Annotated in this window: 59 protein-coding genes (1 of these 59 running past the window's edge); 29 read left to right on the forward strand and 30 right to left on the reverse strand. The window is 38.3% G+C overall.

Annotation, left to right across the window (positions count from 1 at the left end; translation table 11 throughout):
• Nucleotides 1-123: 123 nt before the first annotated feature.
• Nucleotides 124-1479, reverse strand: coding sequence for an energy transducer TonB (locus tag SanaruYs_RS13195; protein WP_127123053.1), 1356 nt, complete (start codon nt 1477-1479; stop codon nt 124-126).
• Nucleotides 1472-2035 (reverse strand): RNA polymerase sigma factor, encoded by a 564-nt coding sequence (locus tag SanaruYs_RS13200; RefSeq protein WP_127123054.1) that lies wholly within the window; start codon nt 2033-2035, stop codon nt 1472-1474. Before SanaruYs_RS13200 ends, SanaruYs_RS13195 begins: the two co-directional genes overlap by 8 nt.
• Nucleotides 2036-2117: 82 nt before the next feature.
• Here SanaruYs_RS13200 and SanaruYs_RS13205 point away from each other — a divergent pair, with 82 nt between their 5' ends.
• Nucleotides 2118-3968 (forward strand): vWA domain-containing protein, encoded by a 1851-nt coding sequence (locus SanaruYs_RS13205; RefSeq protein WP_127123055.1) that lies wholly within the window; start codon nt 2118-2120, stop codon nt 3966-3968.
• A 53-nt stretch (nt 3969-4021) separates the two neighbouring features.
• On the opposite strand, the gene SanaruYs_RS13210 is transcribed toward SanaruYs_RS13205, so the two are convergent.
• Nucleotides 4022-5902 (reverse strand): glycosyltransferase, encoded by a 1881-nt coding sequence (locus tag SanaruYs_RS13210; protein WP_127123056.1) that lies wholly within the window; start codon nt 5900-5902, stop codon nt 4022-4024.
• 113 nt (nt 5903-6015) lie between these two features.
• Between SanaruYs_RS13210 and SanaruYs_RS13215 the strand changes: the two genes are divergently transcribed.
• Entirely contained in the window at nt 6016-6741 is a 726-nt protein-coding gene (locus SanaruYs_RS13215) for a class I SAM-dependent methyltransferase (RefSeq protein WP_127123057.1), read from the forward strand.
• A 94-nt stretch (nt 6742-6835) separates the two neighbouring features.
• On the opposite strand, the gene SanaruYs_RS13220 is transcribed toward SanaruYs_RS13215, so the two are convergent.
• Together SanaruYs_RS13220 and SanaruYs_RS13225 are read right to left on the reverse strand one after the other, a co-directional pair.
• Entirely contained in the window at nt 6836-7663 is an 828-nt protein-coding gene (locus SanaruYs_RS13220) for a glycosyltransferase (protein ID WP_127123058.1), read from the reverse strand.
• 18 nt (nt 7664-7681) lie between these two features.
• Nucleotides 7682-8479, reverse strand: coding sequence for an FkbM family methyltransferase (locus tag SanaruYs_RS13225; RefSeq protein WP_127123059.1), 798 nt, complete (start codon nt 8477-8479; stop codon nt 7682-7684).
• A 59-nt stretch (nt 8480-8538) separates the two neighbouring features.
• On the opposite strand from SanaruYs_RS13225, the gene SanaruYs_RS13230 reads away from it, so the two are divergent.
• The 6 genes from SanaruYs_RS13230 (at nt 8539) to SanaruYs_RS13255 (ending at nt 14445) form a co-directional block, all read left to right on the forward strand.
• Nucleotides 8539-9639, forward strand: coding sequence for a glycosyltransferase (locus tag SanaruYs_RS13230; RefSeq protein WP_127123060.1), 1101 nt, complete (start codon nt 8539-8541; stop codon nt 9637-9639).
• Between the two features lie 111 nt (nt 9640-9750).
• Nucleotides 9751-10338, forward strand: a complete 588-nt coding sequence (locus tag SanaruYs_RS13235; protein ID WP_127123061.1) for a sigma-70 family RNA polymerase sigma factor — start codon at nt 9751-9753, stop codon at nt 10336-10338.
• A 12-nt stretch (nt 10339-10350) separates the two neighbouring features.
• Nucleotides 10351-10623 carry an anti-sigma factor gene (locus SanaruYs_RS13240; RefSeq protein ID WP_127123062.1) on the forward strand — a complete coding sequence of 91 codons (273 nt, stop codon included), beginning with the start codon at nt 10351-10353 and terminating at the stop codon, nt 10621-10623.
• The gene (gene gmk / locus SanaruYs_RS13245; RefSeq protein ID WP_127123063.1) at nt 10620-11195 is read left to right on the forward strand and encodes a guanylate kinase; all 576 of its coding nucleotides are present in this window, start codon (nt 10620-10622) and stop codon (nt 11193-11195) included. Before SanaruYs_RS13240 ends, gmk begins: the two co-directional genes overlap by 4 nt.
• 12 nt (nt 11196-11207) lie before the next feature.
• Nucleotides 11208-11780: a nicotinate (nicotinamide) nucleotide adenylyltransferase gene (gene nadD / locus SanaruYs_RS13250; protein ID WP_127123064.1), complete on the forward strand. Its 573-nt coding sequence runs from the start codon at nt 11208-11210 to the stop codon at nt 11778-11780.
• Nucleotides 11781-11835: 55 nt separating this feature from the next.
• A complete protein-coding gene (locus tag SanaruYs_RS13255; RefSeq protein ID WP_127123065.1) occupies nt 11836-14445 on the forward strand; it encodes a DUF5686 and carboxypeptidase regulatory-like domain-containing protein in 2610 nt (869 codons plus the stop codon).
• An 85-nt stretch (nt 14446-14530) separates the two neighbouring features.
• On the opposite strand, the gene SanaruYs_RS13260 is transcribed toward SanaruYs_RS13255, so the two are convergent.
• Genes SanaruYs_RS13260 through mnmH form a run of 4 tightly spaced genes read right to left on the reverse strand, consistent with a single transcriptional unit; the run spans nt 14531 to nt 18258 of the window.
• Entirely contained in the window at nt 14531-15826 is a 1296-nt protein-coding gene (locus SanaruYs_RS13260) for a Na+/H+ antiporter NhaC family protein (RefSeq protein ID WP_127123066.1), read from the reverse strand.
• Between the two features lie 39 nt (nt 15827-15865).
• Nucleotides 15866-16201 (reverse strand): VanZ family protein, encoded by a 336-nt coding sequence (locus SanaruYs_RS13265; RefSeq protein WP_127123067.1) that lies wholly within the window; start codon nt 16199-16201, stop codon nt 15866-15868.
• A complete protein-coding gene (gene selD, locus SanaruYs_RS13270; RefSeq protein WP_127123068.1) occupies nt 16198-17238 on the reverse strand; it encodes a selenide, water dikinase SelD in 1041 nt (346 codons plus the stop codon). Before selD ends, SanaruYs_RS13265 begins: the two co-directional genes overlap by 4 nt.
• A 9-nt stretch (nt 17239-17247) precedes the next feature.
• Nucleotides 17248-18258 (reverse strand): tRNA 2-selenouridine(34) synthase MnmH, encoded by a 1011-nt coding sequence (gene mnmH, locus SanaruYs_RS13275; RefSeq protein WP_160118662.1) that lies wholly within the window; start codon nt 18256-18258, stop codon nt 17248-17250.
• Between the two features lie 84 nt (nt 18259-18342).
• Here mnmH and SanaruYs_RS13280 point away from each other — a divergent pair, with 84 nt between their 5' ends.
• From SanaruYs_RS13280 to SanaruYs_RS13320, 9 genes are all read left to right on the forward strand, one after another.
• Entirely contained in the window at nt 18343-18777 is a 435-nt protein-coding gene (locus tag SanaruYs_RS13280; protein ID WP_127123070.1) for a MarR family winged helix-turn-helix transcriptional regulator, read from the forward strand.
• An 8-nt stretch (nt 18778-18785) separates the two neighbouring features.
• Nucleotides 18786-19319 (forward strand): DOMON domain-containing protein, encoded by a 534-nt coding sequence (locus SanaruYs_RS13285; protein WP_127123071.1) that lies wholly within the window; start codon nt 18786-18788, stop codon nt 19317-19319.
• Between the two features lie 6 nt (nt 19320-19325).
• Nucleotides 19326-19748: a nuclear transport factor 2 family protein gene (locus SanaruYs_RS13290; protein WP_127123072.1), complete on the forward strand. Its 423-nt coding sequence runs from the start codon at nt 19326-19328 to the stop codon at nt 19746-19748.
• 269 nt (nt 19749-20017) lie between these two features.
• Nucleotides 20018-22459: a TonB-dependent receptor gene (locus SanaruYs_RS13295; protein WP_127123525.1), complete on the forward strand. Its 2442-nt coding sequence runs from the start codon at nt 20018-20020 to the stop codon at nt 22457-22459.
• Between the two features lie 86 nt (nt 22460-22545).
• Nucleotides 22546-23382: a geranylgeranylglycerol-phosphate geranylgeranyltransferase gene (locus SanaruYs_RS13300; RefSeq protein ID WP_127123073.1), complete on the forward strand. Its 837-nt coding sequence runs from the start codon at nt 22546-22548 to the stop codon at nt 23380-23382.
• Nucleotides 23383-23392: 10 nt separating this feature from the next.
• The gene (purN, locus tag SanaruYs_RS13305) at nt 23393-23968 is read left to right on the forward strand and encodes a phosphoribosylglycinamide formyltransferase (RefSeq protein ID WP_127123074.1); all 576 of its coding nucleotides are present in this window, start codon (nt 23393-23395) and stop codon (nt 23966-23968) included.
• Nucleotides 23969-24032: 64 nt separating this feature from the next.
• On the forward strand, nt 24033-24380 hold the full coding sequence (locus SanaruYs_RS13310; protein WP_127123075.1) for a phage holin family protein: 348 nt from the start codon (nt 24033-24035) through the stop codon (nt 24378-24380).
• Between the two features lies 1 nt (nt 24381).
• Nucleotides 24382-24804 (forward strand): hypothetical protein, encoded by a 423-nt coding sequence (locus SanaruYs_RS13315; RefSeq protein ID WP_127123076.1) that lies wholly within the window; start codon nt 24382-24384, stop codon nt 24802-24804.
• On the forward strand, nt 24788-25552 hold the full coding sequence (locus SanaruYs_RS13320) for a phosphoglycerol geranylgeranyltransferase (RefSeq protein WP_127123077.1): 765 nt from the start codon (nt 24788-24790) through the stop codon (nt 25550-25552). The genes SanaruYs_RS13315 and SanaruYs_RS13320 overlap by 17 nt, the downstream gene beginning before the upstream one ends.
• A 145-nt stretch (nt 25553-25697) precedes the next feature.
• Here SanaruYs_RS13320 and SanaruYs_RS13325 read toward each other — a convergent pair whose 3' ends face one another.
• Nucleotides 25698-27485: an ABC transporter ATP-binding protein gene (locus SanaruYs_RS13325; protein ID WP_127123078.1), complete on the reverse strand. Its 1788-nt coding sequence runs from the start codon at nt 27483-27485 to the stop codon at nt 25698-25700.
• Between the two features lie 238 nt (nt 27486-27723).
• Here SanaruYs_RS13325 and SanaruYs_RS13330 point away from each other — a divergent pair, with 238 nt between their 5' ends.
• The 3 genes from SanaruYs_RS13330 to SanaruYs_RS13340 all read left to right on the forward strand — a co-directional run bounded on the left by SanaruYs_RS13330 (nt 27724) and on the right by SanaruYs_RS13340 (nt 32080).
• A complete protein-coding gene (locus SanaruYs_RS13330) occupies nt 27724-28824 on the forward strand; it encodes a Glu/Leu/Phe/Val family dehydrogenase (protein ID WP_127123079.1) in 1101 nt (366 codons plus the stop codon).
• 167 nt (nt 28825-28991) lie between these two features.
• Nucleotides 28992-30098 carry a transcription antitermination factor NusB gene (nusB, locus tag SanaruYs_RS13335; protein ID WP_160118663.1) on the forward strand — a complete coding sequence of 369 codons (1107 nt, stop codon included), beginning with the start codon at nt 28992-28994 and terminating at the stop codon, nt 30096-30098.
• Between the two features lie 89 nt (nt 30099-30187).
• Nucleotides 30188-32080 carry a tetratricopeptide repeat protein gene (locus SanaruYs_RS13340; RefSeq protein WP_127123081.1) on the forward strand — a complete coding sequence of 631 codons (1893 nt, stop codon included), beginning with the start codon at nt 30188-30190 and terminating at the stop codon, nt 32078-32080.
• Nucleotides 32081-32295: 215 nt separating this feature from the next.
• Here SanaruYs_RS13340 and SanaruYs_RS13345 read toward each other — a convergent pair whose 3' ends face one another.
• Nucleotides 32296-32775 (reverse strand): GNAT family N-acetyltransferase, encoded by a 480-nt coding sequence (locus SanaruYs_RS13345; protein ID WP_127123082.1) that lies wholly within the window; start codon nt 32773-32775, stop codon nt 32296-32298.
• A gap of 291 nt (nt 32776-33066) precedes the next feature.
• On the opposite strand from SanaruYs_RS13345, the gene SanaruYs_RS13350 reads away from it, so the two are divergent.
• The 4 genes from SanaruYs_RS13350 to SanaruYs_RS13365 all read left to right on the forward strand — a co-directional run bounded on the left by SanaruYs_RS13350 (nt 33067) and on the right by SanaruYs_RS13365 (nt 37490).
• Nucleotides 33067-34488 carry a hypothetical protein gene (locus SanaruYs_RS13350; RefSeq protein ID WP_127123083.1) on the forward strand — a complete coding sequence of 474 codons (1422 nt, stop codon included), beginning with the start codon at nt 33067-33069 and terminating at the stop codon, nt 34486-34488.
• A 96-nt stretch (nt 34489-34584) separates the two neighbouring features.
• Nucleotides 34585-35640, forward strand: a complete 1056-nt coding sequence (locus SanaruYs_RS13355) for a sensor histidine kinase (RefSeq protein WP_127123084.1) — start codon at nt 34585-34587, stop codon at nt 35638-35640.
• A 3-nt stretch (nt 35641-35643) separates the two neighbouring features.
• Nucleotides 35644-36705: a histidine kinase gene (locus tag SanaruYs_RS13360; protein ID WP_127123085.1), complete on the forward strand. Its 1062-nt coding sequence runs from the start codon at nt 35644-35646 to the stop codon at nt 36703-36705.
• Nucleotides 36702-37490 carry a LytR/AlgR family response regulator transcription factor gene (locus SanaruYs_RS13365; protein WP_127123086.1) on the forward strand — a complete coding sequence of 263 codons (789 nt, stop codon included), beginning with the start codon at nt 36702-36704 and terminating at the stop codon, nt 37488-37490. The genes SanaruYs_RS13360 and SanaruYs_RS13365 overlap by 4 nt, the downstream gene beginning before the upstream one ends.
• Before the next feature lie 73 nt (nt 37491-37563).
• Here the strand turns inward: SanaruYs_RS13365 and SanaruYs_RS13370 are convergent, their stop codons facing one another.
• The 3 genes from SanaruYs_RS13370 to SanaruYs_RS13380 form a co-directional block, all read right to left on the reverse strand.
• On the reverse strand, nt 37564-40188 hold the full coding sequence (locus SanaruYs_RS13370; protein WP_127123087.1) for a DUF5916 domain-containing protein: 2625 nt from the start codon (nt 40186-40188) through the stop codon (nt 37564-37566).
• 239 nt (nt 40189-40427) lie between these two features.
• The gene (locus SanaruYs_RS13375; protein ID WP_127123088.1) at nt 40428-41123 is read right to left on the reverse strand and encodes a hypothetical protein; all 696 of its coding nucleotides are present in this window, start codon (nt 41121-41123) and stop codon (nt 40428-40430) included.
• A 292-nt stretch (nt 41124-41415) separates the two neighbouring features.
• Complete coding sequence (locus SanaruYs_RS13380; protein ID WP_127123089.1) at nt 41416-41724, reverse strand: hypothetical protein; 309 nt, start codon at nt 41722-41724, stop codon at nt 41416-41418.
• 159 nt (nt 41725-41883) lie between these two features.
• On the opposite strand from SanaruYs_RS13380, the gene SanaruYs_RS13385 reads away from it, so the two are divergent.
• Nucleotides 41884-42090: a helix-turn-helix transcriptional regulator gene (locus tag SanaruYs_RS13385; RefSeq protein ID WP_127123090.1), complete on the forward strand. Its 207-nt coding sequence runs from the start codon at nt 41884-41886 to the stop codon at nt 42088-42090.
• A 64-nt stretch (nt 42091-42154) separates the two neighbouring features.
• Here SanaruYs_RS13385 and SanaruYs_RS13390 read toward each other — a convergent pair whose 3' ends face one another.
• The 4 genes from SanaruYs_RS13390 to SanaruYs_RS13405 form a co-directional block, all read right to left on the reverse strand.
• Nucleotides 42155-42505 (reverse strand): hypothetical protein, encoded by a 351-nt coding sequence (locus tag SanaruYs_RS13390; protein WP_127123091.1) that lies wholly within the window; start codon nt 42503-42505, stop codon nt 42155-42157.
• Complete coding sequence (locus SanaruYs_RS13395; RefSeq protein WP_127123092.1) at nt 42495-42872, reverse strand: hypothetical protein; 378 nt, start codon at nt 42870-42872, stop codon at nt 42495-42497. The genes SanaruYs_RS13390 and SanaruYs_RS13395 overlap by 11 nt, the downstream gene beginning before the upstream one ends.
• 100 nt (nt 42873-42972) lie before the next feature.
• On the reverse strand, nt 42973-43710 hold the full coding sequence (locus tag SanaruYs_RS13400; protein WP_127123093.1) for a TIGR04255 family protein: 738 nt from the start codon (nt 43708-43710) through the stop codon (nt 42973-42975).
• 204 nt (nt 43711-43914) lie between these two features.
• The gene (locus SanaruYs_RS13405; RefSeq protein ID WP_127123094.1) at nt 43915-45285 is read right to left on the reverse strand and encodes an exonuclease domain-containing protein; all 1371 of its coding nucleotides are present in this window, start codon (nt 45283-45285) and stop codon (nt 43915-43917) included.
• A 69-nt stretch (nt 45286-45354) separates the two neighbouring features.
• Between SanaruYs_RS13405 and SanaruYs_RS13410 the strand changes: the two genes are divergently transcribed.
• Both SanaruYs_RS13410 and SanaruYs_RS13415 read left to right on the forward strand, forming a co-directional pair.
• Nucleotides 45355-45705 carry a phage holin family protein gene (locus SanaruYs_RS13410; RefSeq protein ID WP_127123095.1) on the forward strand — a complete coding sequence of 117 codons (351 nt, stop codon included), beginning with the start codon at nt 45355-45357 and terminating at the stop codon, nt 45703-45705.
• A 196-nt stretch (nt 45706-45901) separates the two neighbouring features.
• On the forward strand, nt 45902-46681 hold the full coding sequence (locus SanaruYs_RS13415; protein ID WP_306307936.1) for a M57 family metalloprotease: 780 nt from the start codon (nt 45902-45904) through the stop codon (nt 46679-46681).
• A 43-nt stretch (nt 46682-46724) separates the two neighbouring features.
• Here the strand turns inward: SanaruYs_RS13415 and SanaruYs_RS13420 are convergent, their stop codons facing one another.
• From SanaruYs_RS13420 to SanaruYs_RS13435, 4 genes are all read right to left on the reverse strand, one after another.
• The gene (locus SanaruYs_RS13420) at nt 46725-47273 is read right to left on the reverse strand and encodes a hypothetical protein (RefSeq protein ID WP_127123096.1); all 549 of its coding nucleotides are present in this window, start codon (nt 47271-47273) and stop codon (nt 46725-46727) included.
• A gap of 126 nt (nt 47274-47399) precedes the next feature.
• Nucleotides 47400-47894 carry an acyl-CoA carboxylase biotin carboxyl carrier protein subunit gene (locus SanaruYs_RS13425; RefSeq protein WP_127123097.1) on the reverse strand — a complete coding sequence of 165 codons (495 nt, stop codon included), beginning with the start codon at nt 47892-47894 and terminating at the stop codon, nt 47400-47402.
• A 57-nt stretch (nt 47895-47951) separates the two neighbouring features.
• Nucleotides 47952-48698, reverse strand: coding sequence for a copper homeostasis protein CutC (locus SanaruYs_RS13430; RefSeq protein ID WP_127123098.1), 747 nt, complete (start codon nt 48696-48698; stop codon nt 47952-47954).
• Nucleotides 48699-48700: 2 nt separating this feature from the next.
• Nucleotides 48701-49669 (reverse strand): isoaspartyl peptidase/L-asparaginase family protein, encoded by a 969-nt coding sequence (locus tag SanaruYs_RS13435; protein ID WP_127123099.1) that lies wholly within the window; start codon nt 49667-49669, stop codon nt 48701-48703.
• A 115-nt stretch (nt 49670-49784) separates the two neighbouring features.
• Between SanaruYs_RS13435 and SanaruYs_RS13440 the strand changes: the two genes are divergently transcribed.
• Nucleotides 49785-50354 carry a redoxin domain-containing protein gene (locus SanaruYs_RS13440; protein WP_127123100.1) on the forward strand — a complete coding sequence of 190 codons (570 nt, stop codon included), beginning with the start codon at nt 49785-49787 and terminating at the stop codon, nt 50352-50354.
• Nucleotides 50355-50431: 77 nt separating this feature from the next.
• Nucleotides 50432-50851, forward strand: coding sequence for a DUF1801 domain-containing protein (locus tag SanaruYs_RS13445; protein WP_127123101.1), 420 nt, complete (start codon nt 50432-50434; stop codon nt 50849-50851).
• Here SanaruYs_RS13445 and SanaruYs_RS13450 read toward each other — a convergent pair.
• The 8 genes from SanaruYs_RS13450 to SanaruYs_RS13485 form a co-directional block, all read right to left on the reverse strand.
• On the reverse strand, nt 50841-51374 hold the full coding sequence (locus tag SanaruYs_RS13450; RefSeq protein WP_127123102.1) for a DsrE family protein: 534 nt from the start codon (nt 51372-51374) through the stop codon (nt 50841-50843). The genes SanaruYs_RS13445 and SanaruYs_RS13450 overlap by 11 nt on opposite strands.
• Before the next feature lies 1 nt (nt 51375).
• The gene (locus SanaruYs_RS13455; protein ID WP_127123103.1) at nt 51376-52437 is read right to left on the reverse strand and encodes a saccharopine dehydrogenase family protein; all 1062 of its coding nucleotides are present in this window, start codon (nt 52435-52437) and stop codon (nt 51376-51378) included.
• A gap of 46 nt (nt 52438-52483) precedes the next feature.
• Complete coding sequence (ccsA, locus tag SanaruYs_RS13460) at nt 52484-55003, reverse strand: cytochrome c biogenesis protein CcsA (RefSeq protein ID WP_127123104.1); 2520 nt, start codon at nt 55001-55003, stop codon at nt 52484-52486.
• Nucleotides 55004-55071: 68 nt separating this feature from the next.
• Complete coding sequence (locus SanaruYs_RS13465) at nt 55072-55476, reverse strand: cytochrome c maturation protein CcmE domain-containing protein (RefSeq protein ID WP_127123105.1); 405 nt, start codon at nt 55474-55476, stop codon at nt 55072-55074.
• 173 nt (nt 55477-55649) lie between these two features.
• Complete coding sequence (locus tag SanaruYs_RS13470; protein ID WP_127123106.1) at nt 55650-55862, reverse strand: CcmD family protein; 213 nt, start codon at nt 55860-55862, stop codon at nt 55650-55652.
• Nucleotides 55863-55931: 69 nt separating this feature from the next.
• Nucleotides 55932-56591 carry a cytochrome c biogenesis protein CcsA gene (gene ccsA, locus SanaruYs_RS13475; protein WP_127123107.1) on the reverse strand — a complete coding sequence of 220 codons (660 nt, stop codon included), beginning with the start codon at nt 56589-56591 and terminating at the stop codon, nt 55932-55934.
• A 31-nt stretch (nt 56592-56622) separates the two neighbouring features.
• Nucleotides 56623-57279, reverse strand: a complete 657-nt coding sequence (locus SanaruYs_RS13480) for a heme exporter protein CcmB (RefSeq protein ID WP_127123108.1) — start codon at nt 57277-57279, stop codon at nt 56623-56625.
• Nucleotides 57276-57356, reverse strand: the end of a protein-coding gene (locus tag SanaruYs_RS13485) for a hypothetical protein (protein WP_127123109.1). 681 nt of this gene lie beyond the right edge of the window; 81 of the gene's 762 nt are visible here — the last part of the coding sequence; the start codon falls outside the window, past its right edge; it ends in the stop codon at nt 57276-57278. Before SanaruYs_RS13485 ends, SanaruYs_RS13480 begins: the two co-directional genes overlap by 4 nt.

Raw genomic sequence — 57356 nt, forward strand, 5'->3', positions numbered from 1 at the left:
TGAATTATGAATTATGAATTATGAATTATGAATTATGAATTATGAATTATGAATTATGAATTATGAATTATGAATTATGAATTATGAATTATGAATTATGAATTATGAATTATGAATTATGAATTATTTTTTTGGTAACTGAAAATTCAACCTTACCCTTGCTTTATCCCGAATCGGTTGATCATCCTTTTTTGTTGGCACCCACCTTGGCCCTTGCCTGATCAGGCGGATTAGTTCATCGTCACAGCCACCTCCGATGCCTCTTACAATTGTGAAATCACTTAGACTTCCATCTGTTTCTACAAAGAACTCTACGGTTACTCTTCCTTCAATTTTGTTATCGAGGGCACTTTGTGGGTAAATAATATTCTCCTCTAGGTGCTTTCTGTAAGCTCTGTTACCAATTTCCGGATGAGCCAGATCCACAGTAGGCGTAGTTTCATTGGTGTTACTGTATCCATAACCTGTCACCACTACTTCACTTAGCTGTGATACATCTGCATTCAGCGCTACATTTAATGGATTGAAATTAGTAACACTAACCTCTTTAGTTCGCAGTCCTATGAAGGAATAAACCAGCGTTGAAGCAATGGTGGCACTATCGAGTTTAAATCTTCCTTCAACATCTGTAATGGTACCGATGGTAGTTCCTTTGAGCACAACATTTACACCCGGCAGAGGGCTGCCATCTTCAGCAGAGGTTACTACACCACTAATGGTCGCTGCCGGCAATTGAGGGTTTGCACCTTGATCAGAAAAACTTTTTTTGGCATTTCGATCTGCATTGGTTCCCCTTAAACGACTGCTTACTACGGTCTCATCTTCCTTAGCTACTTCACTTGCAGTTACAGGGCTCATCTTTTTTTCTTCAATCTCAGCCCTGCTAGTGGTTATTGCCGGAGCAATAATTTCGGTTTTAATTTCTTCAGCTTGTGGTTCGGTTTCGGTAATATCTGCTACTACAGCTTTTTCTGCTTCAATTTCCGGTGTCTTTAATGTGTTATTTTTCCTTTCTACAGACTTTAGTTTGTCTGTAGGCTCTTTTTTCTGAATCACCTTTTCTTCTACTAATGCCAATTGATTGTTAGACATTCCAGTTGCTGAGCTATCCTTTTTTAATTGATTGGTGTCAGGTTTTTGAATGGGCTGCTGATCGCTCAGGTTTGGTGTTGACTTTATCTTGTCACCCAAATTTAGAATCAAGTATGTTGCAATAAACAGTATTAATAAACCAGCAGCAATGCGCAGACTCCAGAATAATAGGGTTTTGTTTTTACTTTCCTTTTTAATTCTTAGGTCAATAGCCTTGTTAAGTGCATTTACATCTTGTTCAAAATCAACAGAAGTAATTAGTTCGGCTCCTTCTAATGCATCAGCAAGAAAGGGATCAGACAGAGACTTTTTTTCTAAGGCATGGCGCTCTGCCGGAGTCATCTCTCCGTTCAGATAACGTTCAATATCTTTTGAATAATCAGTCATTTCGCTCCATGCAAATTTTAAGATTCCGTTTACCGTTTTGTATATAGCTTTTCACTTTTAATAAATCATACCCCGTTTGTGATGACACCTCCTGGTAGCACTTCTCTTGCAGATAAAACAATTGAACACATTTCTTTTGTTCCGTATTCAACGTTTCCAGGCACTTTTCTAATTTACTGATATTACTTTCTAATTCCTCACCATCTTCCAGATGCGGTTCCTCAACCTTTTCCATAATAAAAGAAGAGATTTCCTGACTTGTTTTTCCTTTAACACTCCTTAAATACATTAAACAGTGATTTCGAGCCGAAACATAAAGCCAACTTTTGAAATGATTCACCTCATGGCTTAGTAGACTTGTGAGCAATTTTTCGAAAAGCTGCATAACAGCATCTTTTGCCAATTCCCTGTCTTTCAAGTATTTCAGACAAACGCCATAAACAAGATGGGTATAGCGTTTATAAAGCTCGCCCACTAATTCCTTATTCTGAGAGGTTTTGTAGACCTCAATCAGCTCAGAATCGCTCATTTCATGGATGGCTTTAGCTAAAAACATTTTTTAAGATACAATTTTTTAAATCACGTATGGAATTTTTCGTTGCTGTGCATCTCAATAGCAAAACAACAAAATAATGCGTATGAAAATAAGATTGATCACACTCGCCATGGTTTTGTTTTGCCTTTCGGTATTACAAGCCCAACAAAGGAGCATTAGCGGAATAGTTACTTCTGCTGAAGATGGCTCTGCATTGCCAGGAGTAAATGTTGTTCTTAAGGGGACAGCAACCGGAACAATTACAGATGTAGCCGGTCATTATAGTATCAAGGTTCCATCCAGTGGTGGCACTCTGGTTTTTACCTTCATTGGCCTTCAAACAAAAGAGGTTAAAATCGGTACAGGAAATACGCTTAACGTTGCCTTGTCATTAGACGTGGTACAATTGAGTGAAGTAGTAATGACTGGGCATGGTAAAGAAAGAATACGTGGTAAGAAATCTGAGTATGCTGCTCCGAGTAGCACCTATCATAATATGCACATACCTTATCAGGATTATGTACAACAGGAAGCTAACACTGAGGAATACGAAGGTATCACAGAAAATATCTTTAAAGATGTTTTTAAAGATCCGCTTTCTACTTTTTCAATAGATGTTGACGAAGCTTCCTACAGCAATGTCCGCAGATTTATCAATAATGGACAACAACCGCTAAAAGACGCTGTAAGAATAGAAGAATTGATTAACTACTTCGATTATGATTATGCACAACCATCTGCTGAACATCCTTTCAATATAATTACTGAGATATCCACAGCACCTTGGAATGAAAAACATAAACTAGTACACATAGGCTTGCAGGGAAAAAGCATCGCTACAGAAAATATTCCTCCTTCTAATCTGGTATTTTTAATTGATGTTTCCGGTTCGATGAGTGATGTAAATAAGCTTCCTTTATTAAAGTCGTCTTTTAAGATGTTGGTTAATGAGTTAAGGTCGCAAGATTATGTATCGATAGTAGTTTACGCAGGTGCTGCTGGTGTTGTACTGGAACCAACCTCAGGAAAAGAGAAGGAAAAAATAGTCAGCTCGCTGGATAATTTACAAGCTGGAGGATCGACAGCAGGCGGAGCTGGAATTCAGTTAGCTTATAGCCTGGCCGAAAAACATTTTAAGAAAGAAGGAAACAACAGAATTGTTTTGGCAACTGATGGTGACTTTAATGTTGGTGAATCGAGCAACGAGAGTATGGAAAAACTAATTGAGCAAAAAAGAAAGAGCGGAGTATTCTTAACAGTGCTTGGTTTTGGTATGGGCAATTATAAGGATTCTAAAATGGAGATTTTAGCCGATAAGGGTAACGGCAATTATGCTTATATCGATAATATTACTGAAGCTAAAAAAGTGCTGGTAAATGAATTCGGAGGCACGCTGTTTACCATAGCCAAAGATGTGAAGTTACAAGTTGAGTTTAATCCAGCTAAAGTGGCTGCATATAGATTGATTGGTTATGAAAACAGAATGTTGAAGAGTGAAGACTTTAATAATGATAAAAAGGATGCAGGTGAATTAGGCTCAGGTCATACTGTTACGGCTTTGTATGAAATAATACCTGTTGGTGTTAAAAGTGAATTCTTCAGTGTTGATGAATTAAAATACCAGAAGACAGATGTAGTTAAATCAGCACAGGATTCTGATGAGTTAATGATGGTTAAGTTCAGGTATAAGCAACCTGATGGTGATGTAAGTAAACTTATCGTTCATCCAATGAAAGATAAACAAATAAGCTTGTCGAACACCTCCGATAATTTCAGGTGGTCGGCAGCAGTAGCAGCTTTTGGAATGTTACTACGCGAATCTGAATATGTTAATCATTATGACTATGAAAAAGTTGTTCAACTTGCCAAAGGAGCCAGAGGCAAGGATGAAGAAGGTTATAGAGTTGAGTTTATCAACATGGTGAAATCGATGGGATTGATGGCAAAGCGATAACTAGCATCTACCCAAGAGATGCGCGATAGTCAGCTTTGTCTGACTATCGCTTTTTAATCAAGCGAGTATTGAATAACCTCTTTATAAACCAACCTTGTTTTAGTGGCTGTGGTTTCTTTAGAGAAGGTAAGTACAGTTGTGTATGCGTTATCGATAATAGTGCTGCGCAGTTCCGGAGAGTTAATTAACTGTTCAACACATGCGGCTAAACCAAGTGAATTTTTGGGCTTTACAATTAGCCCTGTTTGTTCGTGCTTTACCATTTCTGGAATACCGCCAGCATAAGTGGCTACTACAGGAACTTTAGATGCAAAGGCATCCAATACACTCGTTCCTAAACCTTCTTCTGTTGAGGTTATTAAAAAAATATCTAGACAAGGTAAAATCTCTGAAATATTATTGCGGAATCCGGTAAAAATTATCTGCTCTTTTAATCCTTTTTGAGTTGCGTAGTTCTTCAACTCTTTTTCAAGTGGTCCTTTTCCAATAATAAAAGCAACAACTGGTAATGATTTTTTAACCAGCAACTCTATTGTATCAATAAAAGTGAAATAATCTTTATGCCCTGCTAGTGCAGACGTATTTCCAATCAGTATTTTATCATTCCCGATTTTGAATTCTTCCCGAAGCAAATTGGCAGTGCTCTTAACCTTAAATTTACTTATATCTACCCCACTATGCACGGTCAGGCATTTGTCTGGATCCCGCAGGTGAGGTTTAACTATATTAGTTATGGCATCGGACACACAAAGTATTTTCTTTATTTGTGGGTGATTATATTTCCAATCGGAAAAGAGTGAACTGCTAAGTTCAAAGTCTACCCTTCTACTGAGTATAAGTGGTGTGCGTAGACCGAAAAGTGTTCCTAAGACTGCAAGACTATGCGATTTAGAGCTATGTATATGTATGATACTTGCTTTTTCTTTTCTGGCAATCCAACAAAGTTTTAAAACTGTTAGAAGATCAATAGAGTTTTGAAAGAGCGATTTGTAGTAGCGAATGCCATTTTTTTTGCAATACTCCTCAAAGCTCGATCCCTTTTTTACAAATGCAATTGACTCAATATTATGTCTTTTGAGTTCACCAATGAGATAGGCAATCTGTTGCTCACCTCCACGCCATGTTGCTTCAGAACTGAGCTGAATAACTTTGATAGGCTTTTCTGCCTCAACATTTTTATAAAGTTCCTTGAGTTTTACATATCGAAGAAAGCGCTCGAATGAAGCCATTCGTGCAATAACAAATCCTTTGTAGCCATCCAGAAACCCTCGCTGCAGTATAAAATTTTTAAAGAAGTGAAAACTAGGTTTTGCTATGCCATGAAAAAGGATAGAGGGTTTTACACCGTTTTGAAAATCTTTTAATGCTGTTAGCTTACTATATAGAAAGATTTTCTGAACGTGATGCTCTAAACTAAGAATAGAATAGTGTAAAAGATTTCCAGTTACAACCAGTTGATTAGGCTTAATAGTGAATTCCAATTGCTCATGGATTTCACCCACCCAAATGGCGTTGCCTTTTTTGAATAGCCTAATTTTATACTCAGGATACCAACCACTGTACTTAATCCAAGTGCCACAGTAATTATTAATTCTGGTGAAAATGTATGCATCCTCCCTTATGGATGGTTTTATTTTCAAAAGATTACTTCGGAGCTCAGGAGAGAGCTCTTCGTCAGCATCAATTGAAAGTATATAGTCACCAGTGGTGAGTTCATTTGCCTTATTTTTAGCGATTGAGTAGCCCTCCCAATCAGCTTGGTAAACTATGGCTCCTAAATGTTCACAGATCTCCTTGGTTCGATCAGTTGAGTTTGAATCCCAGACAACAATTTCATCCACAATGCCCTGTAAAGAATTTATACAACGCTCAATGTTCTTTTCCTCATTAAGTGTAATGATAACAGCAGAAATTTTTACCTGGGTTGATGGCATAGTCTTTAAATACCAGACAAAGGTAGGGCAAGGATTTTACTATACATCTATCAAATACTTATATTTTAACCTCCGTTACAATTAATAGAACTCAGCTATTATATTTGACTTGTATGAAATATATTCCGGAAAATACCTCAAAGAATACCCATAACCGAGTGGCTTCTTTACTTCTTGCCGATGGAGATAAACAAAGTGTGCTTGACATTCCCAGTGGAGCAGGGGCCTTTACCCAACGGTTACTTTCAAAGAAAATAGAAGTGCATTCCGGGGATATAGAAAACTTTATGGAAGTTGATAATCCCAACTTTAGAGAAGGCAATATGAATGAACGCCTTCCATATGAAAATGGCTTTTTCGATGCTGTTGTCTGTATTGATGGTATTGAGCATTTGGAGAGGCCTTTTGATTTTATTACTGAGTGTAGCCGTGTTATTAAGACTGGGGGAAATGTGATAATATCAACTCCCAATATTAATTCATTACGCTCGCGCTGGCGGTGGTTTTGGACAAGCCATCATAACAAAAACAAGGTGCCGCTTAACGAAAATAACCCCACTCCATTGCATCACATTAATATGATGGCTTACCAAAGATTAAGGTACATGCTACATACGCGTAATTTTAGAATAACCACTGTTACAACTAATAGAATAAAGTGGATAAGTTGGACTTACTTGATTTTTGTCCCCTTTACCTATTTGGCTACGACTTTCGTTTATAATAAAGAAGAAAAGAATTCGCAACAACGAATAGTAAACAAGCAAATTAAAAGACATCTATTTTCGAAAGCATTATTATTCGGGGAAACAATGATTATAAAAGCCGAAAGAATATGAGATTTGGCAAGCGCCAATGGCTTTAAAGGCCTTTTCTTAAAATAAGATAGTTCGATAGAATATTAATTCTATCCGTCAGCGGTTCGGACGAGCATCATTTTTCTTTAACAATTCCGTAAGGAGTCCTCGTATATTTATTCGTTTTTGTTTCTTCAAACAATATTGCATTCTCGGCTTCCGAATCCCTACCTAATTTCTTATGCCACAAATGATATTGCCCCAAAGCAAACTTGGGCATGAAGAGCTTGAGCCCAAATTGAATAAAGCGGTAAGCAATTTCAGTATCTTCACCATAGCGAGGTGATTTATAACGTTCGTCAAAACCATTTACAGCGAGAAGGTCCGATTTACTAATGGAAAAATTGCAACCTAACAGACCTTTCTTATAGGTGCCTAATAATCTGTTGATTTTTGTATTTTGTATATGGATACCCTTTTCAATATCTTTTGATTTATTGACTATGCTGTCAATTATTAGTCTTGCTACGAATGAGTTTTCTAAAAATCCATCCTTAATTTTCTCAGCTGTAATCTGTTTGGATAACGCATCTGAAAGGTTGACTCTTCTCCCTATGATTACTTCATTTGGTGATGACAATCGCAAATGATCTTCGATAAAATTCTTGTGTGGAATACAGTCACCGTCAATGAAGATCAAATATTCACTCCTTGAAGCGACAACCGACTTATTAAGGATGGTCGTTTTAAGAAAGCCATTATCCGGATGCCAAACATGTTGTATTGAAAGTGGAGTGGATTTCGTATAATCCTGAATAGCGTTGACGACTGTATCATTAGAACCATCGTCAGCAATAATTACTTCAAAATTCTTTTCTGACTGTCTTTCAAGAGCAGCTAATACTAAAGTAAGCCAGTCAATCTTATTGTAAAATGAAATAATTATTGAGGCTTTTAATGACATATAAATTTCTTTTATCGCTTACTGAATTGTATTTTTTTGTGCTACTGTGTTCTCTTTGATTTGCTGTAGAGTATATCCATTTTTTATTAGGTATGCTTCACAGGCAGATTTGTCCTCAGCGCTTAAATGAGAACTCTCGTAAGCAATAACAGAAGGCTGAGTCTTTTCTATATTAAACATTTTAATAATTTCATAATCATAACCCTCAGCATCTATCTGAAGCCAATCAAGTTGAGTCATAGAATATTTGGACATTAGTGTATCCACACTCATGCAGTTTATGGGCTCATCAGAAATGTATTCGTTTATGCTAGCAGGAATTTTTTCCCCATAGCGTTTGGCTAATCTGTCAATATGCCCAGACGCAATAACTTTTTCAAGAACGGATTTATCGAGCGTAGAGAGACCTGTAGCCCACCTGGAATTGGAGAAAGCTATGCGGTATATTTTTCGCTCTCCATCATTATAATCAAGTGCAGCATTAACTAAATGTATCGCAGGATTATTCTTATGTAGGCGTTTCAGAAATGTTTCAAACACATAGGGTTGTGGCTCCAAAAGAACACCCTCCCAGGCATCTCGTTTTATAAACTTATATAATGGATCATGATAAAATCCATCGTTCGCACCAATTTGAATAAATTTTACTTTGCCTCTTTTTTTTGAGAACTCATCTATCAATACTGCTAACGAATCTTTGGAAGGTTTATAAAAATGTTTTAGGTATATCTTATAGATAGCACCATAGAATTTACTGTTAGCATTAAGATCAAAGAGTAGTTGTTTATAAAACTTTTTAAAGCCAGTAAGGATCATGTAATTAAATATTAACTTTGCTCAAAGCTACTTATTGCTAATCGTATATAAAAAACCGTATGTCAATAAAAGTTCTTGTTATTACGAATAATCACACCATCCCTGTTATTCGGTCAGAGGCAGAGATTTTTATAGGTCTAAAGGTACAGGACGGTTTTGATGTAACTATAATGACTTTTGCCCACACGCAATACATTCCTAGATTTGAGCAAATGGGGATTAAGGTTATTAAGTTTCACCCACATAAAAAATTTAGTCTAGGACATATTAAACGAATAAGGCAGGAGTTAAAAATGGGGCACTATGACATTGTTCATATGTTCAATAACAAGGCAATGATCAATGGCCTGTTTGCCGCAATGTTTTTACCTGTTAAAACTGTCATTTACAGAGGCACCATTGGCAATGTACATTGGTGGGATCCCTTTGCGTATTTAAAACACCTGAGTCCAAGAGTAGATAAAATCGTTTGTAACGTAGATGAAATAAAAACCTCCATTCAAAAGAACCTGCTTTTTAATAAGAGCAAGGTTGTGACTATTGCAAAAGGTCATAAAGTCGAGTGGTATGATGATGTAGAGGCTGTTGACTTGAAAGCCTATGGTGTTCCTGACAATGCTTTTAAAGTGATTTGTGTAGCCAATGTCAGGAAAGTGAAAGGGATAAAATACCTTCTTCAGGCAACACATTATTTGAAGGAATCTTCAAATATTTATTTGATTTTGGTAGGTAATGGAATGGATAAACCGGACCTAATGGAGATTGTTGAAAAGAGCCCCATTAAAGCCAATATTAAAATACTTGGGTTTCAGAACAACCCCCTTTCTTTTGTAAAAGCCTGCGATTCTTTTATGTTACCTTCTATTTATGGTGAGTCGCTCACCAGATCAGTTATTGAAGCTATGTGTTTGGAGGTGGCTCCTGTCATTACCAACCTTCCTGGAAATTCACGTTTGGTAATTCATGAAAAAACAGGATTAACAATGCCAATTAAGGATCCTGAAAGCATTGCAAAAGCCCTTGAACGACTTAGCAATGACCGATCTTTTGCTAAAATGTTAGGTAAAAATGCTCGTATCCATATTAAAAACAATATTAGAAATGAGGATAGTGTAAATGCTTATTATGAGCTTTACACATCAATGACGAAGCCTGATTAGGATGGCTTTTCAAATAACAAAGGGTAAACTGAGTAAAAAACAACGCTAACCTAAAACCTGGATCTAAAGTCCTGTCATTTTAACCATTTTTGCCAGTATATTCGCCTTATAATGGAAGAAGAATTCATTAAAAATAATTATACAGACGCTCAAAAACAGGAGATTTTTGACAAGGAGTTTATGCCCCAGATAAACGCCATGTACAATTTTGCCTATAGACTTACCCTGGAGCGCGATGATGCCAAAGATCTTTTGCAGGATACCTATTTAAAAGCCTATCGTTTCATCGATTCTTTCCAGCAAGGAACTAATGCAAAGGCATGGCTGTTTCGAATTTTGAAGAACAGCTTCATCAATGATTACCGGAAAAAGAGCAAAGAGCCTGCTAAGGTAGATTATCAGGAAGTTGAAACGTATTATAACTCAGAGGAGGTAGACAGGCAGATTACCCCCGACTTGCGTGTGGAATCGCTCGGCAATATGATTGGCGATGAGATTTCAAATGCATTAAACGCATTGGATGTAGATTTTCGGACTGTTATTATATTGTGTGATCTGGAGGGCTTTAAGTACGAAGAGATGGCTAAAATTCTGGACATTCCCATTGGTACTGTTAGAAGCCGCCTTCATCGCGCCCGTAATCTGCTAAAAGAAAAATTAAGTGAATACGCTAAATCCATGGGATATAAAACCGCCTAAGCCTCCGAGTTTATGAATACACCCGATAAGAAAAATATGAAACATGAATGCCCTCATCAGCAGGAGTGTTTACAATTACTTCAGTCAATTTTAGATGGCGAAGCAACTACGGAGCAAAAAGATAGATTTATGGGACATCATTTAGAAGAATGCATGCCTTGCTATCAGAATTATCACCTTGAAGTAGCCATACGCGATTTGCTAAAGAAGAAGTGTTCAAACGAAGCACCTCAGGATTTAGTAGACAGCATTAAACAAAAGGTAATTCAAAACCTATCTAAATAATGGCAGGAAAAGCATTAATCTTTTCTGCACCCTCCGGTTCAGGCAAAACTACTATAGTAAGGCACCTGCTGCAAAACAACTCCGATCTGGGGTTCTCTATTTCTGCGTCAACACGCGATAGACGCGGCCGTACAGAACAACATGGTAAAGACTACTATTTTCTTTCTCCGGAAGAATTCAAACAAAAGATAGACGCCAATCAGTTTATAGAGTGGGAAGAAGTTTACGAAGGTAACTTTTATGGCACTTTAAAATCTGAGATTGAAAGACTTTGGAGCGAAGGAAAGAATGTGATTTTTGATGTGGATGTAAAAGGCGGATTAAGTCTTAAAAAGTATTTTGGCGATAAGGCTCTCGCGGTTTTTGTAAAAGTGCCTTCCATAGAAGTATTAAAAGAAAGATTAAAAGATAGAGGCACAGAATCAGAAGAGAGTTTATCGAGACGATTATTCAAAGCTAAGTTTGAAATGGGCTTCGAAGATAAATTTGACGTGGTATTGGTTAATGAAGACAGAGAGCGCTCCTTGCAAGAAGCGCAAAAACTTTATAATGAGTTTAAAAACAGAAGCTGAAATTTTTAACTAATGAAGATCGGCCTCTTTTTCGGTTCTTTTAACCCCATCCACACAGGCCATCTGATTATTGCCAATGTTATGGTAGAAACCACCGATCTGGAAAAGATCTGGTTTGTTGTTTCTCCACAAAATCCATTTAAACCCAGTAAAGGTTTACTCCACGAGTTTGATCGTTATGACATGGTGCGGGCCGCCATACACGACAACTATAATTTTGAAGTATCAAATATTGAGTTTAACCTGCCAAAGCCAAGTTATACCATCCATACCCTTGTTCACTTAAGTGAAAAGTATCCTGATAAAGAATTTAAAGTAATCGTAGGCGAAGACAACCTGGAACGCTTTTCTAATTGGAAAAATCACGAGCAAATTCTAAATAACTACGGATTATATGTTTATCCGAGACCTAATGCGCAACCTTCTGAACTAAAAATGCATCCTAATGTGCGTATGGTCGAAGCCCCACTGCTGGATATTTCTGCAACATTCATCCGTAACAATATCCGCTTGGGCAAGTCTGTACGTTATTTAGTCCCCGATGCTGTTAATGAGCAAATTTTGGCCAAAAAATTTTACCTCTGAGTGAAATTGTAAAGGCCGAACTAGCACTAATACATGCGGGAAAACCACTTACGGCATGAAGATATCCTTTACTATTTCATTATTGTTATCCGTTGTTCAGCTTACAATAGCCGGTGGCTTGCGGGGAAATATTAAAGCAGATGATGGCAGTAATCTAGGCTACGCCACAATTTATGTTAAACAAATTGGTAGCGGAACCACTACTAATGAAAATGGTTTATACGACATCTCCTTGCCTGCCGGGCAATACGAAATCGTTTTTCAATATGTCGGTTTTGAAACCCAGACCCTTAATGTTACCATTGGTGAAGGCTATACAGAACTGAATGTTGTTATGAAATCTCAAACAGTAGTATTGCAAAATATTACTGTGCGTGCCGGCAAAGAAGATCCCGCCTACACCATCATGAGAAAAGCCATTGCCAAGGCTAAGTATCACTCACAACAATTGGATTTTTATTCAGCTCAAGTATACATAAAAGGAACAGGGCAACTCAAGGACTATCCTTGGTTGCTTAAAAAAGAAATGGAAAAAGAAGGTATTGAAAAGGATAGGGTATATATAAGTGAATCGGTAAGTGAAATTGAATATAGAAGACCCAATACATTTAAAGAAAAAACTATTTCGGTATACAGTGACGGAAAAGACAACAACACCTCTCCCAATGGTTATATTTTCGGAAGTTTCTATTCACCGGAAATTGTAGAGACTGTTTCCCCACTTTCCCCTAAAGCTTTTTCATATTATCGCTTCGAATACGAAGGCACTTTTAAAGATCGTAGCTATGAAGTGAGCCGTATAAAGGTGACGCCACGCTCCAGAGGTGATAATGTTTTTGAAGGTATGCTTTTCATTGTGGAAGATGCCTGGAGCATTCATAGTATTGATTTTACCACTACAAAGTTGGGTATTACTTTTAAAATGAAGCAGGTGTATGCACCAATAGAAGATAAGGCCTGGCTTCCAGTATCACACCGTTATCAGGTAGATGCTAAAGTTTTTGGTTTTGAATTTGAAGCAAATTACCTGGCAACATTAAGCAACTATAAAATTGAACTCAACAAAGATCTATTTGTAGAGGACATGGAAGTGATTGACGAAAAATTAGAAAAAGCAAAAGCCAAGGAAGTAGAGAGTCGTTTCAGCAAGGAAGCACAAGATTTGCAAAAACGAATGGAGGGTGGCAAAGAGATTACGCGTAAGGAGTTAAGAACTATTGTGAAGGAATATGAGAAGCAAGAAGCAAAAGCTCAGAAAGAACCTGAGGTAATCTCAAACTATACTCAAGAGAAAGATAGTATCAGTTTTAAGAAAGATACAACTTATTGGAATGCAATACGCCCTGTCCCGCTTACTAGGGCCGAAATTAAGGGCTATGTAAAAGTGGATAGTCTTGCGGTAATTGAGCAAAAGAAAGAAGTCGGTGATACAACCAAGCAGCGTAAACATAAGGGGTTCCAACCCTGGGATTTGATCACCGGTGATAGCTATAAAGTTTCCAAGCATTCTAATTTCAGCATTGAAACACCCACAGGTGGATTCAATACAGTGGAGGGGTTTAATCTTATCTATAAAGTTCGGTTCGGCACTATTTTGCAAGACACTAACAAAACCAGACTGATGATTACCCCCACATTTCGTTATGCTTTTGCACGCGAGCGTGCCGCTGGTAAAGTGAATTTTTCGCTTCGAAATAAAAATTACCGATTGAATATAGAAGGTGGCCGTTACATCAAACAATTTAATGCGAACGAAGCAATTTTTCCACCCATTAACACGATCTCCACACTTTTCTTCGAGCGCAATTTTATGAAGATATACCAGAGAGATTTTGTTGAAGCACGACTTCGTAAAAGTATTACGCCTAAGTTTTCTTTTGATGCTACAGTAGAATGGGCTCAGCGTAGCGCTATGGTAAATACTTCTGATTATAAAATTGTTGATAGAGATCATATAGAAGGTTATACATCAAATAATCCGTTTTCAAGGGAATTAAATAGCGAAATACTCACACCTGATCATAACGCTTTAGTAGCATCAGTAAATTTTTCGGCAAAGCCTTGGTTGAAATATCGAATCAGAAATGGAAAAAAATTGGCGATTGATGATTCATCTCCGGTCTTGCGATTTAACTATACAAAAGGCATAGATGCATTGAGTAGTGATGTAAACTTTGATCACATAGAAGCAGGAATAAGACATTCTTTTGATATAGGCGTGCGTGGCCGACTTGATTTTGATTTAGGGGCAGGTGCATTTTTGAATGATCGCAGTTTATACTTTATGGATTATAAGCACTTTGCAGGTAATCTTACATTCATCACAACTTCAAGTCCTGTCGGAAGCTATCGCCTGTTGGATTATTATAATTACAGCACAAGCGATATGTATTTTACTGGAAGTGTTCACTACCAATTCAGAAGATTTATTGTAACAGCGCTACCCTATGCAAGGATGTTAGGTATAAGGGAAAATGTTTTTGTTAATTATTTAGCTACACCGAGTTCTCGGAATTATACGGAGCTAGGCTATAGTATAGATGGGATTCTAAGAATCTTCAGGGTAGAGGCAGCTGCAGCTTTTGAAAATGGAAAGTATGTAGATTGGGGTGTGCGTGTGGGTATTGCGACTAATATAAGCGTTCGTTTTTCTGATAATGATTAGAAAATGCACATAAACTGCGGAGTGCGCAGAGGTTCGCAGAGAAAGATCTCTGCGAACCTCTGCGTTCTTTGTGGTTGAAAAATTATTAAGCGACAGTTTTCCGCTTTCTCAGGAGGATAAATAACAAAGTACTAATGCCCAATAAATATGGATAGTAAAGATGCTTTAGTATTTCGAAAGGTGATAAAGCAACTGATGCCGCAGCAAGAGCCGCTAACAGTTGTGCACCATAAGGCAGCAAGCCCTGTACAAAACAAGACATAGTATCTAATATACTTGCGCTTCTTTTAGGATCTACCTGATGTTTATCAGCAATATCTTTAGCTAAAGGTCCTACAATTAAAATTGTAATCGTATTATTTGCTAATGCAGCATTAACCAAAACTGTTAAAGAAACTATACCTAACTCAGCTCCTCGGCTACTTTTGATCAATCGAGAAACATGATAAAGTATATAGTCTATTCCACCGAAATACTTAATCAAGCCGACAATACCACCAATCACCATACAGATTAGACTCAATTCAAACATCGAAGCCATTCCATCATTCATGGCCTGCAATCCTGACCAAAGATCGGTGCTTTGTGTAGCGAGACCAACAATGAACGTTAACAAGATGCCTAATACCAATACCCAGATAACATGTAATCCTGTAAGCGCTGCAACTAAAATAAATAAGTAAGGAGCAATCTTAATAAAAGAATAATCTGATGATAGCCCCATATTCATGCCGTTGTTAATGGGTGTTATTACAATGTAAAGCAAAAAAGTAATTAGAGCTGGAGGCAAAGCAATCCAAAAATTAGTTTTAAACTTATCGCGCATCTCAACTTTTTGAGTACGCGTAGCCGCTATTGTAGTATCCGATATCATAGAGAGATTATCGCCAAACATACTACCGCCTACCACTGCCGCTAATGCAATACCTAACGTACCGGGTACACTTTCACTTACACCAACAGCAATGGGCGCCAGCGCCACAACAGTACCAACAGATGTGCCTAACGAAATTGAAATAAAACAAGCAGTAAGAAAAAGTCCTGCTATTAATAAACTTGGCGAAGTGTACGATAAAGCAAAGTTAACAGTCGATTGTACGGCCCCAATACTTTTACCTAATCCGGCAAAGGCACCTGCTAACAAGAAAATCAATATCATCAGCATAATGCCTGAATCTCCGGCACCCTTGGAGAACTCATCAATTTTTTTGTGGAAATTTAATGAAGGAAAAAGTAGAAAGCCGGATAGTGCAGCCACCATAAAAGCTACCAACATTGGCATCTTATAGAAATCATTAAGAATTAATGAAGTTATAAAGTAGACAACGATGAAAACAAGTAAGGGCAATAATGCCCAAAAGTTACCGCGTTTTAATTCCATAGATTTGTTGGTGCCGTGAATATAGAAGAGTTGATTAAATTATTTCTTGAATAATGATAAAATATATGGAGACAAGAGCAGCCCTGCGATCACTCCCGTGCCATCAGCCAACAAATCATAAACTTCAAAGCTTCGGCTATCTACAAATAATTGAAAAAGCTCGGTCAGTACACTAAAAAATATTCCGACTAAAAGAAGAATCCATTTTTTTAGAAATGAAAAATCATAGCTAACCGCTATAATCCAGATAAAGAACATGGTGAAATGAACAACTTTATCAAGCCCAACAATTTTTGGGTTAGGTATAGTTGATCCGGGTAGCAGTACTACTATGAGAATACCTAAACTTACTATAATTGTTAGCCAATATTTCAATGTATAATTTTTATGGTTTTAGAATTAAACTCTGTCATCCTACCGAAGGACTTAAGTGCTAATTTGTGACTAAGGCAAAGTTTTTCAAATTCATGTTGTGCCTCGTGTGCAACACATACCATTAAGCCGCCACTGGTTTGAGGGTCAGACAATGTTAAAAATGACTCCGATCCAATGCCATCAATTTTATCCTGATAGCTGCTCCAGTTGCGCATAGTATTATCGGGATAAATCATATTGCTGGCGTAATGAGAAATGTTTTTGAGCAGTGGAACATTGGCATAATTAATCTCTGCGCTTAAACCACTGCCTTCACATACCTCCACTAAATGTCCCAGCAAACCAAAACCTGTTATGTCAGTCATGGCATGAATGTAACTTTGCTTTCCAAATACTTCTCCAATTATGTTAAGCTGCAACATGCTTTGCACAGCTTCCTCAAAATCAGCCGCAAGGGCAAGCCCGCGTTTATGCGCAGTACTGATCATACCCACACCTAGTGGTTTGGTCAGGTATAATAAATCGCCAGATTTGGCAGTATTGTTTTGTTTAAGATTACTTTTTTCAATGAGGCCACTTACGGCCAAACCAAAAATGGGTTCCGGACTATCAATACTATGACCGCCAGCCAGCGGTATACCCGCTTTGGCGCAGATTGTGCGGCTGCCATCAAGTACCTTTTGGGCAAGCTCTGGTGATAGTTTTTCTACTGGCCATCCTAAAATAGCTAATGCCATTATGGGCTTGCCACCCATAGCATACACATCGCTGATAGCATTAACTGAGGCAATAGAACCAAAAGTAAAAGCATCATCCACAATAGGCATGAAAAAATCCGTTGTGCTGATTAAACAATTGCCATTGCCTATATCCATTACAGCCGCGTCATCTTTACTTTCATTACCAACTAACAATGAAGGGAATGTCGTTTTAGGAAAGGCAGTATGTAGAATTTTATCCAGTACCGCAGGAGCAATTTTGCAACCGCAACCTGAGCCGTGCGAGTATTGTGTTAGTTTAATATTTTCAGCAGACATGATGCGAACTTATGAAATAGAACATAATTTATCTTTTATAAAACCATCAAGATTTTGCCAATCAAAATCAAGTTGTGCTACTATTTGATCTTGGCGGTTAAGTATTGCTTTGTCGTATGCCTTGTCATAATAGGTAAGCAATATAGAGGCCGTTGTGCTTAAATCGTTTTGTAAGAGACTTTCCTTGGCCGCCTTAAAATGCTGTCCACCTAATTTTGTGGTAATTTTTTGCGTGGCCTCCAGTAAATCAGTTGTGCTAACATCGCCATAATCAGCCACCAAACGTTTAACTCGGACTTCAACAGGTACATTCACTTTAACAAGCGGACTACTTCTTAGTTGCTTCCATAAAGGTTGTGGTAAAAAAATTTTACCTATAGCGATAGACTCATCTTCTATCCAGATTCTTTTGTCTAGATCAAGCTTGATGATTTCTTCGTATAGATTGTTTTCAAATTGTTCTGTGCTGGGTTGTGCGCTCAATCCTAAACCACCAAAAGCAGAGCCTTTATGATTGGCCAATGTTTCCAGGCAGATTATTTGTTCACCTTGCCTTTTAAGTGCTTGCAGTATTTCTGTTTTACCACTCCCTGTACTGCCAGAAACAACGAGAAAGTTGAAATCGTTTTCGAAAGATTTGAGCACCTCGCCACGGTAAGCCTTATAACCACCCTGTAGTGGCTTAGCGTTTACACCAAGCCGACTTACCAGCCAGCAAAAATTGTTTGAGCGCATGCCACCTCTCCAGCAATGCACCAGCACCTCTTGTCCGGCCGACACTCTTTCGGCTTGCTCAATTATATCATGAAGCCGTGGGCCAACCAGTTTAATGCCTTCTTTAATGGCTTCTTTAGGTCCCTGTTGCTTATAAAGCGTTCCAACAATTTTCCTTTCCGCATCATTTAGAATGGGAATATTGATCGCTCCCGGTACATGGCCCTTCGCAAATTCACCCTCAGAACGCACATCCAGCACTGGAAGGCTTTTACGCTGAATAAGAAAATCCTGGACTGAAAGCATAGACGCGAAGGTACACCCACATTTTATTAAAAATTTAGTTGGTGGTGAAACAATTATCATCTATATTCGTTGATATATCAACCAATGGAAAAAGATCAAAAACTTGATGCCGTATTATTCTTTATTATAGAGAAGGTGCATAAGGCAGCAAGAAGGCATTCGCAAGAAGAGTTTTATAAGGCAGGCTATGACATTACGCTTGATCAATGGCTTGTCCTCAAGAAAATTTACGATGCCGATAAAATAAATCAGAATGAGTTAGCAGAAGCCTTATTTAAGGACAAGGCATCAATTACGCGAATACTTAACCTTTTATTGACGAAAAAATTGGTCAAAAAGACTGAGGATACTGACAAGCGTGCCTTTAATCTTTCACTCACCCCAACGGGAAAGCAGTTCTATGCAGATCTATTAATTATTGTCAATAAACTTCGCAAGCAATACACCGAATCAATTTCTGGAGCAGAGCAGGCTGAACTAAAAAAACTGCTCTCGAAAATACTAGATAACATAAAGTAAAAAAATTTATGCAAATAGTTGATATATCAATCATATTTTTTATTGCTATGCTCTCATATAATAAAGGAGTTGACTTAACAAATAGTGAAAAGGTAAAGTACGACTCAACCCAATCGGTAAAAATTAAAGGCGTGCATTTCAGTTGGCATTTTGATGAAGATTTTCTGCACTGTAAAGTAACGGCACCCACTAAAGGTTGGGTCGCTATTGGCTTTAACAAAAAGAATGATTTAGCAGGCACAAATCTTATTATGGCAGCAGCCGAAAAAGATTTTTATAAAATGGACGATCGATACATTATAGCTGCGGCTAATCATAAAAGTATTATTGAGCTTGGTGGTTCGGAAGGTATCACCAAAAGATTTTGTCAAGAGTCTAATGGTGTAACCAAAGTACATTTCAGCATGCATCGTTCTGTCAATGATAAATTTCATCACGAGTTAAATGAAGGTGAATCCTACTTCATCCTTCTCGCCTATAGTAATGAAGATGATTTTGCCCACCACTCAGCCATGCGTACGAGTATTCAAATTAAACTATAAATAAATATGACAAACACGATTTTAATTTCACTATTAATTGCCGGCACACTCTCTCAAGGATTGAGTCAAACAGAACAAGAAGACATTGAAACGGCAATAAGGACCTTCGCGAAAGCAGCAGATAAGAGAGATGTGAAGGAACTAGACAAAATTTTACACACTGAATTTCGGTTGGCCATGAACCAGCTTTTTGGAAGTCAGGATTTGACAACAATGAACAAAACCACTTATTTAAAAATGGTTGAAGACGGAAAACTTGGTGGAGAAGACAGGAAGCTTGAAATGCTTGAAGTTAAAGTTTTCCAAAAAAATGCATCATGCATTGTTCGTTTTACAGGATCCAAAATGAGTTTCCAAACATTTCTTCAGCTTGTAAGAGGTACTGATGGCAACTGGACAGTTGTAAACGACCTTCCAGCTTTATTATAGCAGAGGAGATTTAAAGGTCCGTTATTCAGGTTAAAAAATTTGAACCATTAAATTTTAGGACTAGTTAAATGCTTCTTCTATATTTGCCATGTCGAAAGACAAGGGGTGCCTTTAATATTTCGGGCTGAGATTATACCCAACGAACCTGATGCCGGTAATGCGGACGAAGGGATAGGCAATTCCGATGGCCATCGGATAAACGTAAGCAGGAGTGCATTCCCCGATGTACTCGTATGCATCACGTTAAATTTTTTTAAACAATGTTAAACATGTTAAAAGTGGCAGCCTTGTTATTAGTGCTCACCACCAGCGCTTATGCGCAAAGTTTTCGCGGCCTTGTACGCGATGGAAAAACCAAACAAGTGCTGATTGGTGCAACCATTCAATTACAAGAAAGCAAACGCTATTTTGTAACCAACGAACAAGGTTATTTCTGGGTAGATAAACTCCTGGAAGGCCAGCATACTTTTGTTGTCAAGTTTCTTGGTTACGAGGACCTTACCAAAACAGTAGTGTATAAAATTGGTAATACGGAGGTATTCGACCTCAAAGAGAGTTTTGTACTTACGGATGAAGTCGTTATTCGCTCAACTCGTGCAGACGAAAATTCGCCAACTACCTTTACCAACATTGATAAGGCGACATTGGAAAAACAAAACTTCGGACAAGACATGCCTTTTGTTTTAAACTGGACGCCTTCGCTAGTCACCACTTCAGATGCTGGCGCAGGTGTGGGTTACACAGGAGTGCGCATCCGTGGAAGCGATGCAACCCGAATAAACGTAACCATTAATGGTATTCCTTATAACGACAGTGAATCACAAGGAACCTTTTGGGTGAATTTACCCGACATTGCCTCTTCAACACAAAGCGTACAGATACAACGTGGTGTTGGCACTTCGACTAATGGAGGCAGTGCGTTTGGTGCTTCTATCAATTTAGAAACAAATGGTAAACAGGAAGCAGCGCATGCGGAATTATTAAATTCATTCGGCTCATTTGGCACGCGTAGACACACCCTGGGTTTTGGCACAGGCTTGTTAAAGAATAAATTTTCTTTTGATGGTCGCTTGTCACAAATTCTTTCAGACGGATTTATTGATCGTGCCAGCTCTGATTTAAAATCTTATTATTTTTCTGGTGCTTACTATGCAGATAAAACCATCATCAGAGCACTGGCTTTCGGTGGTAAAGAAAGAACTTACCAAAGCTGGTATGGTGTACCGGAGTCGCGCCTGAATAATGATGCGGATGCGATGGAAACAACCGTGAGCAATGAAGGATGGAACACTGCACAACGCGCTAATCTCTTTAACTCTAATAGTCGAACATTCAATCCATACACGTACGAAAATCAGGTGGATGATTATGCTCAATACCATCATCAACTTCATGTGTCGCAGCAGTTGTCTCCTGCATTGACGGGAAACATTTCGCTGCATTATACCAGAGGCAAAGGTTTTTATGAAGAGTTCCGCTACAATGAAGATTTCGAAGATTATGGTTTGAGTCCGACTATTGTTAATGGTAATACGGTTGAATCGTCTGATCTTATCCGCAGACGTTGGCTGGATAATCATTTTTATGGCGCAACGTATTCGCTAAGCTACGATGTAGACAGGTTAAGCCTTGTATGGGGAGGTGCCTGGAATCGTTATGTTGGCGATCATTTCGGAGAAATTCTTTCATCAGCTGTGCCTAATGTTTCTGCTGGTTATAGATACTATTTTAATATAGGTGACAAGCATGATTTTAATTCTTTTATCAAAACGAATTACGAAGTGACTGATAAAGTAAATGCCTACATCGATTTGCAATACAGGGGTGTTAGTTATAAAACCAGTGGCAAGGAAAATGATCAGTTTGATTTTGTAGTGGATGAAGATTTTAACTTCTTCAATCCGAAAGCAGGGGTACAAGTTTCTCTTCGCGATCGTGAACTAGTGTATGCATCATTTGCTATAGCCAACAAAGAACCTGTTCGCAATGACTTTATCGATAATTTAGGATCAACACCCAAATATGAGAATTTACAAAATGTAGAATTAGGCTACCGCTACGCAAATGATAAACTGGCGCTGAATGTAAATTACTATTACATGAATTACAGAGATCAGTTAGTATTAACGGGCGCACTTAATGATGTAGGTGCAAACATTCGTACTAATGTAGACAGAAGTTACAGAACCGGAATAGAGTTTGAATTTGGTTATCAACTTAGCAATAAATTCAGGTGGAATGCTAACGCCACCTTTAGCCAGAACAAGATTCGTGATTTCAATGAAGTACTATATGATTACGGTGTAAACTTTGATGAGTACAATGAGGTAGTGAATACCTACGAAAACACAGACATATCTTTTTCACCAAGTGTAATTGCGGGATCAGTTTTTTCTTATGCGCCATTTGCCAATGCCGAAGTTTCGCTCTTAACTAAATATGTTGGCAAGCAATATCTCGACAACACCAGCAATGAGCAGCGCAGTATTGATGCTTTCCTGGTGAACGATATCCGGTTTACCTATACATGGAGACCATCTTTTGTTAGAGAAATTGGCTTTAGTTTACTCATTAATAACTTACTGAATGAGGAGTATGAATCTAACGGCTATACCTATGGGTATTCAGGTGGGGGGCAGGCATTCCGGGAGAACTATTATTACCCACAGGCCGGGACTAACTTTTTAGCTATGCTAAGCATAAAACTATAAGAATAGGCCTTACAAAGGTTGTTGAAACCCCAATTATGTTCAAGATTGGACTATGTGGTTAGAAAGCAGGGTGCTATCTTTGGCGGATGGCATCCTTCTTTCAATCGCTTTTGCGACTGACACGATTTACTAATCTTTTGATTATTGGCTTAGCGCAATACTTCACTGCGTATTTTCTAGTAGATGCCACAACCTTAACAGACATCAGGCTTTTAATACTTACATCTTCAACCGTTTTAATTGCAGCGGCTGGTTATATCATCAATGATTATTATGATATAAAAATAGATTACATAAATAAGCCGGAGCGTGTTATTATTGGTAAAGCCATCCCACGAAGATTCGCCATTTTGTTTCACACCTTGTTTTCATTTGCCGGAATAGCATTAGGGTATTATCTGGGTTGGCAAATTGCATTAATCAATTTTCTATCGGCCTTCTTGTTATGGTGGTACTCTAACAACTTAAAGAGACTGCCTTTTGTGGGTAATTTTTCTATTGCCTTGCTTACAGGCACTTCAATATATATGGTGGCACTTTTGTTTGGGGGTGATGATACACTCATTATTATTTATTCATCCTTTGCGTTTTTTATGACGTTAGTACGTGAAATCATAAAAGATATGGAGGACTTGAAAGGTGACAGCACTTTTGGCTGTAAAACATTACCTATAGTTTGGGGCTTCCGCAAAACCAAACAGTTCTTATATGCTGTCGTTTTTATTTTTTGCATGACAGTACTCATACTCGATTTGCTATTTACAGCATTGCCAAGTGTATACTTTGTGCTCTTTTTATTTGCACCTCTGGTATGGATGGTTTTGCGCCTCTACCGTGCTGATACTGTAAAAGAATTTGAATGGATTAGCACTTTTTGTAAAGTAATAATGCTCTTGGGAATTCTTAGCATGTCATTATTGTGATGTTGGTGTAATGAAAAAATTCAGGCTGGCAATTTTTGCATCCGGTAGTGGTAGTAATGCTGAACGTATTTGTCAGTATTTTTTAAATCATGACACAATTGAGGTTGTTCTTATTTTAAGTAACAATGAAAAGGCAGCTGTTTTAGAAAAAGCCAAAAGGCTTAATATTACAGCAGTTCATTTTAACAAAGAAGAATTTAAGGCTGGGGGGCGTGTTGAGAACGTATTGGTCGACAATGAAATTAGTCATGTTGTACTCGCTGGTTTTTTATGGCTTGTCCCCGCGTTTCTTATTCAGCGTTTTCCAAATCGAATAGTGAATATTCATCCCGCTCTATTACCCAAATACGGTGGTAAGGGCATGTACGGGCGACATGTACATGAAGCTGTGCAAAATTCCGGAGACCGTGAAACGGGCATCACTATACACCTGGTCAATGAAAAATTTGATGAAGGTAAACACCTTTTTCAAGCGGCATGTGCCATTCAACCTACAGATACAGTGCAAGACATAGCCGTCAGGGTGCAAGTACTAGAACATAAACACTACCCTGTTGTTATCGAGCAGTGGCTCCAAAACGGCTGATTTTTTTAAAATCTCCTCTTCCAGACCTTCAAAATATCAAGGCACTTTTTCCTATCTTGCACTAATGTGGAAGGAATCAATCTTAAAACTATTAAAGCTTGATGGCTTGGTAGCCAATTTAACCGGCTATGTGGAAACACGTGTCGAGCTGATGAAGCTTGAGATCAAAGAAGAAATCGCAAAATCGCTGGCTAAGTTGAGTGTGTTGGTGATAGTGATTGCTTCGCTCTCTTTATTTGTTCTATTCTTCAGTGTATCTATTGCTTTATTGATAGGGGAGTACTTAGGTTTTTTTGAGGGCTTTTTGATTGTATCTGGTTTCTATTTTCTGATTGCTGTATTAGTATTGTTGATGCGCAAAAGCCTGAGTGAAACCATGGAGAAAAAATTAATGGAAAAAATTAAAGAATAATATGGAATTGTTGGAGTCAGACGATCCTAAGTCACAATTGCTTCGCAAAGCACAACAACAGAAGGATGCCCTTCATGGTGAAGTAAAATTATTGTCTGATAAAACTGAGAAAGTTGTTAAAACAGCGCTGGTTGTAGGCGGTGCCCTGGCTGCCACTTACCTAATCTACAAGCTGCTTTCTAATGATGGTGGTGCTAAAAAGAAAAAGAAAGTAAAGTTAGTGCGTGCCAGTACCCGTGAAGAAGAGGATGACCAGGAACAAGTGGTAGTAAGAGAATCACCCTTCAGTGCTATTATAAATAAACTGGGTATAGTGTTGGCTACACAAGCCTCGGCATTTCTACTTTCGTTAGCCAAAGAGAAGATAGGAGAGTACTTGGAGAAAAGAGAGGAAGAAAAAGCTAAAGATGCCGACAATCTTTGATTCATTTATAGAGAAACAACAGGCGGGGCGTAAATCCATTGCTGTACTCATCGATCCTGATAAGGTAGACGATGGCGCTAAATTACAGCACCTGATTAACCTGGCTACCGAAAATCTTGTTGATTACTTTTTTGTAGGAGGTAGTTTGATCACTACTAATAATCTGGCGGAAGTTGTAAGACAAATTAAAAAGAGTGTAACTATTCCCGTTGTATTATTCCCCGGTAACAGCATTCAGGTAGAACCCACAGCTGATGCCATTCTTTTTTTATCATTAATCTCGGGTAGAAATCCTGAGTTACTAATTGGGCAGCATGTAATTGCTGCTCCTATTATTAAGAACACAAAACTTGAAGTATTGCCCACCGGTTATATGCTCATCAACTCGGGAAGAATTACATCAGTGGCTTATGTAAGCAACACCATTCCTTTACCAGAAGATAAATATTCGTTAGCAGCCTGCACTGCCATGGCCGGTGAAATGCTCGGTTTGAAACTCATGTATTTAGATGCAGGCAGCGGAGCAGAAAATCCAATTTCTCCCCGTATGATTACGGCAATTCGCAAGGCCATCAAGGCGCCTTTACTGGTAGGTGGAGGAATTAATACTAGTCACAAAGCATTGGCAGCATTAGAGGCCGGTGCTGATACCATTGTTATAGGCAATGCGTTAGAGAAAGATCCTGCACTCTTAACCGAACTGGCCGACAAAGTGTACGAATGGAATCAGGGCCTGGCTAAAAAGTAGACAGCTTAGCACAGCTCTTTTTAATTTGAACTTAGACAGTCATGTTTGAATATTTGAGATCCCCTATTTTTTGTATTTGGTTATCTCAACTTCTCACATGTCTATCAGCTCGAGGCTTGTAGCTCGAAGCTCGAGGCTAAATTTATTACTCCGCTACTTCCTCTGTCTGATTTTGCTTCTCATACAAATCTCGGTACATACCGTTTTTCTCTAAGAGACTTTCGTGTGTACCTTCTTCCACCACGTTACCATCAACCAATACAATAATTTTATTGGCAAGTTTAGCAGAAGACACACGGTGAGAAATGATAATAGTCGTTCGACCCACCATGATGCGTTTAAGACTGTTGAGAATTGTATTTTCAGTTTTTGTATCCACTGCACTAAGGGCATCATCCAACATTAATATTTTTGGCTCGCGTACAATAGCACGGGCAATAGACACCCGTTGTTTTTGTCCGCCCGAAAGCGTAATGCCACGTTCACCCACACGCGTTGTAAATCCATTGGGGAAAGCCATAATGTTGTCATACACATCAGCATCTTTGGCCGCTTGATGAATTCTATCTTCACTCACGTCATCTAAAGCAAAACCAATATTATTGTGAATGGTATCACTGAATAGAAAAACATCTTGTGGTACATAACCAATCTGACTGCGCAGGCTGGTCAAGTTATAATCTTGTATGGCCACATCGTCAATACGTATTTCGCCTTCACGCACATCGTACATACGCGAAATAAGATTTGACACTGTACTTTTTCCTGAACCCGTAGTACCGATAATGGCTAAGCTTTCTCCAGGATTAACAGTGAACGAGATATCTTTCAAAGCCTTAATGCCAGTATCCGGATAAGTGAAAGCAACCTTTTTAAATTCAATTTTGCCTTGCAGTTCACGCTCAACATTCTTTTGAGAAACGATATTGGAACTGGTATTTAGAAATTCATTGATGCGTTTTTGAGAAGCCTCTGCACGTTGCACCAAACTGGTAGTCCAGCCTAAAGAAGTAACAGGCCAGGTAAGTAAGTTTACGTAAATGATAAATTCAGCAATGTTTCCAAAAGTAAGTGTGCCTTTAATTACTTCAACACTTCCTGCATAAACAGTTAGCAAAGTGCTTAAGCCTATTAAACCCATGATTAGTGGGTAAAACAATGACTGTACTTTAGTGAGTTTGAGTGATTGATGTTTATAGTCATCGCTCTCTTTTGTAAAATTTTTAATCGATTCGTTTTCACGATTAAAAGATTTCAACACACGAATACCACTAAATGCTTCTTGTACAAAGGTGGAAAGTTTGGATTGATGCTTTTGAATTTGCTCTGATCTGCGTTCGATTTTATTATTAACCAAAAAGATGCTAAGTGACAAAAGGGGTAAAGGACTTAAGGCATACCAGGTAAGTGTACTGCTGATGCTGAACATCACCGGAATCAACATCACAAATAAGGTTACCAATTGTAAACCGTACATGATGGCCGGGCCAAGGTACATGCGTACCCGACTCACATCTTCGCTGATGCGGTTCATGATGTCACCAGTATTATTTCTTCTGTAAAAACTTAAAGGCAGTGCCTGGTAGTGTTCGTAGATTTCATTTTTTAAATCATATTCAACCAGTCGCGACATAACAATAAGTGTTTGCCTGACGAAATAAAGGAACAAGCCGCGTAAGAGTGCCATCAAAACAATAAGGCCTGCATAGATGAGGATACCATGCGCAAACACTTCGAAAAAAGTATTTTGTGCACTTACACCGTTGAGCGCCTTGTGTACACGAATATTTTCAACCACAAGGTCGAGCGCACTTCTTACCAATTGCGCAGGAACAATTTGGAATACGTTGGAAATGATGACGAACACCGTACCCAGAATCAGATGCCACTTGTACTTAAGAAGGTATTTATTGAGATATTTGAGTTCTTTCATCTATTTACTGGTCATTCTTTGATCAATTTAGGCCTTCCAGCCTTTCCTACTTTACCCACATAAAAACGCTGCCAAACGGCTGTTTTTGGTAAGAAAATTCGGAGCTATCTAACTACAACGAAATATTGTTTTTTATGTTCATGCAAACGTTTGAATTAACCTAACTTTGCATAAATTTTAACATGCTTCGGCATTAGAAAGGTTGTAAAACTAAACATAAATCAAACGCAAAAATTCCATGCAGGTTAAAGAACTTGAAAAGGTGGAGGCTGCCGGTATATTCGGCACACTTACACAAATGGGTCATGAACAAGTGGTGTTTTGTAATGATGAGGCCACAGGGCTGAAAGCCATCATTGGTATCCACAATACAGTGCTCGGTCCTGCTTTGGGCGGCACACGCATGTGGAATTATGCGAGCGAGCAAGAAGCAGTTACTGATGTATTGCGTCTATCTCGTGGTATGACCTTTAAAGCAGCTATTAGCGGCTTGAATTTGGGTGGAGGTAAAGCAGTAATCATTGGTGATGCCAAAACACAAAAGACTGAAGCTTTCATGAGACGCTTTGGTAAGTTTGTAAACAGCCTTGGTGGTAAATACATTACTGCTGAAGACGTAAATATGAAAACTGCCGATATGGAATACATCGGTATGGAAACTAAGCATGTAACAGGTCTGCCTGAAAGCATGGGCGGTAGTGGTGATCCTTCACCGGTAACTGCTTATGGTGTGTACCTCGGTATGAAATCGACTGCTAAAAAAGTTTACGGTAACGACTCCCTTTCAGGTAAAAAGGTAACTGTACAAGGTGTTGGTCAGGTAGGTATGTACCTGGTTGAGCATTTGGTAAAAGAAGGTGCCAAAGTTACCATCAACGATATTTCTGAAGAAAAAGTAAAAGCATTGGTTGAAAAATTCGGTGTGGCCGTTGTCGGTGCTGAAGAACTATACGATTTAGATATGGACATCTATGCACCCTGTGCTTTAGGTGCTACCCTTAATGATAACACCATTCCTCGCCTGAAATGTGCGATTGTAGCGGGTGCTGCCAATAACCAGTTGAAAGAGGAGTTGAAGCATGGCTATATGCTAAAAGATAAGAGCATTACTTATGCTCCTGACTTTCTGATAAATGCCGGTGGTTTAATTAACGTTTATAACGAATACTTGGGTAATTATAACCGCAAGCGTACTTTAGAGCAGGCAGAGAAAATCTATACAACTAACTTGAGTATCCTGAATTTGGCTGAAAATGAGAAGATCAGTAGCCAGGAAGCAGCAATTAAATTGTGTGAAAAACGCATTGAAGAAGTAGGGAGAGTAAGAATTCCCCGCTAAGCGATTTTCGACTTTCATAACGTCATTTCGATAGAAGAGAGAAATACTCAGGTAATTCTCTGAGAAGCTTCTGCCGAAATGACGTTTTTATTTTTAATTTTGCACCATTGTTTCTTTAAAGTCGTTCTTACCACATGCTTAATCGCCACAGTCTACGCATTAAAACCATGCAGAGCCTTTTCGCTCTTCATCAGTGCAAAGAGGCCAACCACGGCCTTTGTCTAACCCTTATCACACAACGTTTTGCTCCTGACCTGAACTCCATGGAAGTTCAGAATAAAGAATTGCTGAAAGAGCAACGCCAGATTGCATATAAAGTTTTTGAGAATGCGTTTGCAGCTGAGCATGGTAAAGTTGAACACGAAGAACCTAAAATTGAAAAGGTTGTAAACGAGGCATTAGAATATTATGCTAAGCAGACTAAGCGCGATGTTGAAAACCAGCGTAAGAATTTAGTGCAGGATGCGGAACGCATCTATGACTACTACATTTCTGTTTTAAGTCTGGGTGTTGCCATTGCAGAGGCAGCGGCAACCGATAAAAAATTAACACACACAGGCTTTCTGAATAACCTTTGGGTTAAAGGTTTGCAGAACAGCGAGTCATTGAAAAAAGATTCGTTGAAACTGAACAGACACTGGAACGATAAGATGGATCGCGTGCGTGTTTGGTTCCGCGATGTTATTCGTACCGATGATAATTACCTGGAGTCGTTAGACAGAAAAACACCTACCCTTGAAGAGCAGCGTAAAGTAGTAAGCCATATTTTCAAAAAACTTATTTTGGGTAAAACCATCATCAATGATTTTTTTGAAGAAGAAGTATTGCATTGGGCCGAAGACAAAGAAATTGTAAAAGGCATGGTAGAGAAAACCATCAAGACTTACGATCCGCAGAAATCAGATCAATTAGGTTTGATGACACTTTCGCTGGATTGGAATGATGACAAAGCCTTTGTAGAAAAATTATATAACTATGCTTCTGATCTACCCGAAGAACAGAGCAAGTTGATTGCAGACAACACCCGTAACTGGGAGGTTGATCGCTTGCCATTAACCGATCGTGTTATTTTAGAAATGGCCATAGCCGAGTTAATTACCTTCCCTGGTATTCCGGTAAAAGTTACCATTAACGAATACATTGAATTAGCAAAGGGTTACAGTACACCGAAGAGCCGCCAGTTTGTAAATGGTATTTTAGATGTGATTGCTAAAACACTTCAAGAAACAGGTACACTCAAGAAGAGTGGAAGAGGGTTGATTGATAATAAGTAATCTTTTATCTTGACTTTTAGTATTAAACGTAAAGATTTTTCTTACTTTAACCAACGGTTAGTAAGACTACCCTAACGTTTGTTGGCATAATGGTGATTTACAAATTTAAAGGGCTTACCTCTCCTTTTTTAAGGGTGGAGGCAGCAAGATTTACACTAATTGTAATCCTTTCAACACTGAGTGTTGGTGTGGTTAAAGCGCAACAAACTTCACCTCGTTCATCTGAGGATATTTATAATGCTGTTTTTTCAAGCAACTTTAATTCACCTGACTCACTCTCCAACTGGATCAATCGGCTTAATCAAGACGACAACCAAATTAAGTTTAAATCAGTACATGTATACTATTTAATTTTGAGTAATCAATTAGATTCTGCAGGAGCATTACTCAACCAGATAACACCAATATTCGATAAAAATCCAAAATCTTTTGCTAAAGTAGATCATGCCCGACTTTATTTTGTCTGGGCAAGATATGCCCGGAAAGCATATGATGAAAAGCTGTGTGAAGCCTATTCATTAAAAGCTTACGAGTTTTTTATAGCAGCAAATGATGAATTAATGGCTGCTGCCTCACTTCAAATTTTAGGAGGGCTAATGGTTCAACTAGGCAACTTACCAAAGGCACTTGATTACACATCAAAGGCATTACGTCTGAAAAAAGAAAATGCTACAGAGTTTATACATTTTCAAAAAGAACTCGGTACAATCGCCATTATTTATGACCTGATGGGTCTTTATGATAAGGCACTACAATATTACAAAGAGATACTTACATTAACACCAAAAGAAGATCCAGGAAGTTTTCTAACAACATTGAATAATATAGGAGTGCTCTATGAAAATCTTGAGCAATTAGATAGCGCTTATTACTATTTCGATCTTCTAGAGAAGTCAGCTGATAACGATCCAGGGGGAATTAAACAGATGGCTATCTTCGGTAAAGCAAGAGTGCTCAATCTACGAGGGGACTATAATGCCGCGCATAAATTGCTAAGCCAAGTTAGTAAACGAGATGATAGACAGATTAACTATTGGCGAGCGAAGAATTACCTGGACATGGGTGAATTAAATAAAGCGTTATTGCTTGCTAAAAGAGAATACTATGAGGAACTGAATTCAACTAATAGGCGCGATGTGTTAATTAAACTTCTTGACTTACTTTCAACTGCTTACACCATAAAAAAGCAATATGACTCAGCACTTTTTTTTAAAAAGAACCAATACATCATTGCCGACTCTCTGTTTAGAAAAGATGCACAACGCAAACTAAGTAATCTTTACATTGAAATTGAAACGATGGATAAACAAATTGAAATTGATAGGCTTAATGCCGAAAAAGAAGTCAATGCACTTAGGAATAGAAATCTTAGAATTGTTATCATATTCGGATTGATTGCGGCCTTGATGACCATTGTTGCTGGCGTGCTTTTTTATAGAAATCGAATGAAGAAACAATTATTAAATAACGCTGCCTTAAACTTTACAATAGAGCAAAAATCTCGCGACTTACATCACCAAGCTTTAAGAATGATACAGATTAATAATCACCTTGGTGAAATAGAGGATCAACTGCGGAAACTAAAAAAGGAAAGTAGCGAATCCCCACAAGAAATACAGCGATTATTGGCTTCAATTAGTCTAAACAAGAATCTAGAAAAAGAATGGGAGAATTTTTCTGACTACTTTAGTTTGGTACATGAAGGTTTCAGTGAAATAATTGAGAGTAAGTTTCCAAACCTTTCAATTAATGAAAAGAGGTTAATTGTTTTAGTTAGAATGAATTTGACAAATAGGGAAGTTGCAAGTTTACTTAACATAGAGATATCAAGTGTTAAAATGGCTAAGTACAGACTTAAAAGAAAGCTTGATCTAGCAGAGGATCAGGATTTAGCACAATTCCTGCAAAGTTTACAGATTGATTCAAACTCTGGAAAACCAATCAAAGAGAAGGTTTTTTTAAATTCCCTTTCTTTGTTGTAAGTGAACTGTAATTAGTTCTGAATTTTCAATGGATGTTTAGATTAGAAAGCGCGGGATTAATACTAAGTAAAAACAATTAAGTAAAAGTCGAATATTTGAGAGAAAATCAGCGAGAACATCGCTGATTTTTTTGTTTTGATGCTAAGTTTTTTAGAATGCTCAATTGAAGTATATGGGCAGAGCTGCTGAATAAGCAATAGCTATTTACTCAACTTTTATTTTATAAATTTTTCAAGCAAAATAAAATCCTGTTGGTACCAATGTTTCTTTATTTCACAGAGTTCTGTAAATCCATTTTTAATTAGAAAGCTTTTTGAAATGACATTGTCGGTTCGGCAATCACACCATACTTTATGGCAATCTCTTTCAAGTGCTGACTCAAACAACTTCTCTAAAAGCTTTTTGCCAACTCCGGTTCTTTTATTACGATTATCAGTAATTATCCATTCTAACCAAATTGTGAAATCATCAAATCGGTTGAAACAGATACCCACAATATTTCCCTGATCTTTGGCCACGATAATGGATTTAGGATCATGTCTAATTTTTGCATTGAGATTTTCTAAACGATAATGTTCCTTTTCGTGGTCTTTAGCTTGTTGGTTATAATAAGGAATTCGTATCAGCTCGTTTTCGAAAATGGTAATTACTTGCTTTAAATCTTCCTCTCTTTCTCCTAAATATTCAGCATTCATACTTTAATATAATATTTATTGAACAGCTAGAAAATTTTTCTCTCTTGTCTGGTACGCAAGTTCGCTAAAGCAATTATGTAAACAACTGGTAAGTATCTATTGCACCCATTTCCACTATTGTTCAAGATTGCTTTCTTCTGTGAGTTCGTGCCTGGCGCAAAGGCCGTTTCAATCACTTTTAACCAAGTTTTACGGTTCACTACACGCATTCCCCCGTTCAGTACAAGGCTTTTGCTTTGACTGTATCCCTTTGCCAGCTTTACAGCGTATATGCATACAAATACCATTATTATGAAAGCGCTACGTTTCTTCCCTTTCGCACTTCTTGTTGCCCTTATCAACTATGGGGCTACTGCACAGACTTTGTCGATGTCGTCTTCCAACGATCGTCATAAGATCAGCTACCGAAGCGACAATCCATTACAAAATTTTAATGTAGAAACGCGTGGCAAAATCGACTTAACTGACGATGACAAGGATATTAAGAGTATGTCGTCTGATGGCTACATAGAAATTGAGAAGACCGTATTTGGTAGCAGACGCAAGATTGTGATTACTGCTGAGGGGAATTCGATAAAGAGAGAATACTATGAGGGACGCACTTCTTTGCCATTTGAGCCGGAAGGTCGTAAGTGGTTAAGTGAAATTTTACCTGAGTTGGTTAGAACCACAACATTGGGTGCAGAAGACCGTGTGAAACGTTTTTTTGCAAAGGGTGGTACACCTGCTGTGTTAAGTGAAATAAATTCGATGAGTAGTGATTATGTAATGAACCACTATGCCAATTTACTGATGGCACAACGGGTAACAGTGAATGACTACCCTCTCATAATTAAAAGCATTGTAGATGCTGTGGACTCCGATCATTATCGTGCTCAGTTTCTGGAATACAACATGGATAAGTTCATGGTCGATCAGTCTGCTATCGAAGCTGTATGTTTAGCGAGTGGTCGTATGGGATCGGACCATTACAAAACACAGGTGATTAAGCGGGCACTACGCGATAAAAATGTTTCACTAAAAGCAATGAAATCTATTTTGGCGACAACAACCAGAATGAGTTCCGACCATTACATAACTGAGGTTATTAGTACACTATTGAATCAAGATGTGAGTGATGCTGTGGTGACTGAGGCAATCAACGCCAGTAAAACCATGAGTTCGGACCACTACCGAAGTGTAGTATTGCGCACAGCACTGAACAAACCCAATTTGTCGGCAGCATCCTATCAACAGACATTAGAGGCAGTTAAAGAAATTAATTCAGATCATTATAAAACAGAAGTACTTAAACAATTGATGAAAGGTAGTCTCGCTAATGAACAGCTCTTTACATTGGTTGATTTGAGCTCATCTGTTAGCTCCGATCACTACCTTACGGAAATATTTAATGAAGTTTTAAAAACGCAGCAATTATCGGATGAAGCCTTTAAGCGTTTGATTGATCGGGTTGGAAATGTTAAAAGTGATCATTACGCTTCAGTCATACTCCGCTCAGCGCTTAACAAACCAGCGTTGAACGATGTAAAACTTATCAGCATCTTGCAAAATGCAGGCAACATAGGATCTGATCATTATAAAACAGAGGTGCTAATGGCTTCTGCTCCTAAAGTAAAAGTTGCTTCGCCTGCTGTAAAAGATAGCTACCGAGCTGCTGCAAAACGTATAAATTCTGAGACATACTATGGCAGAGCTTTAAGAGCTGTTGAGTAACGGCATCAAATTAAATCTACCCATTTCGTTTTTAGACCTCATGACCGTTTACCGTCTCTTGATGTTCCCCCTTAAAAATAGTAGCTTGAAACCATTATGCTACCTACTTTCACCGCTCTTTCCAATACCACCATGCGTAGGTATGTAATTTTGGTGTTTGTGTGTACAACACTGAGCGTGCTGTTTTATCTTTATTCTCACTATAGTGAAACAGGGATTTTGCCCATTTTGAAGGATCATGCAAAACGCATGATTGTGGCGGCTTTGCTTACCAATTTGCTTGGCTTGATTATTTCTCAAGCAGATAGATTTTTAGATAAATTTATTTCATGGCGTACAGTATTCATGCTGCGCTTTATGGTTGGTTTTCTTACAAATGCAGCCCTGGCAATTGGCTTTATATTTTTCTGCAAATTGTATTTGTTTGAGCTGGATCGTGATGAGGTGATTAAACTAGGCGTTCTACTAACAATCAGTATTTTTATTTATCAAATTTTTTATGGTTGGTTTTATTCATATCGTTATTATGCCATTACACAGGTAGAGCAATTACGTACTGAACGGTGGCAACTGGAATTACAATTTGAATTGTTGAAAAATCAAATTAGTCCTCATTATTTATTTAACTGTTTGAATACTATTTCCTCCTTACTGTATAAAGACAGCTACACAGCAGAGAAATTTATAAGACGCATGGCAGACACATTTCGGTATGTGCTGGCGAATCAAAAGAAGAAGTTGGTTACATTACAACAAGAAGTGGATTTTATTAAAGCATATTACTTTCTATTACAGGTTCGTTTTGAGCATCACTTGCAATTGGAGATAAACTTACCCAAAAATATTTTGGACACTCCTATTCCTCCTCTTACGTTGCAGCTATTAGTAGAAAATGCCGTAAAGCACAATCAGATTACCAAGGACTTTCCGTTGTTAGTTTATATTACAGCAAAAGATAACACACATATAATTGTAACGAATACAAAGACGGCTACCCAGAAACCCGTTTCAAGTTTTAAAGTGGGTCTAGAGAATATCCGACAGCGCTATCGTTTCTTTTCAGAGGAAAGAATACTGATTCGTGATGAAGATAAGTTTAGTGTGCAGTTACCAGTTTTAAAATTGGCCACAAAAAATACTGAACTAATATAGCCTATGACACACATCTTTGTTCATAGTATCATTTTCCGCATCTGCTCAGCGCCTTTGTTTGGTGTGCTTATTTATTTGCTTATTTTACTTATAAACAATACGCTTAGTGCGGCAGAAGAGATTTTCAACAATCAAGAATTATACGTTTGTATTCTTTTAAGTTACATCAGTTTTGAATCAATGCGCGGTGTTATTCGTTTATTGGAATATAAAAGTACACCAGGTGTTTCCTTTCAAAAGCGATTGTTCATACAACTTATATTATCACTTGGACTATCAGTAAGCTTGGTGGGGTTTGTAATAGCAGCATATTTTCATTTTATTATTGGCTTTAGCATTGCTGTTCGTGAGTTATATGTTTTCTTGTTAATCTTTGGAACAACTGGTTTATTATATAATCTGCTGTACTTCAGTCATTATTATTTGCTAAGAGAGAACCGTCAACGTTTGGAAGAGGAGCAAAAAATACGTGAAAAGGTAGAGGCCGATTTTTCATCGTTTAAAAATGAAATTAACCCCGATTTATTGTATGAAAGCTTAGAGAATTTAATTCTCACCCTTCACTACAATGCAGAAGAGGCAGAGGAGCAAATCGATTACCTTGCAAGCATCTATCGATATGGTTTAGTAAATCGCCAAAAAGAATTGGTGAGTCTGGAGGAAGAGTTGCAAATTGCCAACAACCTCATCGCTTTATTGAATGTACCACATCAGGGCTCGATTGGTTTGTATACTGAAATTAAAAACTTAAACGAAATCTATTTGATCCCTGGTTCTCTGTTAGTTACCATTGATACGGTTGTACGTAATACCTTGTTAAGTAAACGATCGCCTTTGCAATTTCACTTATACAGCGAAGATGATGATTATATTGTATTGCAACACAACATGAATGATCGCTTACTCCAACATCAAGAAAGTCTACAAGCCTTTTCCCGCTTGCAACGATCATACACATTTTATAGCGAAAAATCTTTTGTGCAGGTAAAGGCTGGTTTGGAGAATTACATTAAATTTCCGTTGGTGTATATAGCCAAAGAGAAAGAGATTACTGAAACAACATGAGCACCTTGGCTTTAAAAGTACTTATTGTAGAAGATGAACAACCAGCTGCAGAGAAGCTGGAGCGCTATCTGAAGAAGTACAGCGCGGATATTAATGTGCTAGGTATTGCCGGATCGGTAAAGGAGGCTACGCAATGGTTGGATGAAAATCAATCCACGATTGATCTGATTTTCATGGATATTCAGTTAACGGATGGTTTGAGTTTTCAGATATTTCAGGAAGTAAAAGTTGAGAAGCCTGTGATTTTTGTAACAGCCTACAACGAATTTGCACTGGATGCTTTTAAGGTAAACAGTATTGATTATTTATTGAAGCCCGTTACGTTCACGGATCTTTCGGCAAGTTTAAAAAAACTTGAATCGCTTAGCTCACAACTTCGCTGGAATGACTCCAAATCAGAAAAGATTGTGAGCACATTCACAGAGAATCCAGCCCGCGTCTATAAAAATCGTTTCATGGTAAAGTTGGGCGACCATATCCGTTCACTGACTACAGACCAAATCAGCTTATTTTTTGCAGATGGCCGCGATGTTTATTTGGTAACAGATCAGCTGCGGAAGTTTATCATAGACTACACCCTTGAGAGCTTAGAGGAAGTATTAGACCCTAAACAATTTTACCGAGTAAACCGCTCATACATTATTAGTATTCATGCTATCCAAGATGTAGTAATTTATTCCAGCAGTCGTTTAAAAATTACACCTCATTTTAAATGGGAGGGCGAAGTTATTGTAAGCCGTGAAAAGGTAAATGAGTTTAAAGAATGGTTTGACGGAGTTCACTGATGCGCATCCCATAGCATATTGTTGCTAAAGTAATTTAGCCTTAACAGTTATCAGATCAAGATTAAACCAAGACTCACAACACAAACCGATAGGTGAACTTCAATAGAAAAATATTATGAGCTTTCTGATTGAAATCGAAATTGTATTGTCTGTGTAAGGGCCCACCTTGATCGAAGAATTCCCCATTCATTTCCTGTGTCCATACTAAAAAGAAAGTAGAGCCAGGAATATATTCCCAACGAATAACCATGTTTGATCTAAATTGACCAAAATTGAAATCGGGCTTACCAAATGAATAGTCTGTAGTGCCATCCGTGTTTTCATCTACACTATATTCATTCCCATTTAATGACATTCCATCAGAAGGAATGTGTGCAAAACGTTGCGAGTATTCTGTAGCGCCAGGATTTGTGGCGTACTTAAAGTTAGAATACTTACCGGAGGCGCCAAAGGGTTGCCCCCAATATTGAATGGAAAGATTAGGCGTAACCATATACGTAAATCGCAAAGATACACGAGCCACTGCTTGTTCTATTTCCCCTAGTACATATCGGTCTTCTCCCTGTATTGTGCTGGTGCCTACATACTGTAACTGATTAGTCTCTTTATAGATGTTTGGCTGCACGGAGAGACGCAAAGCATTAATGGGGGTGTAGTTAAACGTGATGCCAATAAAGGCACTGTTAATAAAGTTGTTTTCACTCCATTGCCACTCTGGATTTACTTGTACTGAGAACTTTTTACGGGAGTCGGAAGCTAACCAAAACCAATAGTAAAAGTTGCCGGAATAACGAATGGAGGGGCCGCCACGCAAATCGGCATTAGATACGTTATATCGTTGGTGAGAAGTACCCATCTCTAACGACCAGAAATTTTTGAACTCAGCGTATCCATTTATGCTATAGGTCTGCGAAGTGCTTTTTAAATCGAAATCCCAATTCTGCGATTGATTTAAATTATATCGCTGCGCTCTGAAAATACTAACAGGCTTTAAAATGCGATACCCTAACCAAGTCCATTGTCGCATCTGATCTGTTTGCGATAAAAAGCCAATGTCATTTAGTTCCAGCTCAGGTGAGAGCCAGTTGTAACCAACATCAAAAACAAAATTACCACTGCGTTTGCCTACGATTACAGTGCCTCCAGTGCCCGTTAACGATTTGCGTGTAGGATCTACATCAGAGTGCTTGTTATCTGGTCGTTGAAAATAGCGCTCGGATGATTGTTGTGAGGCTGTAATGGCTTCAGGATCTCCTGTAACATGACTCACTAATGTTTTAGCGCTTACATAATAGGTGCGTTCTTTCCAATTGTGAGTCATATCGATACCGCCAGAGTAAGCTTTATCGTGCAAGAATTTTAGTCTGGGGTCTTCTATATTACGATTGGTAGCAGTAAACATACCACCAATCAATGTGTTGCCTTTGTTAATATCCTGTTGGGCACGCGCTACAAAATAGTTGGTCATGGGTTCTACCACTTGTGTTCTGCGTATTCCAACACTATCAATTTTGGCACGTTCTACTCCGGTAACTGTTTCTAATATTCCCCACGAAAAACCTTTTTTATTTTTACCGGTAAGCTTTACGGCACCAAGTATTGTACTCTGGTTGTTTGTCTTTACATATTCGTTTACATCATCCTCGCCACTTTCATCTGTGTCTACATATCCTTGTGGTCTTCTTCCAATTCGTCTGGAGTAAAACAAATTATTACTACTGTAATCATTCACTGGAAAATTGAGTGTATTACTACCTTCAATAAAAAATGGTCGCTGCTCTCGGAAGAAAAGTTCGAAGGCGGTGAGATTTACCTGCGAAGGATCTGCTTCTACCTGGCCAAAGTCTGGATTAACAGTGAGGTCTAATGTAATATCACTAGTGATACCAATCTTGGCATCTAAACCAAACTCTACACCGCTGGATTGACCAGTTTGAAAAGGATTGCCTTCTTCTTTTTCAAATGTTTCGGTTTGTGCTACTACATAAGGTTGAATCTCCACTTGCTTCTGCGGCTTTATTCCTTGTATGCCTTTAAGCTCACCGAATAAATGCACCCAGCCAGGTGAGTTTGGTGGAATGTATTGCCAGTTAGAGCGTTCGCCATTGCGAAAAAAACGCCTGGTGATTTGTATACCCCATGTTAACTCAGGCTTTTCTGCAAAACGCAACTGACTCAATGGTATGCGCATCTCTGCAATCCAACCCTCCGCATTTATGCTTGTCTTCATGTACCAAATCGGATCCCAGCTCGCATCCCAGTTGTCGCCATTGTTGGAAACATATTCGTCACCTTTTACACCTGACACCGATGAAGTGAAAGAAAAGGCGGTACGTTTATCATAATAACTATCAATGTTAATTTCCACCCAGTCACCTTCGAAGCCATCTCTGCGCGACATGCGACTTACAATTTTAGAGGGATCTGGATCCAGATTTTTAAATATGATGTATAGATTTTTAGAATCGTATAAAATTTTAAAGAGCGTTTGTACAGTAGCGGGTGCACCCGCATCGGGGCTGTTCTGTCGGAAATCGCCTCCACCCCAGGGAACCTGATCCCAGGCTGCATCATTTAATAATCCGTCAATTTGCGGAGCTTCCCCCACAAGTCGTGAGGTAGTATATGTTTTAAGGGAGTCATCCTGACAATTTGCTATTGTACAAATGCCAAAGAAGAGAATAAGGAATAACTTCACTTGGTAAGGGGTTGATGACAGGTATACTAATTCTGCTAATAAAGGTTACGAATGAATTAGTTAATTATTGTTATTGGCAAATAAACGTGATGACTAGCACAAAAAGTATGCTTTGTACACCAGATGTATACCTGTCTTTTTAATCGCGTCTTTACCGGTATAAAGTAATGACTAAGTATATGCACCTTATAGCATTTGCTAACCCAACACAATCATATTGTTTGCCAGAGTTTCTATGTTCACACTATCCTTTTGTGGGGATACCTGGCTTCCACTAAACCCTTATCAATTAAAGGCTGCAGCGCTTCTTTAATCGTTGAATATTCATTGCTGACTTTCTTAATTTCTTCTATAAAATCTCTATGATATTCAGTTTGGTAGAGTTGAGTAACTTCTTCAAGATTTTGTTGATGTATATGCGCTGTTAAAAAATGTTGGAGATCGAGTCTATTTCCCTTCTGGGCTGCAACAATAGCTGTTCTGAGCCTAGTTATAAGACTGAATTCCTCTTTTGCCGGACTGGCTTCCTTCGGCTTATCAAGATTTTCCTCAAGTATTTTGATTTCTTTACTCAACATAAAGTATCGGTAGATTAAACCTGAGCCAAGAATAATATTCAGAAGGGTCATAATGGAGAAACGCCCATATCCGAGATTTGTCACAAACAAAATCAAGCTCCCTAGAAGCAATACTGGCCCCGAGATTTTGAGAAAAGTTTTTCTGAATTTAAGCTTCTGAATTTTAGCGTAATCATCACTGACACCAACAGCACTGTCTACAACAGGAACATTGCTTACATCTATATCTCGTTCTTCGAGAAGCTGCCTTGCGTAGGTTACAGTCTCCTGATTAAACTCATTGCCTTTATTCTTTATAACTTTAATAAGGTCATCGGAGCTTGAATTGTCTAGGATTTCATATATCTGCTCATTCATAGCAATTATGTTGGGGGATTGATTTGGTTGGTTAAAGCTGAATGTGAGGTTGATCCTTAGTAAATTAAATATAAGATATTTATAGTTGCTGAATTATATTTCAACAAATGACAAAGAAAGTTTTTAATAGAATTAAAGCTACAGGTCTACTTATATTTTATTTAGAATATCGTTTTTAGTCATTAGCACACCACTTCCAGCGCGCGTGTACTAATCCCTATCTTGTGTACTAAATCACTATAGATAATCCATCTCAAGTCACAATATCAAGAACACATTCCTGATTTTTTGCTTAATGATTTTTGGTGGCTTGACTAAGTTTTAAATAAATGAGCTTTGTTTGTTCTGTTAAAGAAGTATCATCTATAATATTTTCCGCGTGATTTTCGAAAAGCTGGTAACAGAAATCGTAGGCCTGGTCTGACTCCATATCAAAGCCAAGCAGTTTTATAATAAGCTCGTCTACGTGTGGTTGGTAAGGACACCCATCCAAACCCAGATTGCGAAGGGTGTTAAATACTTTACGAGATTTTAGTTCTTCTTTGATGAGAGAATGTATTAATTCAGAGTGGAATTGAGCGTTTTGAGATGAAGTCTCCATAGCTAATACAATTTATTAATCTTTTGATTTCAACTTCTAAAATAACACATTTGGTATTAAAAATAACCATTAACATCAATAAATTGCTTATAATGGTTATTAATACGCTCAAAATCAGCAATTTAAGATATTTATATTTGTTGAACTCTATTTCAACAAATGGCAAAGAAAGTTTTCAACAGAATTAAAGCTGTATTGGCAGAGGAGGGCAAGACTAATAAAGAGTTGGCTGATCAACTAAATGTAGCAGAACCTACAGTTTCCAGATGGTGTACAAACACACAGCAACCTTCAATTGAAATGTTGTATGCTATTGCTAAAGTTCTTAAAAGAGATGTAAGAGATTTTTTAATTGGATTGAAGTAGAAGCAAGAATCATTAACACGCGCGATATGAGTATGTGCTAGCGGATGGTAATTGTTTAATAAGGTCAATCAACTTCATCAAAAAGCTTCACTAGATCTTCTGCCTCATCAATACAAAACTTGCAATTATGAAGTTTAACTTGTTCGTTGTGTTTATAATCAGCGTCTTTTCTCTTTTTGAAAAGTGTCTCAAGACGTTTACTTATTTTTCTTTTATTGACAGATTCCGAATTTGCAAGAGTTTTAATGACCTCCATGTGAACGCTTCCAGTATCCACAAAAATAGAAAGCTTATTTCTGATGTAACCAAAGGCTCCATAATAAGCGCGATTTATTATAGATCGATAATGAGCCTCTGTCGTTCCTGTTTGCAATTCTTTTGAAACATTGATTAATGTTCTGGGATCAAACGCCATCAGGATTAATGTTAATGTTCAACTTTGAAGCAACGCTTGGGAAGAGGTCAAACATATTGTCTAAAAAAGTATCTACAAAGGACTTAGATTTTTCCCAATCACATTTAGTATGCACATTTATGAATAATGTTTGCCATTCTGGTCCTTCATTTAGTAGGTCTAACACTAATTTAGAATCTGAACCAAATGTAGTCCGTAAATGAATTACTAGATTTGGTAAGAGTTTTAAAACATCAAAATTCTGTAATAAATAATCGACCTCATCTGTCGGATTCTCAAACTCATAACCATTCAACACCATTCGAACATTATTCCGCATTACTTCAATAGAATATTGTGAAGTGCTTTCAATTACAGAGTCTCCCAAAGTTTCATGAGATCTTTTTATTTTTGTGGACTCTTTGGTCAAAATTAGATCCGCTATATAAGAATCGGTTTGGACTGGGAGTGTAGCGGTAAATGTGTTATTAAACATCGAATTCTTTTTTCTTTTGTTCAGTTATTATAGTGTCAAATGCTTTATGAAGAGCAGAGTGGGCTACTTCTAACCATTCCTTTATTTCTAATCCTTCATTATCCTTTATTCTAGTATAATAGAGCTGTAACATAGATGGCGCTTCATATTTTGGCTCTTTTTTCAAAGTTACTAACGATAATGCTAGTATTTCAGTTTCGGGAACCGCTGGTGTTTCAATATTTAACTGAATGGAGCTTAAATCATTGCTCAAAACCCCCTGTGGTATTGATGGGAAAACGTTATAGGATTTTCTGAAATTTTCATATGTGTGTTTATTTAAATCAATCTTGTTTATTGTCTTAAGTCCAATTCTATTTATTCTTTCAATTTTTACACTTTTTTCCAATGAAGTGACTGCAGATAGAATTACTTTTCTGTAATTCTCCCAGCCTTCATAACGTGGCAGTTTATTAACTGTGAACAGTCCGTTTGACAATTGAATGATTGTGCTATTGTCAGGACTTTTGTATTGGGTTAAGTCATTTGAACCTGGTCCAATCTGAAATCCAGAAGCGTCAAACGATATTCCAAATGCCCCCCCTGAGGCTTGACTGATGTTCGGAAAATCAGATTTTATTTCGTTATAAAAGATGCCTGGAACAATCGGGCTCCAATCTTTACACGTGAAGAAAATTTCAAAAACAGCCTCAGTAAGAGGCGGATTTTTGTATTTTTTTGTTACTGCCATTTGAGTTTGAAATATGGACACGCTGGATTACAAATCGTAATTTCGATCAGAATATTGTAAATACCAAAGAATGTGTTTGATTATCTTTATTTGCTGATTTTAAAAGCCCAATTATTTTATCGAGTTGGAGGGTAATTCTATATATTCCTACACAGTATCTATAGTATAGAGCTTTACTAAATTTTACTAGGATTTAAATAATTATTAAAAAACAATCACCTCATCCTCTTTTACACTCGTCAGATACGAGCTTATCAAATTGTGGATGGTAGGCGTTTCAACACCTGGTCGTACAAGCTGTTGTACATCGGTGAAGGTTTCAATGGATTGTTTGCGTTCTGCAAAACCATGTCCGTAGTAGGTGCCTTCTTTCACTAACACCAATGACTTTTCATATTGTGTTCTGCCCTTGCCGATAATTACCAGCGATTCGCCTTTCTGCTGAAGGGTGTCCAGCATTTTCGAAACGCGCTTATTATATTTTTTTGATGTTTCGATTTCCTGGCAGGCACCATGACATTCACCCGTCTGGTGTTGAAAACATAAACCTTTGGTTACCTGTAAGCCACAAAGTTTGGGGCACAGCTCATAAGCGTGTACCTTCTCCCATAAAAAATTCCAGGCATCACCTTTAGAACTTAAACGTACCAATGGTTGCGAGCCGCGCATCACGGTATTGACAGAGAAACGGAGATAACCATTTCTGTCTTCGTATGCATAAATACCCCACTCTTCAACACGGTGTTTCTGTGCTTGATTGTATTTTGGCCACAGTCTTCTTATTTCCTGCGATTCAAAAATAAGCGCCAGCATTTCATTGCCTGTTAACTCATAACGGATGCGGTGTATTTCGTTACGAATGTTTTGTCTGCTCCACTCACGCGCATCACCTGAAAAATGACCGGCAATTCTTTTTTTAATGTTGGCAGCTTTGCCTACATAAATAACACTGCCCCTTGCATTCAGAAAATAATAGACACCTGCTTTAGCTGGTAGTGTATCAAAATCTTCTTTAGGTAAATTCGGTGGTAAAATAGTTTCACCACTGTTGCGCTTTAAAGCTTTAGCTATTTGCCCGTCTTTATCGCGTTGTATCAGTACATCAAAAACTTTAACCGTAGCTTCTGCATCGCCACTGGCACGGTGGCGGTTGGTAATTTTTATACCCAGACTTTCTGCAATACTGCCTAAACTGTATGAGCGAAGCCCGGGAATAATTTTACGACTGAGTCTTACAGTACAAAGTTTTTTGGTTTGCCAGTTTATGCCTGCTTGTTCAAATTCTTTTTTTAAAAACGAATAATCAAAGTGAGCATTGTGAGCTACAAATACTTTCCCCTCCAACATTTTAAGGATGTCTTCTGCTACCTCTTCGAAGCGTGGCGCGGTGAGTACCATTTCATTGGTGATGCCAGTGAGCCCAGTGATGTAGGAAGGAATATTCCGCACAGGGTTAACAAGCGTGCGAAAACTTTTGCCAACCTGAAGCCCATCATGATGCACAATCGCAATTTCAGTAATGCGATGGTTCTCAGCATAGCCTCCGGTAGTCTCTATATCCACAATCGCATACATGGCGCTAATTTATGGTCAAAGCTGTATTGAAACATTGTTCGGGAGAAAGAAATACAACATATTTATTGCATGAACTGGATTGTTAAATTTTTACTAAGTGGTTTAGCCGTTTTGCTGACTGCTTATTTGTTGCCTGGAGTAAGTGTTGAGGATTATTGGACTGCATTGCTTGTAGCTTTGGTGCTAAGTATTGTTAATATTTTTGTTAAACCCTTCCTGATTGTATTAACTATCCCCATCACTTTTGTTACGCTAGGTCTTTTTCTGCTCGTAATTAATGCCTTAATGATTTTACTAACAGACTACTTTATTGATGGTTTTTTGGTGGATGGATTCTGGTGGGCGCTACTTTTTAGCCTTATCCTGTCACTTTTCAACAGTCTTTTTGCCGATTTAACCAAAGATGGACAAAAATCGTAGCAAATTTCCTTCTGTCGGCCGCTTATCAACGACCCCCATACACGCGTTTGGGGCATGTCACAGATTCAGTTACAAAATTTAATTCTTTTTTGTAAGCTTTTGGTAGAATTTACACCTTAATTTTAAGGTGCATACAGTATAATATTGGTTTGAATTACTACTTTGCTGCCACTAAACCTAAATACAAACTAAACTTATGATGAAAAAAGTGCTATCTATAGCAGCGCTCGCAGCAGCGATTGTTATGGTTTCCTGCCAGCAGGATGAAAGTTTAATCTCTCAGGAAGTTTCTCAAGTAACACTTGACAAAATTTCTGCCCTGGGATTTGGAACGCAAGATGTTCAACGTGTTGATGGCGGTTACCTGGTTGAGGGTGACATTGTACTTCACGAACATGACCTAGAAGGTGCAAAAGTTAAGAGGCACCTCAATGTTGGTCAGGCCGAACAATACCGAACCACTAACCTTGTGTCTGGTCCAAGAACCATTACTGTAAGCGTAAGTGGAAATGTGCCAGCAGGCTTTTCTAATTCGGTAAATAATGCCCTTGCCCGTTACAATGCGGAAAATATCGGGCTCACTTTTACACGTGTAGCAAGTGGTGGTAACATCAACATTCGTATTGTTAACACAAGACAATACATCGCTTCAGCGGGTTTCCCTAGTGGTGGCAATCCGTACAACGAAATCAAATATGCAAAGACCTACACTAACTATAGTGATGGTTTCATGACTACTGTTGTAGCACATGAAATTGGTCATTGCATTGGTTTCCGTCATACTGATTACATGGATCGTAGCTATAGCTGTGGCGGTTCAACTGCAAATGAGGGAGCATCAAGTGTAGGTGCTATCCACATCCCTGGTACGCCTACTACTGCAGACCCCGGTTCATGGATGTTGGCTTGTTTAAGCGCTTCCACAAACCGTCCGTTTAACAACAACGACAAAACTGCATTAAGCTATTTATATTAATTGCTATTGAAACAAATAAAAAAGGAGGGTTTTGCCCTCCTTTTTATTTAAGTTTTACCAGTTTGGATTCTTCCCAAAATTTCTTTTTCTTAATCAACGACATTAATTGTTTGGGTGTCGGATCAATACGATAGTACTTTTCGTTATCACTAAGTTCAATTACTTGTACAGGCAATTCCTTTTGTAATTCTGATAATGATTTAACCTTCTCGGAATCGGTAATACCCATCATCATAAAAGTAAGATTACCTTTTTTATCTCTTTTAAGGACTCGCAACAACCACTCATTATTTTCTTTGAAGCTGATGAAGTAAAGGTTCTTGTATTTCTTCACTACTAATGAGTCGCTAATCTCTGCCGCATCCATCCAGCTTTTTTCACCATCCGGCTTGCCATTAAGTATTTTGTAGCTACTCTCTTCAATAAGTAAGGTATCTTGAATGCTATCACCCTCGTCTGTTAAATAATATCCTCTGAGTTCTGTAGGAAAAGCTTTTAAAGGAGAGATTCCTTTTGGTTGATGTGTGGGGAATGAAACTTCTGTGCATGAAGCCAGAAATAATACAGAAACAAGACAAAGCAGTGTTTTCATATTTGATTAGTTAATCATTGATGAGATGATTCGAGGATTTGAAAATTTGATGATGATCAAGTTTCAATACAATAAGCATAACAAACAAAGTGCAGGATTTGCACTAAGACCCAACCTCAGAAAATATCAGAACTCAATCAACACCTGATTCTTTTCAACAGAATCACCTTTTTTCACTTTTATCTTTTTAACTACGCCATCACCTGGAGATTTTAAAATGTTTTCCATTTTCATCGCTTCTAAAATCAAAAGCTGATCGCCTGCTTTTACGGTATCACCCTCGGCAACTTTTAAATTGATAATAAGACCCGGCATGGGGGCTTTTACATTGTTTACTTTATTAGTAGCAGCACTGCTAATGCCCATTTTTTCCAACAAAAGATCAAACTTATCTTTTACATCAACAGTGTATTTATTGTTGTTAATCTTCAGGGTTACATTTTTTGTTACTGCATCTGTTTTAATAATTTCTGCCTGATAGCTTTTGCCATCATGTAAAATATGAAAATGCCCGTTGTTAAGATTTACAACGTCCCAGCTAAGTGCGCTTCCATTTATAAAAAGTTTGTCATCGTTCTGCTCGATTATAAAGTCTTTCTTATTAACTGTAGCTTTTTGCATATGAATATTTTCTTACAACAAAGGTGCAAAAATTATAAATAACGTAGCGGCAATTTTTTAAGAATCAGCCCTTTCTGCCAATTGGCGCATGCTGCTAACAATATTTGGATCAACAGTTCTGAGTAAAAACTCACTTCCACCTGTAGAGCCCATACCAGTAATATTGCTGTTTTGATATTGCATATCACTAGGGACGTGTATCATAGCTCCGAAATGAACCTCTTTTACCTTAGTAGTTGAAATAATCTTTATCACATTTTGCTCGTTTATACCAGAGCCTGGCATAATGTTAATCCTCCCCTCCGATTGCTCAACCAATTGTGTGATGCGCGCTATTCCCATCTCTGCTTTTAATTGATGGCCCGAAGTGAGGATACGATTAAAGCCTAATGCTATGCAGTCTTCCAAACTTTGGCGTGGATCTTTTGTCATGTCGAAAGCACGATGACAAGTTACCTGCATTGGTCTTGCCAGCTTAATCAATTCAGCGCACCTTACTTTATCGATTTCGCCATCACTTGTAAGTATGCCAAACACAACACCCGGTATGTTTAATGATTTACAAAATGAAATATCGTGTTTCATGCTTTCAAATTCATGATCGGAGTAACAGAAGTCGCCACCACGTGGGCGTATCATTACAAAAACAGGAATATTTAAAAGTGTTTTTACTTGTTGAATAACACCGGCAGATGGTGTTGTCCCTCCTTCTCCCGGATTGTCGCAAAGCTCAATCCTATCAGCCCCACCATCTTGCGCTTTAATCGCAGCGTCTATCGTGTATACAACAACCTCTAGTATCATGTTCAGTAGAAACTTTTAGCCTCAAATACTTTGTTGGGCACTTCATTTGAATAAAGTGCATAGGTAAATCCTTTCTGCAAAGCATAGGCACCATACTCACCATTTTTATTAATAGCTAAAAAGCCCACTTGTATTTGTTTGGATTTTTCGGGTTGTTTTTTGACAATTCTTTTCACGGCTAACTCGCAGGCACGTTGCGGGCTATTTCCTTGACGCATCAACTCAACTACTAAGTGCGAACCCACAATCCGAATTACCTCTTCACCTAAACCTGAAGAAGTGGCTGCACCAATTTCATTATCAACATATAATCCAGCTCCAATAATTGGGGAGTCGCCCAGGCGCCCATGCATTTTGTAAGCCATGCCACTAGTTGTACACGCACCTGATAAATTCTGGTTGCTATCTAAAGCGAGCATACCAATCGTATCATGGTTTTCGATGTTCACTATAGGTTTGTACTCTGCTTTTTTCATCCATTCTTTCCAGGCCTTCTCAGAGGAGGCAGTTAGTAAATTTTCTTTGGTGAAGCCGTTGGCTAGTGCAAATTGAAGCGCACCTTCTCCGACTAACATAACGTGTGGAGTAAGTTCCATTACTTTTCGGGCAACAGAAATTGGATGAACAATATGCTCAAGACAGGCAACAGCGCCACAATTGGCAAACTCGTCCATAATGCAGGCATCCAGCGTAACACGTCCGTCACGATCAGGTAAACCACCAAGTCCAACTGAACTTTCATTTGGATCGCCTTCAGGTACATGTACACCTTTTTCAACAGCATCTAATGCCCTGCCATTGGCATTCAAAACTTTCCACGCCTCTGCATTAGCTCCCACACCAAAGTTCCAGGTAGAAATAACAATGGGTTTAGTAATGCGTTTAGAAGGGGAAGAAACAAAAGATTGTAAGGGTAGCAAAGAGGCCAGTGCTCCTGTCAATTTCAGGAAGTGTCTACGTGATGTTTTCATAATAAAATCTTGATTTCAAGGTAAGGCAAAATACTATCAGTTAAAACGATAATTATTTGAGATCTGAAATCCGCCCTTCACTAGTATTACGTATATAGCATAACTAAACACAATTATGAAACTTGAAACAAACGCAGGTGCACCCCATTTTAAGTTGATGGACATCTACGACAGAGAGATTGATTTGAACAACTATAAGGATAAAAGACTTTTTATTGGCTTCTTTCGCCATGCTGGATGCCCTTTTTGCAATTTGCGCGTACATGCGCTCACTAAAATTCATGAGGAGTTAAAGAGTAAAGGCATGGAAATGATTTTCTTTTTTGAATCAAAAAAGGAAGTTTTATTGAGGAGTATTTTCCACAAAGAGGTTTCTCCTATTCCATTGATCTCCGATCCTCAAAAACTTATGTACGCGGCCTATGGTTTGGAGCCTTCTGCATCTATTGCCACTAAAAGTCACCTTACCTCTTTTGTACAAACTGCTTTTAAAGCAAGTATGGCGGGGGTACCTATTCACCTTATGGCTGATGGGGAATCTATTAACACAATCCCAGCTGAATTCTTAATAGATAAAGGACTTGTGGTAAAGAAAGTGCATTATGCTAAGGGTCTGAATGATCGTATTAGCATTGATATTGTTAAAGATTTTGCTGACAAAGGCGAACTGGCATTGAATGATTAAAAAATAAGTTTGACAATACCTGCTGCCATAAGCTTGTCATAATCCATCTTAAATTTATCCTTAATTATGGATAAAAAATGGCAAAGTATACCACAGTTGATGAAATAGTCTTAGGTCTTCCTAAAGACGAACAAGTGATTGTAAAAAAATTACGATCACTTGTTTTAGATACTTTGCCCAAGGCGGAAGAGAAACTCTCCTATGGAGCGCCATTTTATGCACGACATAAAATGATCTGTTTCATTTGGTCACCCTCTTTAACTTGGGGCATTCAGACTAAGCCGGGGAAGCATGCCAATAAGGGTGTTAGTTTGGGTTTTTGCCAAGGTTATTTAATTGCTAATAAAGATGGAGTGCTTTTAAAGGAAAATAGGAAGCAGGTTTACTCGATGTATTTTAAAAAATTAAGTGACATTGATGAGCAACAAATAAGAGCTTTGCTGTTTGAAGCTGATTTAATTGATCAGACTTTTTCAAATAAAAAAACTAAAACTTAAAAAAAGCGTAGCCCTTGAGTTGATGGGTACTAACCACCGTAAGCATTGATGTGGCAATTTTTATTTCCGGTATCAACTTCGTACTATCAATTTGCCTCGCAATAAGTGACTGACCACAAACAAAGAGCTGCACACCGGCTTCATCCAATGCTTTGTAAAGTGCTAGGTTAGGATTATCAGTTTTGTATTTCACTTTATACTGATCGTTTTGCATAAGGGTGTAAGCTGCTTCACCGTGAATAGCTACTACTACTTTTATTTTTTTCTTAGACACACCCCCAATAGCATGTAAATTGATGAGGCGGGCTACATTGTTAAGTGCATAATTTAATTCAGCGGGTTTCTCTGAGCCGGAGAAAACCTCTACAACAATATTGTAGTTTAGCGAAGAATCTGGTTTCTCTACTGCATTTGGTATTTCGAATATACCACCATAATTTTTTACAATGGGAAACACTCGCTGTTGCGCATGAAGTGAAATAGCTAAAAGCAGCACGAGATTAAATGTCAGCAAATTTTTCATATTATTTTTCATCAGTACGTGTTGTAGTATCTATTTCAAGAATGAAGTCTGCGCCAAAGTATTGTGCTGGGGTAAAGTAACCAGCACGGGTATTTCCTTGCAGTAATCGTTGTGCAATAAGTACAGCGGTCTTGGCTGTAAGGCTATAACCATTAATGGTCTCTAACCTACTTACTCTAGATTCACCTTTCTCATTCCACACTTTACCCCATAGATAACTGCGCCCTTCATTTCTTCTTTTTTCACTTGGGCCGGCTGGCTTTTTATCAACTTGTTTCTGTAAATACTTTTTTAACCAAGCATTACGTAACAACCAGTTCAGGTATTTACTCCATTGAGCACTGCGAATGGCACTTTTAGAAACACCGCTATAAACTTCAATGTTGGGAATTTTAGTACTTATCCAAGCCGTTGCGATATCGCCCCAGGGAATACAAAGTGTTGGCCTGGTAAAAGCACCGAAATTGATTTCCATAGTTCTTTCACCTAAATCAATGCTTTTTAATTTACCGTTTTCACGAATGCAACTACCATGCCCCATGCCTTCAATCATGGTTTTACTGGTGCCGCGCGATAATCCGCCTTTACCCATGGTAAAAGCAAGTTGTAAATGTGTGGCATCTGGTAAAGCATTTTTTAAATGAAGGGCCAGGCAATCAGAAGGTACAACATCAAAACCAGTGCCAGGCATAACAAGGATATTGGCTTGTTGTGCTTCATCAGATAAGGAGGCTAGCTTTTCAAAAATTTCATACTCTCCGCTGATGTCTGTGTAATGTGTTTGCGCTTCCGCACAAGCTTTAAGCATGGCTAGTGCGGTGTGTCGAAAGGGGCCAGCACAGTGGATAACCAGACTCACTCTTTTCAGTAGAGCGACTAGTCCAGTATGATCATGGCTTTCAACTACCTGAAATGGATAATTATGTTTTTCAGATTGAGCCCGTAATTTTTGAGCATTTCTTCCAGCCAGTAAAACTGTCAAACCCTTGCGTTTGCACTCCTCCGTAATTAGCTCGCCCGTGTAGCCATACGATCCATAAATAATGCACTGAAATTCCCTCACGTATTTTTCTTTTACACGTCAAGGTAAGCTATTTCGAAAAAAGATGTTACTCTTGGCCTTTTTCTTTCATGAGTTGGAACTCGCGGTACCTGCGTAGCATGGCGATGGTGAAACCTGCCATTAGCACAAGTGTTCCTATCCAAAGCACATTAATAAGTGGTTTCTCTAAAGATTTGATGACTACCCAATCTTTTTGACGGGTATTGGTTCCAATAGTAAACTCATTTGTTTCTGGATGGATATTGACTAAAGTAAACAATACACCCAGTTGTGGAATTTCAGCACTGATGCGTCCCACCATTTTATCGCGGATGAGGAAGTAAGGTTCTGCTGTATATTCTTCTCTGGCGCCTTTTACTTTAATGGTTGCTTTTACCGCTACATCATCTTGTGATAAGATTGTTCCGGGCACTTCATCTACTTTAACAACATTGGTGACTGTACTTACATAATCGTTGGCAAAGAAATCTTTATCAAGGGCTGTTTTCAATTCCTGCATCTCACTCCACTCCTTTTCTTCATCAGGTTTCATAATAGAAGAAGTGTACGTGTAGAAGTCAGACTTAAGTGTTCTATGTATGTCAGGCGAAGAGAGTATTCCTCCCATATCCGGATTGATCTGTGCTCTCGGATAGAGTTTGTAAACATTACCGTCTTTTCTGAATTCAATTTCAAAGTAAGTATTCTCACCGAAAACCTGTAAAGTGTCCTTAGCCTTGTAGCCGTCACCGTCTTTCAGTGCAATTACTTTGTCTTCATCAGGTGTAAGCTGTACATCGTATTTATCAATGTAGCCATCACCATTTCTCAATTCCAGTTTCTGACTGATATATTCAATATCATAACCAGCCATAGTACGGGGCTCGTGTAAAAATAAAAGCAGATTGTCGCGGTTAAATTCTTCACCGGCATCACGCGAGTAAAGCAAACCTGTGTTATTAAGCGATACTACTGTTGAGTAGCCAGACGAGAATAAGATACCGAGTAGCATCATACCCATACCAATATGAGCAATGGCACCACCGGATAAGGCAGGATTTTTTTTGAGAATAGACAGCAGAATTTTACTATTGCCAACAATGGTTAGTACAGCAGCAATAATGAGTAAGAGATAAGCAGGCTTTGTTACCTGACCAATGGTTATGATGATTACTGATATCAGTAAAGCAATAAGTACAGGTACTTGTAATTCTTTTTTAAGTTCTGACTTATCAATTTTTTTCCACCAGAAAAACTGACCCACTGCAGAGAGAAAACCAATTACAATAGCGAACCAAATTTGAAATTTTGAGTAGTAAGCCATCTGGTCAGCAGGAGGTGCCATGTTAGAGCTGGCTCCAAAAATTGTTACGAACTTATTCCAAACTGGAATTGAAGTTGGTAACAATACTTGAAAACCCATAAGGCAAAGCGTTGTAGCGCCCATAAAAATCCAGAACTCGCGTGAGTACGTAGAGGCTTCTTTATCACTGCTTGGAATTTCTTTCCAGCGAATAGTAGCTAAAACAATAGCTCCGAACAGAAAGACTAAAAGATAAACAAGCAACTGACCAGACAAACCTAAATCGGTGAAGGAGTGCACAGAAGCATCGCCCAACACACCACTTCGTGTAAGGAAGGTTGAGTAGAGAATGAGAATAAAAGTGGTAATCACTAAAATGATAGAAGCCTTTAAAGCCGTCTCGCTGTTTTTGTAGGTGATCATAGTATGAATAGAAGCCACTAAAAACAACCATGGAACGTACACGGCATTTTCTACAGGGTCCCAGTTCCAATAACCACCGAAGTTGAGTGTTTCATAAGCCCAGTAACCACCCATTAAAATACCAAGGCCTAACACTGCACCAGAGAATAATGCCCATGGTAAGGCAGGCCTTACCCAATCGCGGTATTTTTTTAACCACAAACCGGCCATGCAAAAAGAGAATGGTATGAGCGTAGAAGCAAAGCCCAGAAACAAGACAGGTGGGTGTATAACCATCCAATAATTTTGAAGGAGAGGGTTAAGGCCATTACCATCTTCAGGAATAAACTCTGGCTGCATTTTAAAGATGGGCGCATCAGCCATAGACTCGCGCAATAAAATAAAAGGTGAGCTACCAATTTTAAAATCGATGATGGGTAAAACAACACCCAGAATCATAGAGGCAAGAAATGCCTGCACTAATGCGAAGATCGTCATGACAGGTGCTTGCCAAAACTTATTGGTATTAATTAGTATAACACCCAAAATAGCCTGCCAGAACATCCATAATAAAAAGCTTCCCTCCTGACCATTCCAAAAAGTAGAAATTAAATAATGAGTTGGTAATTTTTTATCGGAGTGGCTAAACGCGTAGTGGTATTCGAAGTAATGATTGGCGATAATGGTGAATAAGGTAATGGATATGCCTAGTACGGCTAAGGCGTGAACATAGAAACTGATCTTGCCATTCAGCAACCAAGATGCTTTTTCTTCAATGTCTTCTTTGCCTGTCGCTTTAAAATAAGCGAAGAAGGCGGCTAGAGAGGAAATGAAAGAAAGTATAACTAAGAAATGCCCAAGGTTGCCAATGAAATAATGCATGTTTCTTTTTACGAGTTAAAGCGCATCACCGCTATGAATATTGAATCTCCTACAAAGAGGGTTTACTTTTAAGCGTTAATTGTATCCTCCTGATATTTGGAAGGACACTTTAAAAGAATTTTTTCAGCAATAAAATTGTCGCCTTGGTAGCTACCGATCACTACTACTTTTTCAGACTTGGTAAAGTCGGCAGGCATGGGTTGGTTGTACTGTACAATTTGTTCTTTTTGCTGATCGTCAATCATGATAAAAGTGAAAGAGACTTTGTCAGCACCTTCGTAAATGCCTACAACATTGCCAAGATTGTCCTTCTTTAACTCGCCCACAACATGTATTTGGGAAGAATTGCCATTAGAGGCCATCTGGTGGGCATCTTTAAAGGTAACATAAGTGCTGGCGTCATTACCAGTACTAATAACAAGTGCAATGGCTACCGCAATAACAAGGATTAAAAATATATGAGATTTTTTCATAAGCGATTAGACTAGTTATTGAAACTGTTTAGCTACTAAAAACGGTCAGTTTTAGAAGCCGTTTCATGTTTACAAAATCAATCGCAAAATTACAGTAAAAGACTGAAGGACGATGTGATTTTTATCACTAAACAAAGCTCGTCTTAACAAGTTTTAACAAGCGGAAAACCAGCTTATTTTTTGTATTCTTTCTCGAGTCGGTTCAGTTTGCGATCCAGCATAAATAAATACGCAATGAAGCCGAGAAGCACAATGAGAATAATGCCCACGACAACGTAAATTTTGCCGTTAGCACGCATAGTGTCTGCCATTTCAACTTCTGCAGCCTGAGTATAACCTACAAGGCTACACAATGATAGGATAGTAAGTGTTAGAAATCTTTTCATGTTGTAAGTTTTAGGGCTCCACAGCCATTAAGATGATTTATTATCTGCTTTATGTGGGTATTCGACAAATTATTCAGTTAGATGATTTTGTAAAATTCTGTACCGGACGCGAAGTGAAACAATCCATAACCCTATTAAAAACCAGGCCGCAACAGCCGGGTAGAAAATAAGTCTCATGCGGCTATCCAAATCATATGCGTTAAAGCCAGGATTACCACCATTGCCAGGATGCATAGAGTCGGTAAGGCGTGGAATGATGAAAATAAGAGGAATCATGGCGGCAAAAGCAAAGATGTTATAGACGGCACTTAAACGAGCCTTTTGCTCATCATTTTCAATAGATCCTCTCAAAACAAAATAAGCCAAATAGACAAGTAATGCGATAGCAGCACCATTTTGTTTAGGGTCACCATGCCAGGGAGAACCCCAGGTGTAGTTTGCCCATAGCATACCCGTTAGAATGCCCAGAATACCGAAAGCAGTGCCGACATGTGCATATTCAACCGACTTTACATCGGCATCTGATAAGGGATTACGCAAAAACTTAATGGCATAAAAAACCGAAATCATATATAAAAGCACCATACCAAACCACATGGGTACATGGAAGTAAAGTGCCCTAACGGTTTCGTTAAGAATGTTTAAACGAGGCGCTTCTAACATCAGGCCACCCAGATGCACATAAATAAGCAAGAGTACTCCGATATATTTCCACCAATTCTGTTTCATTATCAAATTTTCAAATTACCGAATATTCAAATCAGCTCCTCCAAATATACGGGAAGAGTAAATAGGCGAGTGCGGTGGCGATACAATTTATTGCAAGCAGGTTTAGTAATTCGTCATAACTGGCAGCAAGGTCGATTCCATCAAGTGCATTTTTTGTAATTCGAATAGCCATCAGTAAAATCGAGATCAAAACTGGAAAGCTAAGTACAGCCATTAAGATGTTGCTGTTATTTGCTTTAGAAGCAATGCCTGAGATCAGGCTTAGCGAACTGGAAAAGCCAATGCTTGTAAAAATTAGGGTTACAATGAAAAGTCGTAGATCCTGAATGGGATTACCAATAAGCAAAGTAAACAATAGCAAGCCAGCCAATGAGAGGAGAAGCGCAAGCAAAGTATTGTAGATGATTTTTGATAGAATGATGGCTTGAGGAGAGGCAAGACTGTAATAGTAAATAGCGAGGCCTTTTTTTTCGCCAATAAAACTTTTTGCAAGGCTATTAACCACGCTAAATAAAATTACTAACCAGAAAAGTGCGGACCATGTGGCTGCATTAATACTATTTTGCCGCAGCGCAAAAGTGATGTAGCATATAAAAGTCAGACTAAAAAGATAAAGTCCGATACCAGCGATAACGGACTTCTTTCTTAGTTCGAGTGTAATTTCCTTTTTTAGGAGGGCTACAATCATGATTGTATTTCAGCTTTTTTGGATAATGCAGATAGGTAGCGGTCGAACTTAAACAAGCCCAGTATAAGATATCCTAA

Source organism: Chryseotalea sanaruensis (assembly GCF_003990915.1).
GTDB lineage: Bacteria > Bacteroidota > Bacteroidia > Cytophagales > Cyclobacteriaceae > Chryseotalea > Chryseotalea sanaruensis.

What these genes read in the sequence shown, in the direction of transcription:
- SanaruYs_RS13195 (WP_127123053.1), bottom strand. Translation starts at nt 1,479, where the DNA reads ATGACTGATTATTCAAAAGATATTGAACGTTATCTGAACGGAGAGATG.
- SanaruYs_RS13200 (WP_127123054.1), bottom strand. Translation starts at nt 2,035, where the DNA reads ATGTTTTTAGCTAAAGCCATCCATGAAATGAGCGATTCTGAGCTGATT.
- SanaruYs_RS13205 (WP_127123055.1), top strand. Translation starts at nt 2,118, where the DNA reads ATGAAAATAAGATTGATCACACTCGCCATGGTTTTGTTTTGCCTTTCG.
- SanaruYs_RS13210 (WP_127123056.1), bottom strand. Translation starts at nt 5,902, where the DNA reads ATGCCATCAACCCAGGTAAAAATTTCTGCTGTTATCATTACACTTAAT.
- SanaruYs_RS13215 (WP_127123057.1), top strand. Translation starts at nt 6,016, where the DNA reads ATGAAATATATTCCGGAAAATACCTCAAAGAATACCCATAACCGAGTG.
- SanaruYs_RS13220 (WP_127123058.1), bottom strand. Translation starts at nt 7,663, where the DNA reads ATGTCATTAAAAGCCTCAATAATTATTTCATTTTACAATAAGATTGAC.
- SanaruYs_RS13225 (WP_127123059.1), bottom strand. Translation starts at nt 8,479, where the DNA reads ATGATCCTTACTGGCTTTAAAAAGTTTTATAAACAACTACTCTTTGAT.
- SanaruYs_RS13230 (WP_127123060.1), top strand. Translation starts at nt 8,539, where the DNA reads ATGTCAATAAAAGTTCTTGTTATTACGAATAATCACACCATCCCTGTT.
- SanaruYs_RS13235 (WP_127123061.1), top strand. Translation starts at nt 9,751, where the DNA reads ATGGAAGAAGAATTCATTAAAAATAATTATACAGACGCTCAAAAACAG.
- SanaruYs_RS13240 (WP_127123062.1), top strand. Translation starts at nt 10,351, where the DNA reads ATGAATACACCCGATAAGAAAAATATGAAACATGAATGCCCTCATCAG.
- nadD (WP_127123064.1), top strand. Translation starts at nt 11,208, where the DNA reads ATGAAGATCGGCCTCTTTTTCGGTTCTTTTAACCCCATCCACACAGGC.
- SanaruYs_RS13255 (WP_127123065.1), top strand. Translation starts at nt 11,836, where the DNA reads ATGAAGATATCCTTTACTATTTCATTATTGTTATCCGTTGTTCAGCTT.
- SanaruYs_RS13260 (WP_127123066.1), bottom strand. Translation starts at nt 15,826, where the DNA reads ATGGAATTAAAACGCGGTAACTTTTGGGCATTATTGCCCTTACTTGTT.
- selD (WP_127123068.1), bottom strand. Translation starts at nt 17,238, where the DNA reads ATGTCTGCTGAAAATATTAAACTAACACAATACTCGCACGGCTCAGGT.
- mnmH (WP_160118662.1), bottom strand. Translation starts at nt 18,258, where the DNA reads ATGCTTTCAGTCCAGGATTTTCTTATTCAGCGTAAAAGCCTTCCAGTG.
- SanaruYs_RS13280 (WP_127123070.1), top strand. Translation starts at nt 18,343, where the DNA reads ATGGAAAAAGATCAAAAACTTGATGCCGTATTATTCTTTATTATAGAG.
- SanaruYs_RS13285 (WP_127123071.1), top strand. Translation starts at nt 18,786, where the DNA reads ATGCAAATAGTTGATATATCAATCATATTTTTTATTGCTATGCTCTCA.
- SanaruYs_RS13290 (WP_127123072.1), top strand. Translation starts at nt 19,326, where the DNA reads ATGACAAACACGATTTTAATTTCACTATTAATTGCCGGCACACTCTCT.
- SanaruYs_RS13295 (WP_127123525.1), top strand. Translation starts at nt 20,018, where the DNA reads ATGTTAAAAGTGGCAGCCTTGTTATTAGTGCTCACCACCAGCGCTTAT.
- SanaruYs_RS13300 (WP_127123073.1), top strand. Translation starts at nt 22,546, where the DNA reads ATGGCATCCTTCTTTCAATCGCTTTTGCGACTGACACGATTTACTAAT.
- purN (WP_127123074.1), top strand. Translation starts at nt 23,393, where the DNA reads ATGAAAAAATTCAGGCTGGCAATTTTTGCATCCGGTAGTGGTAGTAAT.
- SanaruYs_RS13310 (WP_127123075.1), top strand. Translation starts at nt 24,033, where the DNA reads ATGTGGAAGGAATCAATCTTAAAACTATTAAAGCTTGATGGCTTGGTA.
- SanaruYs_RS13315 (WP_127123076.1), top strand. Translation starts at nt 24,382, where the DNA reads ATGGAATTGTTGGAGTCAGACGATCCTAAGTCACAATTGCTTCGCAAA.
- SanaruYs_RS13320 (WP_127123077.1), top strand. Translation starts at nt 24,788, where the DNA reads ATGCCGACAATCTTTGATTCATTTATAGAGAAACAACAGGCGGGGCGT.
- SanaruYs_RS13325 (WP_127123078.1), bottom strand. Translation starts at nt 27,485, where the DNA reads ATGAAAGAACTCAAATATCTCAATAAATACCTTCTTAAGTACAAGTGG.
- SanaruYs_RS13330 (WP_127123079.1), top strand. Translation starts at nt 27,724, where the DNA reads ATGCAGGTTAAAGAACTTGAAAAGGTGGAGGCTGCCGGTATATTCGGC.
- nusB (WP_160118663.1), top strand. Translation starts at nt 28,992, where the DNA reads ATGCAGAGCCTTTTCGCTCTTCATCAGTGCAAAGAGGCCAACCACGGC.
- SanaruYs_RS13340 (WP_127123081.1), top strand. Translation starts at nt 30,188, where the DNA reads ATGGTGATTTACAAATTTAAAGGGCTTACCTCTCCTTTTTTAAGGGTG.
- SanaruYs_RS13345 (WP_127123082.1), bottom strand. Translation starts at nt 32,775, where the DNA reads ATGAATGCTGAATATTTAGGAGAAAGAGAGGAAGATTTAAAGCAAGTA.
- SanaruYs_RS13350 (WP_127123083.1), top strand. Translation starts at nt 33,067, where the DNA reads ATGAAAGCGCTACGTTTCTTCCCTTTCGCACTTCTTGTTGCCCTTATC.
- SanaruYs_RS13355 (WP_127123084.1), top strand. Translation starts at nt 34,585, where the DNA reads ATGCTACCTACTTTCACCGCTCTTTCCAATACCACCATGCGTAGGTAT.
- SanaruYs_RS13360 (WP_127123085.1), top strand. Translation starts at nt 35,644, where the DNA reads ATGACACACATCTTTGTTCATAGTATCATTTTCCGCATCTGCTCAGCG.
- SanaruYs_RS13365 (WP_127123086.1), top strand. Translation starts at nt 36,702, where the DNA reads ATGAGCACCTTGGCTTTAAAAGTACTTATTGTAGAAGATGAACAACCA.
- SanaruYs_RS13375 (WP_127123088.1), bottom strand. Translation starts at nt 41,123, where the DNA reads ATGAATGAGCAGATATATGAAATCCTAGACAATTCAAGCTCCGATGAC.
- SanaruYs_RS13380 (WP_127123089.1), bottom strand. Translation starts at nt 41,724, where the DNA reads ATGGAGACTTCATCTCAAAACGCTCAATTCCACTCTGAATTAATACAT.
- SanaruYs_RS13385 (WP_127123090.1), top strand. Translation starts at nt 41,884, where the DNA reads ATGGCAAAGAAAGTTTTCAACAGAATTAAAGCTGTATTGGCAGAGGAG.
- SanaruYs_RS13390 (WP_127123091.1), bottom strand. Translation starts at nt 42,505, where the DNA reads ATGGCGTTTGATCCCAGAACATTAATCAATGTTTCAAAAGAATTGCAA.
- SanaruYs_RS13400 (WP_127123093.1), bottom strand. Translation starts at nt 43,710, where the DNA reads ATGGCAGTAACAAAAAAATACAAAAATCCGCCTCTTACTGAGGCTGTT.
- SanaruYs_RS13405 (WP_127123094.1), bottom strand. Translation starts at nt 45,285, where the DNA reads ATGTATGCGATTGTGGATATAGAGACTACCGGAGGCTATGCTGAGAAC.
- SanaruYs_RS13410 (WP_127123095.1), top strand. Translation starts at nt 45,355, where the DNA reads ATGAACTGGATTGTTAAATTTTTACTAAGTGGTTTAGCCGTTTTGCTG.
- SanaruYs_RS13415 (WP_306307936.1), top strand. Translation starts at nt 45,902, where the DNA reads ATGATGAAAAAAGTGCTATCTATAGCAGCGCTCGCAGCAGCGATTGTT.
- SanaruYs_RS13420 (WP_127123096.1), bottom strand. Translation starts at nt 47,273, where the DNA reads ATGAAAACACTGCTTTGTCTTGTTTCTGTATTATTTCTGGCTTCATGC.
- SanaruYs_RS13425 (WP_127123097.1), bottom strand. Translation starts at nt 47,894, where the DNA reads ATGCAAAAAGCTACAGTTAATAAGAAAGACTTTATAATCGAGCAGAAC.
- SanaruYs_RS13430 (WP_127123098.1), bottom strand. Translation starts at nt 48,698, where the DNA reads ATGATACTAGAGGTTGTTGTATACACGATAGACGCTGCGATTAAAGCG.
- SanaruYs_RS13435 (WP_127123099.1), bottom strand. Translation starts at nt 49,669, where the DNA reads ATGAAAACATCACGTAGACACTTCCTGAAATTGACAGGAGCACTGGCC.
- SanaruYs_RS13440 (WP_127123100.1), top strand. Translation starts at nt 49,785, where the DNA reads ATGAAACTTGAAACAAACGCAGGTGCACCCCATTTTAAGTTGATGGAC.
- SanaruYs_RS13445 (WP_127123101.1), top strand. Translation starts at nt 50,432, where the DNA reads ATGGCAAAGTATACCACAGTTGATGAAATAGTCTTAGGTCTTCCTAAA.
- SanaruYs_RS13450 (WP_127123102.1), bottom strand. Translation starts at nt 51,374, where the DNA reads ATGAAAAATTTGCTGACATTTAATCTCGTGCTGCTTTTAGCTATTTCA.
- ccsA (WP_127123104.1), bottom strand. Translation starts at nt 55,003, where the DNA reads ATGCATTATTTCATTGGCAACCTTGGGCATTTCTTAGTTATACTTTCT.
- SanaruYs_RS13465 (WP_127123105.1), bottom strand. Translation starts at nt 55,476, where the DNA reads ATGAAAAAATCTCATATATTTTTAATCCTTGTTATTGCGGTAGCCATT.
- SanaruYs_RS13470 (WP_127123106.1), bottom strand. Translation starts at nt 55,862, where the DNA reads ATGAAAAGATTTCTAACACTTACTATCCTATCATTGTGTAGCCTTGTA.
- ccsA (WP_127123107.1), bottom strand. Translation starts at nt 56,591, where the DNA reads ATGAAACAGAATTGGTGGAAATATATCGGAGTACTCTTGCTTATTTAT.
- SanaruYs_RS13480 (WP_127123108.1), bottom strand. Translation starts at nt 57,279, where the DNA reads ATGATTGTAGCCCTCCTAAAAAAGGAAATTACACTCGAACTAAGAAAG.